The organism is Maricaulis sp. (assembly GCF_048270265.1).
Lineage (GTDB): Bacteria > Pseudomonadota > Alphaproteobacteria > Caulobacterales > Maricaulaceae > Maricaulis.
In genome coordinates, this window is sequence record NZ_JBLWTD010000022.1 from 1 (window position 1) to 53,337 (window position 53,337).

The window sequence follows — 53,337 nt, forward strand, 5'->3', positions numbered from 1 at the left end:
GATCGACTGCGTGACGGTGCGGGTACGGATGGCCTCAAGCTGTTCCGGCGTCACGCTGATGCGGATGGCATTGGCATCGCCGGAATCGCGGCGGATATTCAGCGTCTGCGCCAGGCCCGGCTGGCCCAGCGTCGTCGTGACCGGCTGCGACAGTTCGGAGAGACGTTCAAAAGCCGCATCGCGGTCATCCGCACGCGCCATCAGAACGACGACTTCCTCACCGATCACCGCGACACTGCGCGCCAGAAGTGGCGGCGTTTCACCGCGCAGGGTCTGACGGGCATCGGCAGCGAGGGTCTCGAGCTGACCCGCACGAACCTCGGCCATGTTTACTTCAAAGACGATATGCGAACCGCCCTGCAAATCGAGGCCAAGATTGACGGTGCTGCTGGGAATCCAGCGCCAGATACCGCGCGGTTCGCGCGAATTGTCGATCTCGTTGATGCTGTAGCGCTCGGATTCCGGAACCAGGTTCGGAATCGTGTACAGCACCCCCAGAAGAATGATGGCAAAAATGGAAAAAAGCTTCCAGCGCCCGAATTGCAGCATGATGGCGAACCTTGTTCAGCAGGAGCGTTCAGGTATTGGCCGCATCATTGGCGGGCTTCGGCTCGGTGCGATTGCGGACATCGGCGATCGTGTGCTTGATGAGCCGGACTTCGACACCCTTGGACAGCTCGATCACGGCTTCGGCCTCTTCGACCTTCATCACCTTGCCGACCAGACCGCCCTGGGTGACGACGACATCGCCGCGCTTGAGCGCCTCGATCATGTCCCGGTGTTCCTTGGCGCGCTTCTGTTGCGGACGGATCAGCAGGAAATAGAAGACGAGGCCCATCAGGATGAGCATCGGGATCGGCGATTCGAGGATGGTCTGGAGATTCATGCTGGGCTCCGCTTGCCGGGAGCCTGCCGCCGCATCGGGGCAGGCCGAATTCAGTTTGGCCGGACTATATCGGGGCGGCGGCGGGTTGCAACAAGACTGACTGCAGGAAAATTTGCTTCACTCAGCGCAAATGGCGCATCGGATCTTCCGGATTGACGCCGCGGCGGATCTCGAAATGCACCTGGGCGACCTCGACCGTACCGCTCGAACCGGCCGCGGCAATCACCTGACCGCGGGTGACCTGGTCGCCCTCGCGCACCATCAGGCGGCTGTTATGGGCGTAGGCCGTGACGAAACCGCCATCATGGCGCAGCAGGACAAGCTGGCCATAACCGGCCAGTTCCGAACCGGCATAGACGACCTGGCCGGCAGCAGCGGCGCGCACCTCATCGCCGGTACGGGCCGCGATATTGATGCCGTCATTGCGGCTGCCATCGGGCTTGCGGCCAAAACTGGACAGGACCTCGCCGCGGATCGGCCAGTCAAAGCTGACCGCCGTATTGGCGGCCGGCTGGGCCGTCGGCTGTGCCGCGGGTGCCGATGTCCGCGTCGGCGTCGGTGTCGGGCGGCGAGAGGTGGTGGCTGGCGCGCTGGTGCGGCGCGTGGGTGCAGCGCTGGCGACCGAGGCGCCGCGCGGCAGCCGGATCGACTGACCGACCTCGAGCTCGTAGGGCGCAGGAATGCCGTTATGGCTGGCCAATTGCTGGAAGGGAATGTCGTAGCGGAGCCCGATCCGGTAGAGATTTTCACCGCGTTGCACGACATGAACCGCCGCCTGCGGCATGGACAGGGTCTGGCCCGGACGCAGCGTATAGGGACGGCTCAGACCATTGGCACTCGCGAGCGCCGCCATTTCGACACCGCAGCTTTCGGCGATTTCCGACAGGGTATCGCCGGAGCGCACGGTATAACTGCCACCGGAACAGCTCATCGAAGCGGCGCGCCCGGCGCTGCCCGAATAGGTTGGAACATTGCGATAATCGACGCGCGCAGGCTCGCGCGGCGTCGACGAACACCCCGCCAGCCCTGCTCCCAGGGCCGCCATAACGCAGATCAAGACATTCCAGCGCATCGTCCCGACACGGACCTCCGGCTATTCGTTCCGGCGATATCAAGCCAGAGAAGACTTAACCGGCGGTTAGCCATGCGGGGGAAATGCGGAAGATTGCGAAGACCAGCCTTTCCTCGTCATCCTGGCGCAGCTTTATTGGATGATGTCTTTACGTGAAAACGCCTACAGCGACTTCGCCTCGCCCTTCACCAGCGGCACGAAGCGCACATCCATGATGTCGCTCGAGGTCAGCTCGTCGCCCTCGCGCTGATAGCGCACCAGCACCTGTTTGGTGCCGCGATCGACCGGGGCGATGGCGATGCCGCCATCCTTCAGCTGGGCCAGGATCGCATCCGGGCGCACCGGGGCGGAAGCCGTGAGGATGATACGGTCAAACGGCGCCTGTTCCGGCCAACCCAGTGTGCCATCACCAACCCGGGTGACGATATTGTTGAGCCGCATGGCGGCAAAGCGCGCCTCGGCCTCTTTCGACAGGGTGCGATAGCGCTCGACCGAATAAACGCGCCGCGCCAGCCGCGACAGTACCGCGGCCTGGTAGCCCGAGCCGGTACCGATCTCGAGCACCTTGCAGCGATCATCGAGTTTGAGGGCCTGGGTCATCAGGGCCACGATCAGTGGCTGGGAAATCGTCTGGCCGCAATCGATCGGCAGGGCGCGGTCGTCAAACGCCTGGTCGCCAAAACGCTCCGGCACGAAGAGATCGCGCGGCGTGCGCTCGATCGCCGCGAGCACGCGCGCATCGGTGACACCGCCGCCCCGCAGCGCCATCACCAGCTGGATCATGCGCGGATCGGGCATTTTCATCGCGTCAGACATGGACCGGTCCGTTCTCAGCTGCGCGGCGGCGCGCCGCCCAGCATGCGCTTGAGATTGCCGAGTGTCTCGCCGTGGGTGAGGTCCATGTGCAGCGGCGTCACCGAGATCTTGCCCTCATAGATGGCGCGCAGGTCAACGCCCTCGGGCGGATTGGACAACAGGCCCTTGAAGGCGAGCCAGTAATAATCCTCGCCGCGCGGGTCGACGCGGTGCTCGGCGTGCAGGATATGCTGGTCGCGCCAGCCCTGGCGGGTGACCTCGACTTCCTTGACATCCTCGACCTTGGCATCGGGGAAATTGATATTGATCAACACATCTTTCGGCCATTTCAGATCGAACAACCGCCGCAGGATCGGCGCGCCAAAGGTCTGCGCCGTCTCCCACTCGATCGGATCGCCCTTCTTGAAGCCATAGGCCTGCGACAGGGCGACCGAAGGAATGCCCAGCTGCATGCCCTGCATCGCGCCGGCGACCGTGCCGGAGAAGGTGACGTCCTCGGCGATATTCTGGCCGCGATTGACGCCGGACAGGATGAGGTCGGGCTTCTTGCCCTTGACCAGGTCCTGCACCCCGATCAGCACCGCATCGGTCGGGGTGCCGGAAACCGAGAAGCGCCGCTCGTCATATTCACGGATCCGCAGCGGCGCGTGCAGGGAGAGCGAGCGCCCTGCACCCGACTGTTCCAGCGCCGGCGCCACGATCCAGACATCATCCGACAATTCGCGCGCAATCGCCTCGAGCACCTTGAGCCCGCGCGCATGCACGCCATCATCATTGGTGAGCAGAATACGCGGATTGGTCTTCGGGATCATGGCGGGCGTCTCTCATGGCGGCGTTCAGGTCGCCCGCTTCTAGACGATGGGAGACGCGCTGCACATAGCGCGATGCGGTGGCGGGGGGCGGGCGTCGGTGATTCTCGCCCACGGCCGGGCGACGCGCCTTCCCCTTCCTGGATGGAAGCGGTGCCGGCAAAGCCGGCGGAACCGGTGACGATGCCGGGCTCCACAGCTTGGGGCGATTGTGGTAAATTTCGCCCGTCGCCCCGATTTCCTGGAAACAGCCATGCTCCCCGCCTCCTTGCTATTCGGCACCCGCTTCAGCCACGAAGACCTCATGGCCATCCGTGAGCGCGCGACCAATAAGGGCCGCAGCATCGCCGATGTTTTTGCCGCAGCCGTCGAAGATCAGGTCCGGCAACGCCAGCAGGCCGGTGTGCGACCGGAGGTCAGGGCCTTGATGGACGCGGGGCATCGCAAATATGCGCGAGTATTTGAGGCGCTGGCGCGGATGTGAGACGGTTTACCGCCCCGCCTCGTCCCAATCCTCGTGTCCATGTCGAACGCGCAGAATCTCGATTCGCGCCGCATCTGCCTCCCGATAGATCACGACGTGCGAGCCACAGGCATGGATCCGCACAGGCGGATCGATCTCCATCCGCAGGCGGGCCATATGAGGATTTGCAGCAAGCCGCTCGAAGCTTGCGATAAGAGCGGCGAAATAGGCCTCCGCTCGGGCGACACCAAACTGCTTGGCGCCTTCGCGATATATGCCGACCAGATCGGCCTCCGCAGCCCGCGTCAGCCGATAGCGCATCGCCTAGTCCGTCTCTGAGAGCCCGCGTGCCTCGGCCAGCACATCGGCAATCGGACGGTCGCTGAACCCGCTCGCAAGGCCCTCGCCGACCAGCTGCTGGATATTCGCCAGCTTCGCAGCCCGGTCCTGGTCACGGCGGATCAGGTCGCGGACATAATCGCTGGAATTGCTGTAGCGCCCTGTCGCGGCCTGCGCCTCGACCCAGTCCTTCATCCCTTCAGGGAGCGAGATATTCATTGTGGCCATATTGCCCTCCACGATCGCGATGGCAAAGATTGGCGGATTTCTGGCAAAGCATCAAGCGCGGGGCCGGGGGCCATGCCGCCTTGTGTCACGCCCGCAACTTATCCGTCTGCCGCGCCGCGCCCGTATACTGGCAGGGACGAAAACGATGCGGCAGGCGGAGAATCGGGAAAATGGATCGGAAAACGCCTCGGAAACACATCAACAAGCTGGTTTCATTGCCCTTTGTCGACACAAAGTCCGAAACCAAACTGTCACCCAGGCACACCCCCGGCACCAACAGCGCCACACCAGGCCACCATCAAGGTCACACCGGGAGCAAACTACGCCTCCAGCCGCTCCAGCCCGCCCATATAGGGGCGCAGCACAGCGGGGATGGTGATCGAGCCGTCGGCATTCTGGTGGTTTTCCATCACCGCCAGCATGGCGCGGCCGACGGCGACGCCGGAACCGTTGAGCGTGTGCAGGAAGGCCGGTTTCTTCTCGCCCTCCTTGCGATAGCGCGCATTCATCCGGCGGGCCTGGAACTCACCGCAATTGGAGCAGGAGGAGATCTCGCGATAGGTGTCCTGGCTGGGCAGCCAGACTTCCAGGTCATAGGTGCGCTTGGCCGAAAAACCCATATCGCCATTGCACAGCAGCATCACCCGGTAGGGCAGCTCCAGCAATTGCAGGACTTTCTCGGCACAGCCGGTCATGCGGTCGAGTTCGGCGGCGCTGTCTTCCGGCTTCACCAGGGACACCATCTCCACCTTCTGGAACTGGTGCATGCGGATCATGCCGCGCGTATCGCGCCCGGCCGATCCGGCCTCGGCGCGGAAACAGGGCGTATAGGCGGTCATGCGCATGGGCAGCGTGTCTTCGGGATGGATCGCATCGCGCGCCAGATTGGTCAGCGGCACTTCCGCCGTCGGGATCAGCCAGCGGCCATCGGTGGTGCGGAACAGGTCGTCGGCAAATTTGGGAAGTTGGCCGGTACCGAACATGGCTTCATCGCGCACCAGATAGGGCGGGCTGACTTCGGTATAGCCGTGCTCACCGGTGTGTAGATCGAGCATGAACTGCGCCAGCGCACGCTCCAGCCGGGCCAGTCCACCCTTGAGCGCCACGAAGCGGGCACCGGACAGGGCGGCGGCGGCCTCGAAATCCATCTGGCCGAGGCCCTCGCCGAGATCGACATGGTCCTTCGGCTCGTAATTGAAGGCTTTCGGCTCGCCCCAGCGGCGGATTTCCAGATTGTCGTTCTCATCCTTGCCCAGCGGCACATCGGCCTCGGGCAGATTGGGCAGGGCTGCGAGATGCTGGCTCAGCGCCTCGTCGAAATGCTTCGCCTGCTCGCTGCTCTCCTCAAGCACGGCCTTGAGCCGGTCGACCTCGCTGCGCAGACGGTTGAATTCAGCCTCATCGCCGCTCGCCTTGGCGCGCCCGACCAGTTTGGACAGGGCATTGCGCTCGGTCTCGGCCTCCTGCTGGCGTCCGAGCGCCTCGCGGCGCTTGCTGTCGAGGTCAAGCAGGACCGGCGATTGCGGTTCCATGCCCCGGCGGGCCAGGGCGGCGTCGAAAGCGGCGGCATCGTCGCGGATGAGCTTGATATCGTGCATGGCGGTGATCTCGGTTCAACAGGGTGTCAGCGGGCTATAACCCTCGCCGCCGCTGGCGTAAACCGGGTCAGGCCTCGTCGACCTCTGTCGATTTCGGTTCCATCCAGCGCATCAGGCCAACGGAGATGAAAAAGAGCAGCAGCAGGGCCGAGCCGAGCATGATCTGGCTGATCGGATCCGGCGGCGTCACGAAGGCCGCAAACAGGGCAATCCCGACAACGGCAAAACGCCAGCTGCCGAGCATCTGCTTCGAATTGATAATCCCGGCCTTGGCCAGCAGCATCATCAGGATCGGCATCTGGAAGGAGATTCCGAACACCAGCATCAGCGTGGTGATCAAATTCATGTAGTCGGAGACATTGAGCAGAAGCTCGATCGAGATCCCCGGCCCCGCACTGGCCTGCTCCTGGCCGAGCGAGAAGCGCATCACCATCGGCAGGACGAGGAAATAGACAAAGCTCACCCCGGCCGCGAACAGGATGGGCGACAGCGCCAGGAAGGGCGCGAAAGCCCCGCGCTCATTCTTGTACAGGCCCGGCTGGACAAAGCCGTAGACCTGCCAGGCGATCACCGGGAAGGTCACCATGATGGCGCCGACCAGGGAGAGTTTGAGTTTGACGAAGAAGAATTCCAGCGGCGCAAAGAAATTCGCCGTCAGGTCAAGCTCCTCCACCGGCACACCGCGCACCAGAGAAGCCGCCTGGCTATAGGGCGCGAGCAGCCATTCGTAGAGCAGGCCGGAGATCAGGAAACAGCCGATGAAGCCCGCCGTCAGGAAGGCGATCACCAGCAGGAGGCGCTGACGCAGCTCGATCAGATGATCCATCAGCGGCGCGCGGCTCGACTCCACCTCGTCATGTTCGATTTCGGCCATGGGGGCTATTCGTCGTCCCTGGAGGCATCTGGCCGGGCAGGCTCGGAAGGCTCGGGTTGGGGCTTGGAGGCCACGGGCCGCGGCGGTTGCGGCGCACCGAAACCCGCATCGCCGATCCGGTTGGCGCTGGCCATTTTCAATTGCCTGATTTTCTCGTTCTGGGCTTCAAGCGCAACCTTGTCGAGTTCACCGGAGATTTCCTCGATCGGATTGCCGTTCTTCAAGGCTTCGATTTCCTTGCGCAAATCAGCCAGTTCGCTCTCGCGACCGAGTTCGTCGAAACTGGCCTGGAAATCTCTCGCCATACCGCGTGCCTGCCCCAGCAGGCGCCCGATCCGGCGCATCAGCACCGGCAATTGTTGCGGGCCGACCACGACCAGGGCCAGAACCAGCACGACAAGCATTTCCGGCATTCCGATGCCGGGAGCCATGACGGTTAAACTCCGGTTTTTTCGTCTTCGCGCGCCGCGGCGTCGAGGCCGGGAGCCGGAGCGGCGGCGTCATCGCCTTCGCCGTCCTCGTCCTCATCCTTCAGCCCCTTGCGGAAGCTGGTGATGCCCTTGGCAAAATCGCCCATAACGGCTGCAATCTTGCCGCGGCCACCAAACAGCAGCACCGCGAGCAATACGACGAGAAGGATTTGCCACATTCCGGGAGCCATTTGCCCCTCCGTCTAACCAATTGTTACAAGGTCTAATCCAGTTACCCGGCCCCGTCCAATGCGGGGTTCAGATATCTTCACCCTCAGCATCGCCATCATCATCCATGAAGTCGATATGAAATGTGCGCTGATCCTCGTCATCAAGCGGATCCTCGTCATCACTGTCGCCCTCATGGCGGCCCGGATCGGGCACGAAGAAATCCGCCGGGATGCGGGCATCGAGCAGGCCGGCGGCCTTGAGGTCGGCCTGGCCGGGCAGATCGCCGATCGAGGCAAGGCCGAAATACTCCAGGAAGCGCGGCGTGGTGCCATAGGTCAAAGGCCGGCCCGGCGTGCGGCGGCGGCCGCGCGGTCGGATCCAGCGCAGCTCGAACAACAGGTCCAGCGTGCCCTTGGAGACCGCCACACCGCGGATTTCCTCGATCTCGGCGCGGGTGACCGGCTGGTGATAGGCGATGATGGACAGCGTCTCGAGCGCTGCCTGGGAGAGTTTGCGCGGTTCCTGGCGCACCTCATTGAGCGCTTCGGCCAGATCCGGCGCCGTCTCGAAACGCCAGCGCCCGCCGACCTCGACCAGACGCACGCCGCGCGAGGCATATTCCTCGGCCAGGGTGGCCAACAATTCCTGGATATTGGCTTCCAGCGGCAACCGCCCGATCAGGGTTTCCTCGTCGAGCGGTTCGGCGGCGGCGAACAGCAGCGCCTCGAGCAGGCGCAGATTCTCCCGTTCGGTATCGACCGCCAGCCGCAGACCGAGCGCCTCGGACGCCTCGCGATCATCGGCCGGCCCCTGATGCACCGCGCGGGCCCGCAGGGCCGCAATCGCGTCGGTGATCGGATCGGCGACCGGCTCGGCCGTACGGATATCGTCGTCATCACTCATCGATGGTCTCGTTCCTGTCGCAGCCACGCACATAAAGCGGCGCATAGGGCTCGCGCTGGCGTAGCAGCGCATGCCCGTCCTTGGTGATTTCCAGCGCGGCCAGCACCGAGCTGGCGCGTACCGAACTCGACGGCGGCGGCTCGTCGCCAAGATCGTCCGCGTCGGGCAGCAGCGTATCAAATTCGCGCCAGTCCTTCACCTGCGGCAACAGCGTTTCCAGCCGCTCGCGCGCAGTTTCCAGACCGTAAACGCGCGGCACATGCGGCCGGTAGGTCGAGCGGATGCGTGCCGATCGCCGCGTCGCATAGGCCGAGAGCAGATCGTGCAGGTCGGCCTCATAAATCACCGAACGGGTCGAACGCACACCTTCCGGGGCGCCGCGCATGAAGACATCGCGGTCTTCCAGCGGCCGGGCATAGAGGGCCTCGCCGGCCGCGCGCATCGCATCAAGGCGGCGCAGCCGGAAGGCCAGGGCCTGGGCCAGCACCTCGACGGGCGCATCATCATCCTTGGGCGGTTTGGGCAGGAGGAGTTTGGACTTGAGGAAGGCCAGCCAGGCCGCCATCACCAGATAATCGGCCGCCAGATCCAGCCGTTTGCGGCTCGCCGCGGCCATGAAACCGAGATATTGCTCCGCCAGTTCCAGGATCGAGATGCGGGCGAGATCGATCTTCTTCTTGCGGGCCAGGGCGAGCAGGAGGTGCAAGGGGCCCTCGAACCCGTCGAGATCGACGACGAGCGCTTCCGTCTCGGCCTCCTCGGCCGCCTCGAAGCGCAATTCCTCCTCGAACTCCTCGCTCACATCGTCCTCATCGTCGGCACTGTCACCGTCTGGCCAGCTCCAGCAGCTCATTGAGCTCTGATTCGCCGGTTTCCGGGTCGAAATCCTCGATTACATCGCGGGCCTGTTCGGCCAGATGTGCCCGCTCAAGCGCCTTGCCGGCCAGGCGCGGCGCCGCTTCAGCGACCTGGCGCATCTCGCCGCGGTCGCCATTGCAATGCAGGAGAATATCACAGCCGGCCCGGATCGAGGCCTCGCCGCGCTGGCGGAAAGTGCCCGACAAGGCCTTCATGGAGAGATCATCGGTCATCAGGAAACCGTCAAAACCGATCTCGCCGCGGATCACATTGCCAACCACGTCCGGCGACGTGGTGGCCGGGTTTTCCGGGTCGATATCGGCGTAGACGATATGCGCCGTCATCGCCATCACGGCCGTGTTGAGCTTGCGGAAGGCGGCAAAATCCGTCTCCGAGAGCAGACCATGCTCCTCGGTGACACGCGGCAGCGCCAGATGGCTGTCGGCATCGGCGCGGCCATGGCCGGGGATATGCTTGATCACCGGCGCCACGCCGCCCGCCATCAGCCCGTCCATCGCCGCCTGGCCCAGCAGGGCGACAATATCCGGCGTCTCGCCAAAGGAGCGTTCGCCAATAATGTCGTCGGCGCCGGGAATGCGCAGATCGAGCACGGGCGCGCAATCGACATCAACGCCCACGCCGCGCAGCTCATGTGCCAGCAGACGGTGATTGAGCCTGACCGCCGCGATCGCCGCTTCCGGTTCGCGTTCAAAGAGATCGCCGAAGACCTGCGCCGGCGGCGCCTTGCGCCAGGTCGGCGGTTTCAGGCGGGCAACACGTCCGCCCTCCTGGTCGATCAGGATCGGCACATCGCGGCCGAGCGCATCGCGCAGGCTGCCGGTCAGGCGGGCAAGCTGTTTCGGCCCATCGATATTGCGCGCGAAAAGAATGAAGCCCCAGGGATCGGCATCGCGGAAGAAAGCCTTCTCGACCGTCGTGAGCTTGGGCCCCGACAATCCATAGATCGCGGCACTGATACTCATCGGCGCGCGACCAGGCAGTCCTGCCCGTCCTGCTGCAGCCGCGCACAATAGGCGACGGCCTCGTCGCGGCTGGAAAAGGCGGCGATGCGCAGACGGTGATAGGTGCCGCGCTCGGGAATATTGACCTCGACAACATCGGGCACGACGCCGGCAGCAATGCCGGAAAAGCGGGTGCGGAAGGCCAGCCAGGCGGCCTCGGCATCGTCCTGGGAGCGGAAGGAGGCGATCTGCACCACCCAGTTGCCACTGGTATCGACGGCGATGCCGGCTGCGGCCGGAGCGCGCTCGGGCGCAGGCTCGGGTTCGGGTTGACGCACAACGGGAGCTGGCCGGGGTTCCGGTTCAGCCTGTTGCGGCGCCGGCTCGGACACGGCGGGACGGTCGGGCGCCTGGCGCGGGACCACTTCGGTGGTTTGCGATGCTTCAGGCTGCGGCTGATCACCGGTCTGATCGGCATCAACAGTCTCGATCCGCAGGGCGGGCCGGTTCTCGTCGAGCGGCTCTTCAGGTCCGGGACGCGTGGTCACAGCCTCGTCGCTGTGATCCTCGCCGGTCAGCCGGTCATAGACATCCATGTCGGTATCGGGCGTCTGCTCGCCGCCGGGGTCGAGCGGACGCTCGCGATAGGGCTCGGTATTGGCCAGAAGGCGCGGCGCACCATCGCGGCCACTCTCGCGCAGGCCCTGATTATAGGCGCTCCAGACAACGCCGAGAAACAGCACGAAAACCGCAAAGGCCGCCGCGAGCAGCAGCGGGCCGCGGCGCGAATCCTCATCGCGCGCATCGAAAGTGGCGAACTCGTCGGTCGGAGGAGCATAGGCCCCGAGGCGAGCATCGTCGTCCTGATCCGTCATGGCATCCTGGCGTCTGATCCTGCGCCGCACGAATCGCGCGGTGCAACAAAACAATAGCACTCTCTCGAGCGCCGATTTAGCGAACTCTCAGCCGGTTTGCGGCCCACGACTAGAAATAGCCCTGGACCGTAAACAGGCGGCGATGTTCCTCAACCGCAAAACGGTCTGTCATCCCGGCGATATAATCGCAAACAGCACGCGCTGTCTGCGCCGAACCGGGCTGGCCCATGCCCGAACGCACATCCGGTGGCAGCACGCCGGGATCGGAGAGGTAGAGGTCGAACAGATCGCTCATCACCCGCTGCCCCTGGCTCATCATGCGATTGACCTTGTAGTGGCGGTACATATTGGCAAACAAATGCCGCCGCAGCGCCGCCAGGATTTCCAGCATCCCGTCGGAAAACGCGACCATCGGCCGGTCCAGCTGACGCAGCGCATCGGCGCTCTGCGGTTCCGCCTCCGCCAGCCGCCGCCGGGTTTCGTCGAGCACATCGCCGACCATCAGGCCGATCAGTTCGCGCACAGCCTCATGGATCAGCACAGTGCGCTTGATATCGGGCCAGCGCTTGTCGACGCGGCGGAAGATGTCGCCGAGCAGAGGCAGGTCGAGCAGCGGTTCCAGCTCCAGCAGGCCCGAGCGCAATCCATCATCGAGATCGTGATTATTGTAGGCGATATCGTCAGACAGTGCGGCGATCTGGGCCTCGAGCCCGGCATGGGTGTGAAGCTCCAGCGCCCGCCAGTCCTCGTAGTCGGTGAAGGCCCAGGCCAGACCGGAGCCATCGCCACCGGGCGCCATCAGCGGGCCGTTATGCTTGACCACACCCTCCAGCGTCTCCCAGGTCAGGTTGAGGCCGTCGAATTCCGGATAGCGCACTTCCAGCTTGGTGACGACGCGCAGGGTCTGGGCGTTGTGGTCGAAACCGCCAAACTCCTGCATCTTCTCCGCCAGCACGCGCTCGCCGGAATGGCCGAAGGGCGGGTGGCCGAGATCATGCGCCAGCGCCAGCGCCTCGGCGAGATCCTCGTCGCCGCCCAGCGCCCGGGCCAGGGTGCGGGCAATCTGGGAGACCTCCAGCGAATGGGTCAACCGGGTGCGATACTGGTCCCCCTCATGCGCCACGAAGACCTGGGTCTTCTCCTTCAGCCGCCGGAAGGCGCCGGAATGGATGATGCGATCGCGGTCGCGCTGGAAGGCATTGCGCATGGCGCTGCCGGGCTGGGGGAAATACCGCCCCTTCGATTGCGCCGGATGGCAGGCATAGGGGGCGCGAAACCGGTCATTGGCCGCTATCATCATGTCGCTTGGGCCTTTCATCAGCACCGGTGCGGGTCCATATAGAACATCAAGCTCTTAAACTGAACGCCGGATATGGCCTGATCATGACGACACCTGTGACACTGTCCGCCAATGCGGCCCGGCAGATCAATACCATCCTCGCCGCCCAGGGCGCAGCCAGCCTGCTGCGCATCGGCGTGGTCGGGGGTGGCTGTTCCGGATTTTCCTACACATTCGACCTCGACACCGAGGTCCAGGCCGACGATCTCGTGCTCGAGCGCGATGGTGCCAAGGTCGTGATTGACGAGGCCTCCCTGCCCTTCCTGGAAGGCTCGGAAATTGACTATGTCGATGAGCTGATCGGCGCCTCCTTCAAGATCCACAACCCCAATGCCACCGCCGCCTGCGGCTGCGGAACGAGTTTCTCGGTCTGACGCAGGTCCACGAAGCGCTGGCCTGGACCGCCAGCCTGTCCATCAAGGAGGGTTTTGATGGCCTATGTTCAGGGTTATGTCGCAGCCGTGCCGAATGCCAATCGAAAGGCGTTCGAGGACAGCAGCGAAATCATGATCGCCATGATGAAGGAATATGGCGCTCTGGAATGCGTCGACTGCTGGGGCGTCGATGTGCCCGATGGCAAGATCACCTCATTCCCGCGAGCGGTGAACAAGAAGGACGACGAGACCGTCACCTTCTCCTGGGCGATCTGGCCGGACAAGGCCACCTGCGACGCCGCAATGGAAAAAATAATGGCCGATCCGCGCATGACGCCGGACGTGATGCCCTTCGACGGCGAGCGAATGATCTTCGGAAGTTTTGAAAAGATTGGCGAGGGCTGAGCGCGACATGACAATCCCGCATGGCGTCGCTGGCGCCCTGGCCGCACGCATCTCCACACGCGCCTATCTCGACACCCCGGTCAGCGAGGCGCAAGTGCGCGAATTGCTGACGCTGGCAGCCCGCGCGCCCTCAGGCGGCAATCTCCAGCCCTGGCAGGTCAATGTCGTCACCGGCGCGGCCCGTCAGCGCGTGATCGATGCGGTCAAGGCGATTCAGGCGGAACACCCGTTCGGAGAGCCCGAGCTGGAATACCAGATCTATCCCAAGCCGATCATCGATCCCTGGCGCGCCCGGCGCTTCGCCTGCGGCGAGGCCGTCTATGCCTCGATGGATATTCCGCGCGAAGACAAGATGGCCCGTCTCACCCATGTCGCGCGCAATTTCGAATTCTTCGGGGCGCCGGTCGGGCTCTTCGTGTCGATCCACAAGGACATGCAGCCGGGCCAATGGTCGGATCTGGGCATGTTCATCCAGAGCTTCCTGCTCGCCGCCACCGAGGCCGGCCTTGGTACCTGCGCCCAGGAAGCCTGGTCGATCTATCCCAGGACCGTGAAGACCGCCGCCGGCATCCCAGCCGATTTCACCCTGTTCTGCGGCATCGCCCTGGGCCATGCCGACCCGGATGCGCCGGTCAACACGACGCGGACCGAGCGGGCGGATGTCGACGAGTTCGCGAGTTTTGCGGGCTTCTAGGCAGCGCAGACCAGCGCGCCGTCGCAAAACGCCTGCAGTGCCGCCAGCCAGCCCAACAGGCCAATCAGCCAGACCACCGGGATCGCAATCATCCACTTCAGGGCGGAGCCGCGTTGGCCGCCATTGAAACGCAACCAGCCAATCACCAGCGCCAGCAGTGCCGCCAAGGGTCCACAGGGCGAATAGACCGCGAAGACGGCGGCCGGCACCGGCAGGCCACCACCGCCCAGCATCCGCCAGGCGGGCTCCCACATCACCGATGAGGCAACGCCGAAGGCGATGATCACCAGGCTGGCGGAAATCAGCCAGGCCCGGCCCGGTCCGGATGCCGGGCTCGTCCCGGCTTCGTCGGTTTCATCCTGCACGTGTCTGCCCATCCCTGTTCATTCTGCGCTCTGACGGCTTCACTCAAACCGCAAATCGCCTAAGGTGCGGTCCTCTGCCGACAAAGCGAAGCGAACCGCCATGACCCTGACCCTCGCGTCCTGGAACGTCAATTCCATCAAGGCCCGCCTGCCCAATGTGCTCGACTGGCTCGGCGAAGCCAAGCCCGACATTGTCTGCCTGCAGGAGATCAAGACCGTCGATGAGGGCTTCCCGCGCGAAGAGATCGAACGGCTCGGCTATAACATCATTACCCATGGCCAGAAGACCTATAACGGCGTCGCCATCCTGTCGAAATTCCCGATCGAGGAGACCCTGCCCGGCCTGCCCGGCGATGAGAGCGACGAGCAGGCGCGCTATCTCGAGGCGGTGATCTCGGCACCCAGCGGCCCGATCCGTGTTGCCTCGATCTATCTGCCCAATGGCAATCCGGCACCGGGCCCGAAATATGATTACAAACTGGCCTGGATGGACCGCCTGGCGCGACATGCCGAAGGCCTGCTCAAGCTGGAAGAAGCCCTCATCCTGGCCGGCGATTACAATGTCATCCCGCGCGACAGCGATTGCTGGGATCCGGAAGTCTGGGAGATGGACGCCCTCGCCCTGCCGCAAAGCCGCGCCGCCTTCGACCGCCTCAAATGGCTCGGACTGACCGAAGCCTTCGAACAGCTCGATGGCCGCGCCCACCAGTACACATTCTACGATTACCAGGCCGGCCGCTGGAACAAGGGCCAGGGCATCCGCATCGACCACCTGCTGTGCTCACCACAGGCGGCGGATCATCTCGAAAGCATCGAAATCCACAAGAAGACCCGCGGCGAGCCCAAGGCCTCCGATCACATTCCGATCGTCGGGACATTTTCGCTCTAGGCGGGCGCATTTTCCTTTGAAATGAAATACTTGAAACGCTCGCCCGGGACCGGGCGAGGCCGGACTCCTGTAGCCTTTTTTCGACCCGATCTCACCTCCGGATATATGTGAATCGTATTTACGAACTTTGTTCGTTTACAAATCGGGAAACCGGAGTCATGGTTTGCCGGCGAAAAGGAGACCATCATGTTCAAACGCATCACACTTGCCTTCTGTCTCGCCCTGCCCCTGGCCACGCCCGCCGTGCACGCACAATCGGGCAATGCTTCGGCCCAGGCCTCCGGCGATCTCGTTGGCGGTTCTGTCGAGGTTGGCGCCACGCTGGCCTCCGCCGGCCTCACCGTCACCGCGGCCAGCGTCGTCGCGGTTGCCGGCACGACGGCGGCCATTGTCACTGCCGATCCCGACCTGGCCGCCGATACGCTCGAACTCGCCGGAGACATCGCCGCAGCCCCCTTCACAGGGAATGCGCCACTCGAGATTGATGACGCGATTATCGTTCCAGATGCAGCGCCGGATGTGCCCTATGGCGGGCGTCAGCCATGAGTTGGCGCGGGCTCACCCTGGCCCTGGCGCTGGGTCTGGCCGGGCCGCAAATCGCCGAGGCCGGCTCCAGCGCCACACCGGTCACCCCCTTCCCCGTCGAGGATTCCGCCGACTTCTCCAAACAGATCGAGCGTGAGCTCGCGAGCCAGGGCGCGCGCGTCGCCATGGTGTTCCGCACCGGGCGCGCCCGCGAGGACCTGCCCGCGGGCATTCGCTATACCCATGGCGCCTTCTGGGTCTATTCCGAGCTGGAGACCGTGGATGGCCGCCGCATTCACGGCTATGCGGTCCATAATCTCTATCATGGCGAGGACGACCGCCGGACCTCCTATCTGGTGCAGGACTGGCCGCTCAATTTCACCCAGGGCGATGTTGTCGGCGAGGCGGGAATCATCATCCCGACGCCGGAAATGCAGGCGCGGCTGGCCGCGATACTGGTCAGCGATGCCGAGACCCTGCATCAGCCGGACTACTCCCTGCTGTCCAACCCCCACGATCCGCGTTTCCAGAATTGCACGGAATACATGCTGGATCTGGTCGCGGCGGCGGCCTGGGAAACCCGTGACCGGAACCAGATCACGGCCAACCTCACGGCCTGGTTTGAACCGACCCCGGTGGAGGTCAGTCTGCTGGAACGCCTGCTCGGCCCGACGGTCGATGAACGGATCCGGCTTGAGGACCAGCGCGGCACGATCCGCACGGCCACCTATCGCTCACTGGCTGAATTCATGACCCGCTACGGCCTGTCCGAACGCGCCTATGAGATCACGGCGGACTTCCTGACGGAGGCAGGGCCCGGGCCCACGGGATAATCGCTGACAGCAAGGCGCGGCTCAGCCGGAGGAGGCGCTCCATGAAGGCCTGGTCTGGCAGGTAGCGGACCAAGCTCAAACTTTACAAGTTACGTACAGCGTAATATTCTCACGCCATGATCGTGTCGTGGAGAGACAAGGTTGCGCAGGCGCTTGCGGAAGAGGATCGCCCACCGGGAAATGCCCGGTGGCAGAATGTCAGCCGGATTGTTGTCCGCAAACTGGCGCAATTGCACGCAGCCGAAACACTGCTCGATCTTCGATCACCCCCTGGCAACAGGCTGGAAGCGCTCAGAGGTGATCGGCACGGCGAACACTCAATCCGGGTCAATGACCAGTGGCGGATCTGTTTTCGCTGGACGGATGACGGCCCGGCCGAAGTGGAAGTCGTCGACTACCACTAGCCTTAACGTGATCGATCACGGTGAAACGGAAACAGAATTATGCGTACAAACATGACCCATTCGACGGAAACACCGATGTTCGGGTTGCGGGTCCATCCCGGCGAGATACTGGTCGAGGACTTCATGAAGCCGCACGGCTTGTCTGCGAGTCAGCTGGCCCTGGCCTTGAACACCGCGCCCGCCAATGTCTCGCGCATCGTCAATGGCAAACAGGCCGTCTCGCCGGAAATGGCTTCGCGGCTGGCCTGCGCTTTCGGCACCACGGTCGGTTTCTGGATGAATTTGCAGAATAACTACGACCTCGCCTCGATCGGCAAGGCACGATGGGACGAGATCCGCAGCGAAGTACAAGCCGTCCGCGCGGCCTGACCGGCTCACCCGTTTCTCAGCCGCCCTCGCCCAGCACCGGCGGTTTGACCAGGTTTTCGATGATGTCGATTACCCGCGTCAGATCATCGATAATGGTCTTGATACGGGCCTCGTCGGCGAGCGGTTTGAACATCGAACCGGCCTCGAACTGATTGCCGGTCTCTGCCGCGATCAGCAGTTCGCCCTCACCGCTATGTTCGTCAAAGGCGGCGCGGACATTCTTGCCCTTGAGCGCCTTTTCCAGCCGGACCAGGCGTTCCATGAAGGCCGGGTCGAGCATATAGCGCGCCAGCACCTGATCGGTGCCATAGACCTCGAAGGCCTTTTCGAACTCGGGATCGACCAGGGCGACACGTTCAAGCTTTTTCGAACCGAAGGACCGGCCCAGCGCCGCGAGCCCGTTGAAAATGCCGGCATCGCGCGTGATCACGGTGACGCCCTCGACCTTGCGCGGGAAATTGATCCGGATCAGGACGCCGCGGAACACCGTGACCCAATGGGTCGATTTTCCGGAACGGCGCCGCTCCTCGAGATGGGCCTCATAGAGTTCGAAATCGCAGCCCAGCCGCTCGCCCGAGAAATGGTCCTCGAAACTGCAACGCGTATAGGAGGGCAACAGGCCATAGGCGCGGAAGGTTGCGAAGCGTGCCGGCTCGGGCGGCGCGAGGGCATAGTTGAGCTGGCAGACCTCGGCGATCTTGGAGTTGAGCTCGGCCTTGATCGACTTGCGCAGGCGTTCCATCCGCCGGCCACCGATCAGCATGCCGCCGACAAGGCCAAAGAAGGTCCCGATCAGCGGGAACATGAATTCCGGCTCGCGGGTATAGAAATACACGCCAGCGGCTAGCCCGATCAGGGCCATGCCCCCCGTCCAGGCGATGAAGCGCGACACGCTGGTCTTGCGTTCCGCTTCAAGCGAGGCGAGCCAAGGCTCCAGCGTCTCGCGCCAGAGCCCCTGAAATGCTTCGTTCATGCCGTCCCCCCCCCAGGTCAGTTCGTGGCCGGGCTACATCGCGGCGAGCCGCTCCAGCGCTTCGACCATTTTGACACGTTGCGTCGCATAGTCAGCCAGTTTCTCGCGCTGTTCGGCGACCAGGGCTTCGGGCGCATTGGCGATGAAACGCTCATTGCCGAGCTTGCCTTCCAGCCGCTTGATCTCGCCGTCGAGCTTGGCGATTTCCTTGCCGATGCGCGCGCGCTCGGCGTCGAAATCGATCACACCGGCGAGCAGCAGGGCAAAGGTCGCCTCGCCGACCACGGTCTGGGCCGAGGCTTGCGGTGCACTGTCGGACGGCGTCACACTGGCCAGGCGCGCCATGCGCTTGATCAGCGTGTCCTGACGCTCGAGCCGCGCCAGGGTTTCAGCCGAGGCCCCGATCACGGCGACATCAAGCTGGGCACCCGGCGGGATATTCATCTCGGCGCGCAGACGGCGGACATCCGTGACCAGACCGATCAGCCAGTCCATCTCGGCCTGGGCGTCCGGATCGGTGAGTCCGTCCAGCTGTGGCCAGGCGGCCGTGATCAACTGGGTGTCGCGGGTGCCGGTCTGGGCCCAGAGCTCTTCGGTGACGAAGGGCATGAAGGGGTGGAGGATTTTCAGCGCCTGGTCGAGCACGAAGGCGGTCGTCGCCCGCGTCTCGGCCTTGGCGGCCTCGTCATCGCCCATGAAGAGCGGTTTCGCGAGTTCCAGGTGCCAGTCGCAGAACACATTCCACACGAAGCGATAGGCCGCAGCCGCCGCCTCGTTGAAACGGAAACCATCGAGCCCGGCATTGACGGCTTTCACCGTCTGCTCGCACTCGGACAGGATCCAGCGATTGACGGTCTGCCTGACCGATTTCGGATCGAAGGCGGCGTCCGGCTTGCACTCATTCATTTCGCAAAAACGTGCGGCATTCCACAGCTTGGTGCCGAAATTGCGATAACCCTCAACGCGGTCCTTGGACATGCGGATATCGCGGCCCTGCCCGGCCTGGGCGGCCAGGGTGAAGCGCACGGCATCGGCGCCGTATTCGTCGATCAGCTCGAGCGGATCGATCACATTGCCCTTGGATTTCGACATTTTCTGGCCGTGCTCATCACGGACCAGGGCGTGGATATAGATATCCTTGAACGGCACCTCGCCCATGAAATGCAGGCCCTGCATCATCATGCGGGCGACCCAGAAGAAGATGATGTCGAAAGCGGTGATCAGAACCGAGGTCGGGTAGAAGCGCGCCAGTTCCGGCGTCTCCTCCGGCCAGCCCAGGGTCGAAAACGGCCACAGCGCCGAGGAGAACCAGGTGTCGAGCACGTCCTCGTCCTGGGTCAGCGCGACATCACGGCCATGCCGGGCGCGCGCCTGTTCCAGCGCCGCCGCCTCATTCTCGGCGACATAGACTTCGCCATCGGCGTCATACCAGGCCGGAATGCGATGCCCCCACCAGAGCTGGCGCGAGACGCACCAGGGCTGGATATTGCGCATCCATTCGAAATAGGTCTTTTCCCAATTCTTCGGATGGAAAGTGGTGCGCCCGTCCTCGACGGCAGTGATGGCGTCCTTGGCCAGCGTCGCGGCATCGACATACCACTGGTCGGTCAGCCAGGGCTCGATCACGACATTGGAGCGGTCACCGAAGGGCTGCATCACCAGCTTGTCCTCGACTTCGCGCAGCAAGCCGAGTTCGTCCATTCGGGCGACCAGAAGCTTGCGGACCTCGAAGCGGTCGAGGCCGCGCCATTCGGCCGGGATACGGTCGAGACCGCCCGTGCCGTCATCCTCGGTCAGGAAGCGGGCTTCGCGGTCGAGCAGGTTGATCTTGGGGAGGTCATGGCGTTTGCCGACCTCGAAATCATTGAAGTCGTGGGCCGGGGTGATCTTCACACAGCCGGTGCCCTGCTCCGGATCGGCATGTTCATCGGCGACGATGGGAATTTCGACATCGGCGATCGGCAGGCGGATCATCTTGCCGATCAGATGCTGGTAGCGCTCATCATCGGGATGGACAGCCACGGCGGCATCGCCGAGCACGGTTTCCGGGCGCGTGGTCGCCACGACCAGCTCGCCGGAGCCATCGGCCAGCGGATAGGCGAAATGCCAGAAATGGCCCTGGACTTCGCGGTTCTCGACTTCGAGATCGGAGATCGCGGTCTGGAAATGCGGGTCCCAGTTCACCAGGCGCTTGTCGCGATACATCAGGCCTTGCTGGTGCAGCTCGATGAAGACTTTCTGCACGGCAGCAGAGAGGCCGTCATCAAGCGTAAAGCGCTCACGGCTCCAGTCGCAGGAGGCACCGAGACGGCGCAATTGCCCCATGATCTCGCCGCCGCTTTCCGCCTTCCATTCCCAGACGCGCTCGACAAAGGCCTCGCGGCCCATATCGCGGCGTGATTGATTGCCTTCGGCGGCCAGCTGGCGCTCGACCACCATCTGCGTCGCAATGCCGGCATGGTCGGTGCCCGGCTGCCAGAGCACGCTGTCGCCCAGCATGCGCTTGTAGCGGATCAGCACGTCCTGCAGCGTATTGTTGAGCGCGTGGCCGATATGCAGACGGCCCGTCACATTCGGTGGCGGAATGACAATGCAGAAGGGATCCGCCTCGGGATCCTCCTTCGGCTTGAAGGCACCAGATGATTCCCAGCTCGTATAGAGACGGGTTTCGGCTTCGCGGGGGTCGAATGTCTTTTCCATCATGGGGCGCATGAATAAAGGGCACCGACTATTCAGTCGATGCCCTTTAATGAATTCAGCACTGCGTGCAGCAGTTAGCGGCGGCGGCGCGCCACCCGGTCGATCTCGGCCTGGACCTTTTCATCGACAATGCCCGGCAGGTTGGTGTCGAGCCATTCCTTCAGCATCGGACGCAGAAGCGCGCGGACCACGCCTTCCAGCGTGCGGCCTTCCTCGTCGGAAATGCGGATCGTGTCGGCCAGGGAATGGAAAGCCCCCATCGCCGCCTGGGCCGCAGGCTCGCTCATGAGCGCGTCTTCAATGTCGGCCTCGACCGTGTCCAGATCCATGACAGGTTCCGGTGCAGGTGCAGGAGCCGGTGCCGGCTCGGGCTCCGGTTCCTCGAATGCGACAATGTCCAGATCGTCATCGCGATCGACGATCATCAGATCATCATCGCCGACAATCGGATCGGTGCCGCCCTCGGGCTCATCGATCCGGTCCGTCAGTTCGAGAACGTCGCCGGCATCGCCCGCGTCGTCAGCATCACCAAAGATATCGTCGATCGCACTCTGATCGGCGGTTTCCGGTTCCGCTGCCGGCGCCGGAGCGGCGGGCTCGGCCTCGGCTTCGGCCGGGGCGTCGTCTTCATTGATGATCCGTCGGATGGAGGAGAGAATCTCCTCCATGGATGGTTCGTTATCGGCGGCTTGCTCTGCCATGGTCGCGCACGTCCCTAACCGGTCGTTTCTCGTATCAGGCGAATAAACCGGGCGCAGCCCTGCCTGTCCAGCCCAAGAATCTTTATTCAGGCTAATTCCAGGGTGTTAAATCAAAGTTAGGGAGTGAGAAACGATCCGGCTCGCCTGCCACATCATAGACTTCGACGTTCAGCCCCATGCGTTCAGCGGAAAGCAGCCCCATCGCCTGCAACAGGCGATAGCCAGCGACATAGGAGTCGCGCTCCGCCGTCACCAGGGTCAGCCGGGATGCCAGCAATTCCTGTTCTGCATCAAGCACATCAAGCGTGGTGCGCAAGCCGACATAGGCTTCCTGCTCGACACCGTCGAGCGCGATCTCATTGGCGCGGACCGCCTGGCGGCTCGATTCGATCACCGCCTGGGAGGTGATGTAGGCATTCCACGTATTGGTGACGCCCTCGGTCACCTGACGCCGGGCGAGCAGCGACTGCTGCCGGGTCTGTTCTTCCTGGGCAATCGCGGCGCGAACCCGCGAACGATTCAACCCACCGGTGAAAAGCGGCACGGAAATCTGTCCGACAATCGAGGTCGAGTCGCGCTCATCGCCCGCATAGGAGGCATCGCGCGAACCGGAGGCCGACGCCGACAGGGAAACCTGCGGGCGCAGCGAGCTGCGGGCCATGCGGATGGAATGGCTGGCTGCCTGCTCACCATATTGGGCAGCAAGCAGTTCCGGGCTGTAGCGGTAGGCGGTCTCGGCGGCATCGGCGAGATTGTCAGGCAATTCGGGCAAGGCTGGCGGATCCTGCAGCGTTGCCGGCGGCTGGCCGGTCACGCGCTCATAGGCGGCGCGGCTGGTGGCCAGCTGCGCCTGTGCTGCGGACAGCTCGGCCTGGGCGCCGGACAGGCGCGCCTCGGCCTGGGCAACATCGGTACGGGTGATCTCACCGACCTCGAAACGGTCGCGCGCGGCCTGGAGGTGCTGGGCCAGCACGTCGGCATTGCTGCGGCGGATATTCACGACTTCGGAATCGCGGCGCACATCCATGAAGGCGGTGATCGCATCGACCAGCACGGCCTGCTCGACCGCACGAAGATTTTCACGACCGGCATAGATCAGGGCCGTCGCCTGATCGACGGCGCCGCCATTATAGCCACCGCTATAGATCGACTGGTTCGCCGTCAGCGAATAATTCTTCGGGGTTGAATCGCTCTCGGAACTGCCGCTGAGCGGTGAGGACGGGCCGCTTACCGATTCGCTGTGCTGCGCACTGACCGAGGCCGAGGCCGAGACCTGCGGCAGATAACCGGCGCGCGCCTGGACCCGACCTTCGTCGGTGGCACGCAGCCGCGCTCGCTCGGCCTGCAAGGTCGGGTTGGAATTATAGGCCAGGGCCAGGCTTTCCTCGAGGCTCTGCGCCTGCGCCGCAGCGCCCATCGCCAGAAGCGATACACAGCCCGTCGCGGCCATCGCCCACATTTTCAAACGCGTCATCTGCAAATCCCTTTACCGGCAGCAAGCCAATATGACTTAGGCACCGTCATCATAGCGCCTCAAGAACGAGAGGCCAGTACCACTCTTGTCGCAGCCATATAGGCATGGCCACGCGACAATTGAACAGCGTTCACGATTATAGTTTCGCAATCCCGGCCCCATGACTGCGTTTAACGGCCGGCACCGGGGATTCCGTCGCCCGAATGCAACACTTTGCAGTGGCTAGAATGCGAAGCCGGGCTCCGGCTCGAAACCGGGCAGCAGTCTGGCCGTCGCATCAAAGACAATGCGCTCGCCGATTCCTGCCGCAGAACGCGTGAAAACCGTGGCCTTGCCGACCGGTCCCTTGCGGACGATCGCCACCAGACGCCCGCCCGGCGCGAGCTGATCGAGCCAGGCCTGGGGCACGGCGCTGACCGAACCATTGACGAAAATCACATCGAACGGCCCCTGGGCCGGCACACCCAGCTTCGGATCGCCGGTGATGATGACAGCATTGTCGGCACCGATATCAGCCAGCAGCCCGCTGGCCCGCGACAGCCCGTCCTCATCATCGTCCAGACCAACCACGGTCTCGGCCATGTGCGACAGGATCGCGGTCGAATAACCGCGCCCGCAGGCGATATCGAGCACGAGTTCGTCGGGCTGGACTTCCGCGGCGTGAATCAGCTTGGCCAGATCGCGCGGCCGCATCATCGTGCGCTTGTCACCGGTGGCGACTTCCACATCGGCATAGGCCGAGGCGATGCGCGCGCGCGGCGTGAAGAGATGGCGGGGCACGGTCATGAAAGCCGCGATCAGGCGGCGATCCGTGACGTCGGCCGGGCGAATCTGGCAATCCACCATTTGTTTGCGGGCCTGGTCAAAATCGTTCACGGCTCTCTCCCTGCCTGGGTCCGGCCTCGCGCCGGTGCTGGCGCTGATATATCCTGCTGCGGCCAAGGCGGGCAAGCACTGTGCTGCGTGCGCATCACATACCGGTGCAACTGACAAGTTTCACCACTCCATGCCCTCGCCGATTGCCCCCGGCGCGCGGCGCGGTTATAGGTCGCAATTGGAGCTGGCACCGTGGCGGAGTGGTTACGCAGCGGATTGCAAATCCGTCCACCCCGGTTCGATTCCGGGCGGTGCCTCCAAGCTCCCTCACCCCGACATTACAGCGCAAGTCAGCCCTCCCGGGGGCGAAGCGAATCTCCCGAAAGATCACGCCGGGCAGAGCTGACAGGGATCAGGCTTCAGCAGAGGCCGCGCCAATGCCGGCCTTTTCGAGCTCGGCATCAAGCCGCCCGGTCAGGAACATCAGATACATCCGGAAATCCCCGATCAGTGACCAGAGCGGGTAGGTGAAGGTGGCCGGCTTGTTGCGCTCGACAAAGGCGTGGCTGACCCAGGCGAAGAAATATCCGGCCAGGGGCACAGCCAGCAAGGCCCACCAGGTCTGGGTCAGAATCGCGCCGAGCAGCACCAGGACCGCCAGGGTCGAGCCGACATAGTGCCAGTGGCGGGTCGCAGGCCGTGCATGTTCGCGCAGATAATAGGGCCAGAATGATTCGAAATTCTGATGCTCGCGCATGTGATTCTCCCCGAAATTGCCATCACAGACCCATATCACAGGGCGCGGGCCGGTCGGAAACCCGCTGCATCATGGATAATCTCGACCTAACGCAACACGCCATATTTCCATGTATCGATTAGGTTTTCAGCAATCACACTGAACCAAATGAGAAAATCCGCCGCGGAAATTAACCGGTCCTTAAGGGCTCTCGGGTGAATTTGCTCATGTCTTCCCGTGAAGACACCCCACCATCCACCCAATGCCTTTTCGGGAGCCCAGACGGCTCCCGATTTTTTTTGCCTGCGAATAGCAGAGCAAATGCAGAACTCTGGCAGCAACGCGCTTGCCACCGCCGCAAAAGCTCTGATATACGCGCCGTCTCGCTTGCGAGAGAGATGTTCCCCGGTAGCTCAGTTGGTAGAGCAAGCGGCTGTTAACCGCTTTGTCGCTGGTTCGAGTCCGGCCCGGGGAGCCACTCTCGCAAGCGAATTATCCCTTTCAGGTCTTTGCCCGCGCCTCGAGCCGCCCGTCGAACCTACGCGCGGCCTCGAAAAAGCGCTTGCGCAGCGAGGCGGCATAGGGATTGAGCTGCTCGATCGCCTGGAAGAGTTCGTCGCTGTCATTGCGCACCAGATCCGTCGCCTGACGCAGAAGATCATAGCTTTTCGTGGTGTAGGGCGGCGGCGGGATATCCAGCTCGGCGATTACGCGCGAGACCAGATGCGTCAGCGCCTGCACATTGGCCATCGCCCGGTCATGCGTGTCCGCATCGGACAGATGCACCTCCAGCCCCAATACATCGCCGCACAACGCTTCCACACCGCCAGCATCAGCGCCGGCCTCGGGACAGATCACGATTGACTGCCCCGCCAGCCCCTGCGCTGCGCTTTGCGGTCCGAACAGGGGATGCGTGCCGATAATGCGGACATGGTCGGGCAGCGTGTCACGCATCACCCGCATGGGCTCGACCTTCACCGAGGCGACATCAAGCACCAGCGCGCCCTGTGGCAGCACAGCGGCGATCTCGCTGCAGGTCTGCTCCAGTGCCTGTACCGGCACCGCCAGCACCACGATCGGACAGGCTGCCGCCTGCGCCAGGCTGACACGCTCAATGCCGACCACCGGCGGCGCATCGGGATCATGGCCCAGAATGTCGAAATGCGGGGACAGATGCCCGGCGGCAAAGCGCCCGAAAGCCCCCAGCCCGATCAATCCGATCTGTTTGCGATCCTCGGCCAAATCCAATTCCCCTTCGCCAGCTGTGGCGATTGAACGGGATTTCAGCCCGGCGGGCCAGCGCGATTGCTGCCGGCCTCAGATATGGTGTGTCGCCGCGCCGCAATTGCAGGCAAAACCGCCGACAATCTCGCCCTCATTCTCGATATAATCGAAATTGACTTCCTCGCCCGCCGCGATGGCGCGATCGGCGCGCAGCAAGGGCCGCGCCGGATCGGTGGCATCGATGACGCTGTTGGCCTCGCAGCAATGGTTGATATAGCGCAGATAGCCGGTCGGCTCGCAGTGGACCTCATCGGTGATGCGCGCGGAATGAGGTGTCTGCACGCTCGTCATCTCGCCGCGAATCACGGTGATCACATCGCCGGCTGCCAGGTCGCGCCGGGCGAAGACGCCATGACCGTGGATCGGACTGGTCTGGATTTCGACGCGGGAATCATACTCGGCCATGAAAGCCGCCGGAGCGCCGTTTGCACTGCCGGCACCGAGTTCGACGCGGCGCCCGGACAGGACCAGCTCGCCCTCGCCGCGCTCGATGATCCTCAGGTCGAGAATCGCCGTCGCGGCACCCGGCGCACCCAGCTCGGCGATAAAACCATCGGCATGACCGCTGCGGCTGCGCAGATGCGTCACACCGCCGTCCGCGCCCAGCGCCGTTACCTGCCCCATCCAGACATCGCCCTGACGGCGAAGTTCGATCCACTCAAACACTCGGCCGCCATCACCCGGATAACTGGCCAGGAACTCACCAACTCGCACAACACCACTCCCATGGAACGAGAATCGAGCTTGGCACAGCTACAGGATGTGGAGAAGGACGGATCGAAGCGGAGCATGAATAAAGTATCAAGGCGCGTCGATCGTCATCACCGGATCGCCCGCCTCGCTCTGGCGCTTCCACATCCGCGCATAGAGCCCGTCGCGTTGCAGCAGCTCGTTATGCGAGCCCGCCTCGACGATTGCGCCGGCATCCATCACATAGATCCGGTCCGCATTGGCGATGGTCGAGAGACGGTGGGCGACGGCGATCGTGGTCCGTCCCCTCGCCGCTTCAGCCAGGGCCGCCTGGACCTCTTTTTCCGTCTCGCTATCGAGGGCCGAGGTCGCCTCGTCGAGCACCAGCACGGCCGGGTTCTTCAGGATTGCCCGCGCCACACCGACGCGCTGTTTCTCGCCGCCGGAGAGTTTCAGGCCACGCTCCCCGACGCGCGTCTCCAGCCCTTCGGGCAGCTGGCGGACGAATTCGCCCAGCTGGGCCCGCTCCAGCGCATCGAGAATATCGGCCTCACTGGCCTCGGGACGGCCATAGATGACATTGGCGCGCAGCGTGTCGTTGAACAGCACCACGTCCTGCGGCACCAGGCCGAGCGCGTCGCGCAGGCTCTCCTGCGTCACATGCCGCAGGTCCTGGCCATCAATCAAGACGCGGCCGGCCTCGGGATCGTAGAAACGGAACAGGAGCCGCAGAATGGTCGACTTGCCCGCCCCTGAGGGCCCACACAGGCCGACAAAACTGCCCGGCGCCACATCCAGGCTGACACTGTTGATCGAGCGGACACGGCCATCATGGGCGAAGCTGACCTCGTCAAAACTCACGGCGCCGCCCTTGAGCACAAGCGGTTTGGCATCCGGCGCATCGGCGACATCGGGCTCGAGCGCCAGCGTGTCGAACAGGCGTTCCATATCGACGGCGCTCTGCTTGATCTCGCGATAGGCCCAGCCAAGGATATTGAGCGGCTGGTAGATATTCATCAGGATCAGCGTCACCGCGGCGACATCGCCCGGCTGCAGCACGCCGTTCCAGGCCTTCCAGCCCGCCATCAGCGCCATCGCCAGCAGGCCGGCATTCATCACCAGGGCCTGGCCGCCATTGAGCACGGCGAGCGAGGATTGCGACTTGGCCGCGGCGTGGGCATAGCGCTGCATCACGCTGTCATAGGCCTCGGTCTCACGCTGTTCGGCGGCGAAGGCCTTGACGGTCTCGAAATTGATCAGGCTGTCGACGGCGCGGGCATTGGCCTCGTTGTCGGCATTGTTCATGTCGCGGCGGATCTTCACCCGCCAGTCGGTGACCGACCAGGTCATCACCATGTAGACGCCGACCGTGACCAGCGAAATGGCGGCAAATTCCCAGCCATAATTGATGCTCAGCACGCCGGCCGCGAGCACGAGTTCGAGCAGGGTCGGGGCGATATTGAAGATCAGGAAGCGCATCAGGAAATCGACGGCGCGGGCACCGCGATCAATGATGCGGTTGAGCGCGCCGGTGCGCTTCATCTGGTGAAAGCCGATCGACAGCCGCTGGACATGGCCAAAGGCCTTCACCGAGGTCAGGCGTTGCGCGTCCTGGCTGACGGGAGCGAACATGGCATCGCGCAATTGCGGCGCCCCGACCGAGAGGAAGCGCGCGGTGGCATAGGCGATGAAGGCGATGACGAAGGCCGTCAGCGCGCCGCTGGCGACGGCACCGGCGGTGACGGACGCCGCTGCGTCGGGACTGGCCGCATGTGCGGCGATGGCATTGATCCCGTCGCCGAAGAAAACCGGGGCCGCGACGGCAAACAGTTTGGCGATCACTGTCAGAACCAGCGCCGCCACCATCCGCACCCGCCAGCGCGCCATGTCCGGCGAGGCGAGCAGGCCGAACAGCCGGGCCATGGCCGGGCCGAGGCCGGCCTCGCTGGTCTTGCCGGATTCGTCGAGGGGATCAGGGGTTGAGGGTCGCATCGCACCCACAGATAGGGCGCGCGCGCCTCAAGCGCCAGTGCCGGACCTGAAGCGTCCGGCACTCATGGCAGCCGCGATCAGTCCTGACCGGTCTCGTCGTCTGTTGGAGCCGTGAAGACCTGTCCGGGATAGATCAGGTCGGGATCGCGGATCTGGCTGCGATTGGCCTCGTAGATCACCGTGTATTGCACGCCGCGGCCATAGAGCTGGCGCGCCAGCCGCCACAGCGAATTACCCGGCTGCACCACGACAGAATTCGGACCGAGATTGAGATCTTCGGCGGCGACACGTTCGAAGGGCAGCGCGATTACGGCGGTGACATTGCCGTCGGCATCAAGCTGATCGACCTGGAGGTCGTAACGGCCCGGCGGCAGCAGCGCACCGGCCAGCAGGGTCCAGCGGCCATCCGGTCCGGCTGTCACCGAGCCGACCATGGCACCATTGGCGAAAATCCGCACGGTCGAGCCGGCCTCGGCGCGCCCGGCAAAGATCACCGCACCGGTCTCGTCATAATCGACGGTCTCGAGGACGAGGCTGCCCATTTCCGAATCGGCACAGGACGGGCACTGCCAGACGCGGCTGGCTTCACCCGGACGGCCGACAACGACCAGCGGCGTGGCACCGCGTGATTCCGGAATCGAAACCAGCACGACCTGCTCCGAGCTCAGCTCGCGGCCATCGATGGCCCGCATCACCAGGCCAAGCTCGATCGCGCCGGACGGCAGCGGTTCATTAAGGATGATCACCCATTCGCCTCGATCATTGACCGTTTCGCGGGCAATTTCCTCGCCATTGGCCAGCACCATGATGGCGGCACCCGGTTCGCCACGCCCGGCGATGACCGCCGTACCGGCAGGCGCCACGCGGACGATGTCGAACACCGGCGGGGCCAGCATGCTGGCGGCATCACTGCCGGTAACGGTTCCGGCGCCGGCGGTAACCGCGGCATCCGGACGGGTTGGCGATTGTTCAGGGCCACTCAGCGCGGGCCTGTACAGAATGAAGGCCAGCGCGGCAGCAATCGCCAGCGCAGCCAGTGCCGCAGCAATGATAAACGACCGCGTTGCGGTCATGGCCGCTCTCCTGTTCCAAACTGACCGGGGCACATGCTGCTATCGATCATGAATTCACCTGATGCAATCCTCGCGCCGCCGGGCTAGGGCGAATACCATCACCAATAAGGAAATCAAACAAGGGCGATGCTTCGATGGCAAAACTAAGGTCGATTGGTGTCTTTTGCGGTTCACGTCTCGGTGAGCGCGAAAGCTATCAGGATGCCGCCGAAGCGGTCGGCCGCGCCATCGCCCGCGCCGGTGCGCGCCTGGTCTATGGCGGCGGCGATGTCGGGCTGATGGGCGTGGCGGCCTCGACCGCAGCGGCCGAGCACGGCACCGTTCTGGGCATCATCCCCGGCTTCCTGATCGCGCGCGAAGGCCATCTCGACGGCGTCGACATCCGCATTGTCGAGACCATGTCGGAACGCAAGGTGCAGCTGATCGACGAGTCCGACGCCTTCATCATCCTGCCCGGCGGCACGGGCACGCTGGAGGAAGTCTTCGATGTGGTCTCGCGCCAGCAGCTCGACCTGCACGACAAGCCGGTGGTGTTTCTCAATGCCGAAGGCTTCTGGGACCCCTTCGTCGCCCTGATCGAGCACACGGTACGCGAAGGCTTCACGCCGCAATCCCTCGCCGACCATATCCGCCTCGACGATGATGCCGAGAGCGCCGTGCGCCATATCATGAGCACGATGGACGCGGCCGGGCTCTAGTCGGCCTCCCCGGCGGGGTCAAAGACATCCTCGATCCGCAATTCGAAGGCCCCGGCCAGGGCAAAGGCCAGGGTGAGCGAGGGATCATGCTTGCCGGTCTCCACCGCATTGATCGCCTGGCGCGACACGCCGACGCGCTCGGCCAGCTCGGCCTGGCTCCAGCGCCGCTCGGCGCGCAGGACTCGCAGTCGGTTCTTCATCGGTAGTGCCACCGCAGGATACAGCCCGTCAGACCGGACAATCCGACCATCACCGGCAGCACCCAGATCAGGGAGATCGACGGCAGATCGACCGCCCCTTCGGCAAAGCCATAGGCGAAGCAGCCAAAGCCCGTCAGCAGGGCTGCGATGAGCATGGATTCGGAGATGATGCGGCGTTTGAACTCGTCGCGCGAATGATAGAACACCATCACCGCATGCAGGCCATAAAGCCCCGGCAGAACCGGCAGCAAGGCCAGGCCGCCGCGCCAGAGCGGCGCCAGTTCATAGGTGTTCAGCACATGGACCGAGGCGAACAGCAAGGCGGTATAGCCCAGCATCGCGCCCCCGAAATGGATGAGATAGCGTCGGACAGCGGGTTCCATATCAGTCTCCCTGTTGGGTGGATGTGACAGCGGCCGACTCGCCCGGCGATGCCGCATCGGGCTGCCGCACGGCGGAAACCGCGACGATGATCGCGATCAGCGGGCCGATCAGGGCGAGCAACCAGGCGCGCAATTTGGGGGACTGCAGTCGATTGAGATGCATGATCGCCTCTATCAGGTGTTAATGACGAATTGTCATGTTTACCTGACACTCTCGACACCAGATGTCAAGTGATCCTGACAAAATGAGATGTAGACAAGACAAAAAAGCCCCGCGCGATGCGCAGGGCCTTCTTGAAAACGAAGCGGGTGGCCTCGCCCTAGGCGGTTTCACCCTTGAGCCGGGCGATCGCGCGTTCGCGGCCGATCAATGGCAGCATGACCGCCATCTCCGGCCCGTGGGCCTCGCCCGTCAGCGCCAGGCGCAGCGGCATGAACAACCCCCTGCCCTTGCGGCCGGTCGCCTCTTTGAGCGCCGTCGTCCAGGCGCCCCAGCTGTCACCGTCCAGCTCGCCGGCCGGCAGCATTTCGGCAGCTGTCGCAGCGAATTCGGCATCCTCATCGGCAATCGACGGCGTCACCGGTCCGGAGACCAGGGCGGCCAGCGCCTTGGCATCGGACAGGCGTTCGAGATTGGAGCGAACCCCATTCCAGAAGGTTTCGCCGCCATCGGCGCCCATGGCCGCGAGGCGGTCCTTCACCTCGGCATAGGGTTTGGCGTGCAGCAATTTGGCATTGATGCGCTTGAGGTCTTCCGGATCGAAGCGGGCCGGCGAGCGCGACAGCTTGCCGAGGTCAAAATCGTCCAGCAAGGCCTCGACCGTCTCGAACGCGTCGACGGCGTCCGACGTGCCCAGTCGGGCCAGCAGCGAGATCACCGCCATCGGCTCGAAGCCCTCGACATCGCGGATATCGGAGATGCCGAGCGAGCCGATCCGTTTCGACAGCTTGCCGCCATCGGCGCCGACCAGCAGGGCCTGGTGCCCGAACATGGGCGCCTTGCCGCCCAGCGCCTCGAAGATCTCGATCTGGGCGCCGGAATTGGTGGTGTGATCCTCGCCGCGGATGATGTGGGTGATCTTCGCATCGATATCATCGACGACGCTCGGCAGGGTGTAGAGATAGCTGCCATCCTCGCGGATCAGGATCGGGTCGGACAGGGAGGTCGTCTCGATCGAGACATGGCCACGCACCATATCCTCCCAGACCACCGGATTGCCCGACAGCTTGAAACGCCAATGCGGCTCGCGGCCTTCCGCTTCGAAGGCGGCTTTCTGCGCATCGGTGAGGTCCAGCGCCGCGCGGTCATAGACCGGCGGGCGGCCATTCTTCATCTGCAGCTTGCGTTTGCGGTCCAGCTCGTCGCCGGTCTCGTAACAGGGATAGAGCAGCCCGTCGGCGCGCAGCTTGGCGGCCGCAGCCTCATAGAGATCAAAGCGCTCGGACTGCTTGAACGTCTCGTCCCAGCCAATCCCCAGCCAGGTCAGATCCTCGCGAATCCCGTCCTCATAGGCCTTGGTCGAGCGCTCGGTATCGGTATCGTCAATCCGCAACAGAAACGTCCCGCCCGCCTTCTTGGCGAACAGATAGTTGAAGATCGCAGTGCGAACATTGCCGACATGAAGCTTGCCGGTCGGGCTCGGGGCAAAACGGACTTTGGTCATTGGAAAACGCCTGCAAGGAGTGGAGGCGGTGGCTTAACGCTGTCGCGGGCTGCGGGCAAGCGGGGGTGTCAATATGGCGCGCGGGGGCGGCCGGCGAAGTGCCAGTAGGCGAAGCCGGCAATGCCTGCGACAACCGACAGCAGGACCGGGAGCCAGCTGCCAGCCTGATTCCCGTCGGTGGGCGTGATCAGGGCCGAGAATGCGAGCAGGATACCAGCGGGCACGGCCACATCGGCGATCCCGCGCCGCCAACCGAACCAACGCACCAGATGCACCAGCACAAGGGCCGGGATGGCTGTCAGCACCAGGGTGTAGATGATCGCCATCAGCAGCACGACGAGGCTCGCAAGCACATTCTCGCCGTCATAGCCCGCTCCCATGGGCACCGCCAGCGGCGCAGTCAGAAACAGCCCCCCGACCATACAGGCCAGAACCCAGGCCAGGATCGCCCGCGCACGTCTTCCCGCCTCGAAACTGATATACATTCCCGCCCCCCGGCTTGACGGTCCATCATGCCGCACTTGGCTACACCGTCCAGAAAAATATGACGGGACGCATGCCATCCGCGAGTCCACGGCATGCCCACCGCGCGCCCTGCCGAGCCATTACACGCCTCCCGCTGGCGAGGCGGCGCTTCCAGATCAGCTCGTCAGGGTTTTGCCCGGCACCGGCCGGGCAGAACTCACCCTAAACCCCTTGCCAAGCAAAGGCGCCAGACTGGAATTGACAGGTCAAGGGTCCCGACCGCGGAGCGGCGCCTGCGGCGCCCTTGACCTGTCAATTCCAGTCTGGCCGGGTCTCGGCATGGGTTTCAGGGCGGGGTGTGGGCCGGATGGGCCCATTTCCAAAAACTTCCAATAGCACTCTTCCCCCGGACTTGTTCCGGGGCCTGCCGGAGCGGGCTTGAGCTCGCACTGTCAACGCATGGCAGGCCCCGGAATTCGCTGCGCTCCTCCGGGGGAAGGTAGTGTGGTGGTTTGGTGGGCGCCAATATTTCGGCAGCCTATCCCCGCCCTCTACGATTTTTCCCACGTCATCCTGACGAAAGTCAGGACCTCGACGTGACAGGTGCGGAGCCTGCAATATCGAGGTCCCGACTTTCGTCGGGATGACGATAAATTGGCGATGTTATCCCCACCCCCAGAACCCTGGCGCATAATCCCCCCGTTCCGGTTGCACGGGAGGCGTGAGCTCAGTCACTTGCGGCGATCGGGAGCGTGGAGCCCATCCGCACGGAGGCGTGACAGCCCGAGTTCCGGTGGGGCCATGATCGGGGAAGTGAGGCATTAGGGCTCGACCAATCTTCCACGGTCATTTCGAGGCAGGGCCCGCGAGGGACCTGAGTAAATCTCCACGTGCGGGACGTCTCGAATGTCTCAACTCATTATTGCGCTACTCCGGCATTCGCCGGCGTCCCGCACACCTCCCAATACGGGGAGGCCCCAGCAAACCTCCAGCGGCCAGCCGCGTGGAGATTTTCGTGCAGGATCAATCGGCGCGGAAGCGGTTGGTCATCGGATAGCGGCGGTCGCGGCCGAAATTCTTGGGGCCGATCTTGACGCCCGGCGGGGCCTGGCGACGTTTGTATTCGGCGCGGTAGAGCAGGTTCTCGATCCGTCGCACGGTGTCCGCATCATGGCCCTCGGCGACGAGGTCGCGCGGCGCCTTCTCCTCCTCGATCAGGCCGTAGAGAATGGCGTCGAGCACGTCATAGGGGGGCAGGCTGTCCTGGTCGGTCTGGTCCGGGCGCAGTTCGGCGCTTGGGGCCTTGGTGATGATGCGGCGAGTGATGACCTCGCCGGCGGGGCCCAGCCCGATCGGCTCGGCCGCCTCATTGCGCCAGCGGGCCAGCTCATAGACTTCCGTCTTGTAGATATCCTTGAGGGCGTTGTAGCCGCCATTCATATCGCCATAGAGCGTGGCATAGCCAACGGCCATTTCCGACTTGTTGCCGGTGGAAAGCACCATGGGGCCGAACTTGTTGGACAGCGCCATCAGCACGACGCCGCGGGCACGCGACTGGATATTCTCCTCGGTCGCATCGAGCTTGGTACCGCGGAAGGCCGGCGCCAGGATCTCGCCGAAACTGGCAATCGCGGGTTCGACATCAATGATGTCGTAGCGAATGCCGAGGCGCCGGGCGCAATCCTTCGCGTCCTCGAGGCTCTCCTCGCTGGTATATTGCGAGGGCAGCATCACGGCCCAGACCTTGTCCGGCCCCAGCGCATCAACCGCGATGGCGGCGCTGATCGCACTGTCGATGCCGCCGGACATGCCCAGCACGATACCGGGGAAACCATTCTTGGTGACGTAGTCGCCAAGGCCGCGACACATGGCACGCCAGTCAGCATCCAGGCCGGTGACAGGCTCGGCCTGCTGCGCGCCCTCGCAATGCCAGCCGGTGGCATCGAGGGTCCAGACCGCCAGGTCCATGCTTTCCTCGAAGGCCGGCAGGCGCTGGCATTCGGCGCCATCGCTGTCGCGCGAGAAACTGGCTCCGTCGAAGACAAGCTCGTCCTGACCACCGACCTGGTTGACGAAGACCAACGCCTTGGAGCCGGTCCAGCGATCATACCAGCGGTCAAAGGCGCGCTTGCGCTCGCGCTCGATCGAACGGCGCCAGGGCGAGCCATTGATCGAGATCATCATCTCGGCGCCCTGGGCGATCAGCTTGTCGGGGACAGCGACATACCAGATGTCCTCGCAGATCGGCAGGCCGAGCCGGATGCCGCGCCACTTGACGATCTCCGGCATCGGTCCGCGCGCAAAGACGCGCTTTTCGTCGAACACGGAATAGTTCGGCAGATCATGCTTGAAGCGGAGGGCGAAGAGCCGGCCTTCATCGAGCAGGGCGACGGCATTGTGCAGCAGGGCGCCCTCGCGCCAGGGCAGGCCGATAATGATGGCGGGGCCCTTGCGGGTGTCTTCGGCGAGCGTGTCGAGGGCGCGCTGGCAGGTCTCGACAGCCGCAGGCTTGAGCACCAGATCCTCGGGCGGGTAGCCGATCAGAAAGAGTTCCGGGAAGACGATCAGATCGGCACCGCGCGCAGCGGCTTCGGCATGGGCCGCACGGGCCCGGGCGAGATTGCCGTCCACGTCGCCGACCACCGGGTTGAGCTGAGCGGAGAGGATTTTCAGTGTCTTGGTCATGACCCGCGATCTATCCCGCTAAGCTGTGTCCGGCAAGCAATCTCAGGACCCGTAGAGCCGTGCCCCGTCAACGGCACGGGCCGCATCAAGCGCCCGCAGACCGGCAATGCCCGGCACCGCAACCGGGGCACCATCGATCACCGAGGCCAGGAAGGCCTTCACATTGGCGCCGAGCGAGTCGCGCGCCATCTCGGTGTCGGCAAAACCCGGATTGAGCTTGTAGGGCGTGGTGTTCTCAAACGTCTTGGCGATGAAGTCGACATCGACGATGCCCTCTTCGTATTCCACCCGCATCTTGCGATCGCGCTCATGATGCACCCGGCTGGAGATGAGTTCGGCGACGCAGCCGTTTTCAAAGGTCAGTACGGCCTCGGCGATATCGGGATAGCCAAAGCGGCCCTCGTCGACCTTGCCTTCCACCTTCGCCACGGCAGCACCGGCCAGGGCAATCGCGAGATCGAGATCATGGATCATCAGGTCGAGCGTCACCGAGACGTCGAGATTGCGATCCGAGGGCGGGCCCATACGGCGGGCGACAATGCGTTTCGGCGCGACCGGCACCTGGAACAGGCCCATGGCGTTGAAGACGAAGCGTTCCTGGTGTCCGACCTGCAGCACGCAGCCATGGGCGGCGGCGAGCGCGATCAGTTCGCGCGCTTCCTCGACCGAGGAGGCAATCGGCTTCTCGACCAGGACGTGACGGCCCGAAGCCAGGCTGGCGGCGGCAGCCTCGAAATGGTGGATGGCGGGACTGGCGACGGTCAACGCCTCACATTCGGCGATCAGGGCCGCGAGCGTATCGAAGCCCTTGGCGCCATGCTTGGCCGCCAGGGCGCGGGCCCGCTCGAGATCGGGGTCATAGATCCCGACCAGTTCGGCACGCGCGTCACCGGCATATTTGCCGGCATGGAAACCGCCGAACACGCCGGCGCCAACCACGCCCGCCCTGACAATCCTGGATTCAGACATTTTCACGACTTCCCTTGGTCAATACCGGCTGCTTACAAGCGCGCGCGGGGCATTCAAGTCACAGTCACATCAAGGCTTGTTACCCGGCATTGCTGCGGGCGGGGCTCATGCCCCGTCCGTCAGCGCCTTGCTCATGCGGTAATTGTGCAGTTCGACGCCGCGGATGACCGGCGTCTCCTCCGAATCAACCACCCAGTCATTGCGCTCGAACAGGATGCGGGCGCGGGCACTCGCATCGCTGTAGAGGCGGTCCAGGCCGGCTTCGCGGGCATGGGTTTCGAGGCGGTCATACAGGATCTGCGCCACGCCATGGCCGATATGCTCGGGATCGACGAAGGCCAGGTCGAGATAGCCGTCGGTCTTCAGGCTCATGAAGCCAATGATGACCCCGCCCAGTTCGGCAACAAAGACAGTCTGCGGTGTCAGGCGCTTGTCCCAGGCCTCGACTTCCGGCGGAGCCGGTGCCCAGGCAGCACGCTGCTCGGTGGAATATTCCGGTCCCGCGCCTTCGCGCACAGCGCGATAGAACACGCTGGTCAGCGCCGCGATATCGCCGCGCTCGCCCCGGCGGACGACGATCCCGGAGGGATGATTGACGGTGGTCTGCATCGGCTTCAGCCTCCCCTACTTGCGGTCCGGCGATGGCGCTCTACCATGAAGCGACATTGGAGGGGATACCGTGTGACAGACAAGGAGCGATCAAGCCAGACGGATTACGAGCTCGTCGATTCGATCTCCGTTGCCGCCTTTGATGTCGATTCACGCATCTTCCGCACGCTCTGGCACTCGATCATCCACGCGCCCGATGTCGCGCTCGCGGCCATCAAGGGTGACTACACCCGCTATATCTCTCCGATCCGCGTCCTGATCGCCCTGTTCGGGGTCCAGTTTGCCGTCGCCGCCATATTCGGCTCGCCGATGACGCCCTCGGTGGACACCCTGGCACCTGAAGCGGGGCCGGAACGCATGGCCGCCTGGCTCAATGGCCAGGACCCGGCCGCCGTCGACCGGGCGCTCGAGACCGGCGTCAGCCTGATGATCTGGCCGATGACGATCCTGAGCTCGCTGCCCTTCCTGATTCTGCTCAAGCTCTACCGGCCCTCGCTCAAATTCTGGACGCATCTGTGCGTCTTCCTTGTGCCGACCAATGCGAGCACAATCGTCTTCATCCTCCTGTTGCCGGCCCTGACGCTTTCGGACAGCGTGATCTTCATTGCCATGAGCGCGATGCTCGCGGTCTATTTCGTCCTCACCGGCAGATTGATCGCCCGTTTCTATTCCCGTTCCGCACTCGGCACCGCCTTGCGAATCGGTGGACTGATCCTGGCCCTGCCGTTCACCATCATCATCAGCGGCGCGTGTCAGATTCTCGCGGTGTCGTGGATTCTCGACAGCCAGTTCGGTCTCAGCCTGCTAGGCTTGTTTCAATCATAACTTCCAGGAAGGAACTCCCCCCATGAAATCCCGTGAAATCCACCTCAATGCCTATCTCAAGGGCGCACCCAAAGAAGAGAATTATTCGGTCGTCGAAACCGAACTGCCGGCACCGACCGAAGGCCAGATCACCGTTCGCAATCTCTACATCTCGGTCGACCCCTATATGCGCGGCCGGATGAGCGGCATCAAAACCTATATCGACCCGTTCAAACTGGGCGCGGTGATGGAAGGCGGCGCTGTCGGTGAAGTCGTCGAGAGCCGGTTCGAGGGCCTCAAGAAAGGCGACCACGTCATGTCGATGCTCGGCTGGCGCGAAGGCTATACGGCTTCGGGCAAGGCGGTTCAGAAGATCGATACCAGCCTGCTGCCGCCGCAAGCCTTTCTCGGCATTGCCGGCCTGACGGGCCTCACCGCCTATGTCGGCATCAAGCGCTGCCTCGACCTGCAGCCGGGCGAAACCATGTGGATGTCGGCCGGTGCCGGCGCGGTCGGCTCGGCCGGGATCCAGTTCGCCAAGGCGATGGGCGCCAATGTCATCGCCACCGCGGGCGGTGCCGAGAAGTGCGAATACGTCAAATCGATCGGCGCCGACCATGCCATCGACTACAAGGCGACCGATGATCTCACCGCCGCGATCCGCGCTGTGGCACCCCAGGGCGTCGAGACCTATTTCGAGAATGTCGGCGGCACCCACTTCACCGCCGCCCTCAACACGCTGAAGCAGTATGGCCGCATGGCCGCCTGCGGCATGATCCAGCGCTATAATGACGCCGAACCGGCGATGATCCCCGACAACCTCACCTTTATTGTCGGCAAGTCGCTGCGGATCCAGGGCTTCATCGTGTCCGATCACCTCAACATCCAGCCGGAATTCATCAAGGATCTGAGCACCTGGATGATGGAGGGCAAGATCACGCCGGCCGAAACCATCCTGGAAGGGATCGAAAAGGCTCCCGAGGCCTTCACCGGTCTGTTCTCAGGTCTCAACAAGGGCAAGATGCTGGTCAAGATCTAGAGCGGCATAACCAGGCGGGCTCCTGGCCCGCAGCATGAGATGCCAAAGTCCCGGGCTTCACCGAACGAAGCCCGGGACTTTGCCGGCTCCCGCATTTCGGCACACCGCTGACATCGCCCGGCGCGCTAGTGCCGCATCAGCCGCCCGAGCAGCCAGCCGCCGGCGATCGCCGCCAGGACGGCCGCTCCATCCGGGCCCACTCCAAACCAGTCGAACACGAAAAACGTCCCCGCTGCAGCCGCCAGCGCAAGGGGGAGCACGCGAATCGCACGAATCGCGGCGGGCGTATTAGGGTCTGGTTCACCTTGAAACATAGGCTTCCAGGTACGCAATTAAGGGGCCGGAGAGCCTATTTCGGGGTTTTGCCGATAAAAATGCAGCGATTTCGGCCGGATTCACCTGTTGAGGCTTGCAAACAGGCCCGGTTGTTGGCCTTGTTGACCAGTCAACGAACACGCGAAAAACCGGCTAGATGCGATGACCGTGTCGGCCGGAACGCGACAAACTGGGGGGAACCCTATGAACAAGTCAGACCTCGCCAAAGCCGTCAGCGAAAAGACCGGCCTGTCCCGCACTCAAGCGGGCGACGCCGTCGACGCTGCGATCGATGCCATCATCGGTTCGGTCAAAGGCAATGACAGCGTCCAGCTTGCCGGTTTCGGCACGTTCCACGCCAAGCATCGTGAAGCTCGCGAAGTGCGCAATCCGCGTACCGGCGAGAAGATGATGTCGAAGGCTCGCACCCAGGCGGCATTCCGTCCGGCTGCTGCCCTCAAAGATATCTAATCAGCGCTTCACAGCACTGATGAAACGCCGCCCGAAGCAATTCGGGCGGCGTTTTTCTTTGTGCGTCTGGAAGGCGCCCTGAAGCGCCGGCAATCAGGCAGCGTCGACGCTTTGGCTGGTCCGCACCCGCTTGAGCGATTCAGAGATGCGGAAGGCCATGTCGAGCGCCTGCTCGGCATTGAGCCGCGGATCGCAATGGGTGTGATAGCGCGATGCCAGATCGGCCTCGGTGACCGCATTGGCGCCGCCGACACATTCGGTGACATTGCTGCCCGTCATCTCGATATGGACGCCGCCCGGATAGGCACCCTCGGCGTAGAGCACATCCATGAAGCCCTCGAGCTCATTGAGGACGCGCTCGAAATCACGCGTCTTGAAGCCGCTGGCGGTCTTCATCGTATTGCCGTGCATCGGATCGCTCGACCAGACGACCTTGCGCCCGGCACGCGTCACGGCGCGGGCAAGGGCTGGCAGTTTCTCGCGCACATTATTGGCGCCCATCCGGGTGATCAGCACCAGGCGGCCGGCCTCATTGGTCGGGTTGAGGGCATCAATCAGCGCCAGCAGGTCGTCGGGCTGCATGGTCGGGCCACACTTGACCCCGATCGGGTTGGCGATACCGCGGGCATATTCGACATGCGCACCGTCGAGCTGACGCGTCCGCTCACCGATCCAGACCATATGCGCCGAGGTGGCATACCATTGCCCGGAATTGGGATCGCGCCGGGTCAGGGCTTCCTCGAAGGGCAGATGCAGCGCTTCGTGGCTGGTGAAGAAGTCCACCGTCTCCAGCGACGGCGCACTGTCACGACCGACGCCGCAGGCCTTCATGAAGGCCAGCGCTTCGGAAATCCGGTTGGCCGTCTCGACATAGCGCTCATTGGCGGGACTGTCCTTGACGTAGTCGAGGGTCCACTGGTGCACATTGTTCAGGTCGGCATAGCCGCCCGAGGCAAAGGCCCGCAGCAGGTTCATCGTCGAGGCCGACTGGTCATAGGCGCGCAGAAGACGCTGCGGATCGGGCTGACGCCCTTCCGGCGTGAAGGCCATGTCATTGACACTGTCGCCGCGGTAGCTCGGCAGGGAGACACCGTCGATGGTTTCCATATCGGCCGAACGCGGCTTGGCAAACTGGCCGGCGATCCGGCCCAGCTTCACCACCGGTTTCGAGGCGGCAAAAGTCAGCACGACGGCCATCTGCAGCAGGACACGGAACGTATCGCGCACGCCCTCGGTCGAGAATTCCTTGAAGCTCTCGGCGCAATCGCCGCCCTGCAGCAGGAAGGCGTTACCCGCCGAGACATCGGCCAATTGGCGCCGCAAGCGCCGCGCCTCGCCGGCAAACACAAGCGCCGGACGATTGGCCAGTTCGGCAATGGCCCTGTCGAGCGCAGCCGGGTCGGCATAATTGGGCATTTGCTCAACGCGTTTGGAACGCCATGAATTCGGGGACCAGGTCATATCACTCAGCATCTTTCAATTCGGGCGGCGACCATTTTTCCTTCATGGTCACCAGTTCTTCGGCACTGGTCGGATGCACGGCGCAGGCCATGTCGAATTGCGCCTTGCTCAGCCCCGCCTTGACGGCAATCGCCGCCATCTGGATCATTTCCGGAGCATCCGGCCCGACAATATGCACGCCAAGCACCCGGTCTGTCTCCCCATCGACGACAAGTTTCATCAACATACGACTTGCGTCATTGGTGAGCGAAAGTTTCATGGGCCGGAATGTGGTCTTGTAAATGTCGACCTGCGCAAAGGATTTGCGCGCATCGGCCTCCGAGAGGCCGACCGAACCAACCGGCGGCTGGGTGAAGACCGCCGAGGCGATGTCATTGTGATCATAGGCCGTCGGATGGCCGCCGAATACCGTCGCCGCAAAGGCGGCGCCCTCGCGGATCGCGACCGGGGTCAGATTGACCCGGTTGGTGACATCGCCGACGGCATAGATATTCGGCGCCGTCGTCTGGGAATAGGGGTCGACCTTGATCGCGCCGCGGGCGTCCAGCTCGACGCCGGCCTTTTCCAGCCCCAGCCCGACGACGTGCGGGTCACGGCCAACGGCATACATCACCACATCGGCATCGACATGGGTGCCGTTGGAAAGCTGGACACGTTTCATCCCGTTGCCAAGATCGGTGATCTTCTCGAACACGGCATGGGTGATGACGCGCACGCCGGAATGAACCAGTTCCTCATGGACATGGCTGCGGACATCATCATCGAAGCCGCGCAGCACCGTATCGCCGCGATAGACCTGGCAGACCTGGGATCCCATGCCGGCAAAGATCTGGGCGAATTCGCAGGCGATATAGCCGCCACCGGCGATCACGACATGCTTGGGCAGGCTTTCGAGATGGAAGGCCTCATTGGAGGAAATTCCCAGCTCATGGCCTTCGATATCGGTCGGCGCGAAAGGCGTGCCGCCGGTCGCGACCAGGATCTTGTCGGCGGTGACCGTCTTGCCGGATTTGACCAGGCGCAGAGTATGCGCGTCCTCGAACACGGCCCGGTCCTCGATGATCTCGACACCGGAATTGGACAGATTGCGCCAGTAAATCCCCGACAGGCGATCGATCTCGGCGTCCTTGGCGGCGATCAGCTTTTCCCAATCGAATGTGGGTTTGCCAACCGACCAGCCATAGCTTTCCGCCAGCTTGAACGTCTTGGCGAATTCACTGGCATAGACGAGAAATTTCTTCGGCACGCAGCCGCGAATGACGCAAGTGCCGCCGACCCGGTATTCCTCGGCAATCGCCACCTTGCCGGCGCCGTGCTGGCGCGCCATGCGAGCCGCGCGAACACCGCCGGAACCGGCACCGATCACGAAGAGGTCGTAGTCATATTGCGTCATGTCGCTATCCATTTTCGTCCGGTTCAGCGTGAACCCTATAATTCCAGCACGCGCGCTTCGGTGTCCTCACCGACAATCACCACACGGGCGAGGCCGATGAAGAGGCCGTGCTCGACCACACCCGGCAGGGCCTTGAGCCGGTAATCGACCATCGCCGCATCGGGGATGGTGCCACAGGCGCAATCGAGAATGTAATGGCCGCCATCGGTGACGAACGGGTCGAGCCCGTCACCCTTGCGGCGCAGCTGCACGTCCGGCTTGGCAATGCCGCAGGCGCGCAACACGTCATAAATCTGCTTGGCGGTGATGGAGAAGCCGAAACGGTCGACTTCGACCGGCAGGGCGAAACGCCCCAGCTTCGAGACCAGCTTGCTCTCATCGATCACCACGATCATCAGATCGGAGGCATGGGCGATGATCTTCTCGCGCAACAGACAACCGCCGCCGCCCTTGATCAGCTGGAAATGGCCATCGACCTCGTCGGCGCCGTCAACGGTCACCGAGATATGATTGACATGATCGACATCGATCAGCGGCACGCCGACTTCAAGCGCCAGCGCCTCTGTGCGGGCCGAGGTCGGCACCGCCTTCACCCGCAGGCCGTCCTTGATGCGCTCGCCGAGCAGACGCACGAAGATCTCCGCCGTCGAGCCGGAGCCGAGCCCCAGCGTCATGCCGTCCTCGACATAGGCCAGCGCCGCTTCGGCGGCGAAGGTTTTCTGGCGATCGGCACTCATGCCTGCACTCCGCCGAGCAGGACGTATTTGAGCTCGGAGAATTCCTCGACACCCCATTTGCCGCCTTCGCGGCCGATGCCCGATTCCTTCATGCCGCCAAACGGCGTCGAGGCTGATCCGACCATCGGCGCATTGACGCCGATCATGCCGTAATCGAGCCCTTCGGTGATGCGATAAACCCGGTTGACGTCGCGGGTATAGACATAGGCAGCAAGCCCGTAGGGCGTGTCATTGGCGAGACGGAGAATCTCTTCCTCGGTATCGACCCGATAGATCGAGGCGACCGGTCCGAAAATCTCGAAACAGGCCAGCTCCATGGTCGGATTGCCACCCTCGATCAGGGTCGGCGCATAGAAGGCACCGCCGAGTTCATCGGTGAGCGGATGGCCGCCGGTGACGATACGTGCGCCGTTCTCGCGAGCATTGCGTACCAGGGCATCGACGCGGGCGACGGCTTCATGGTGGATCAGCGGACCGAGATCGGACGCGCCGTCAAACCCGTCGCCAGGCTTGAGCTTCGAGACACGCGCCTCGAGTGCCGCAACGAATCGGTCAGCGATCGAGCTCTGCACGATGATGCGGTTGGCCGAAACGCAGGTCTGTCCGGAGACGCGGAATTTCGAAGCGATGACGCCATCGGCGGCCGCTTCGAGATCGGCGTCATCCATCACGATGAAGGGTGCATTGCCGCCCAGCTCGAGCGCGACACGCTTCACGCCCTCGGCGGCCTGGCGCATCAGCAGCTTGCCGACCGCAGTCGAACCGGTGAAGCCGATCATCTTGACCTCGGGCGCACCGGTCAGCACCGGGCCGAGAACCTGGGCATCGCCGCAGATCACGTTGAAGACACCGTCCGGGATGCCGGCCTGCCGCGCCAGTTCAGCCAGGGCGAGCGCCGAGAGCGGTGTTTCCGGCGCCGGCTTGATCACCATGGTGCAACCGGCGGCCAGGGCCGGGGCGCATTTGCGCGTGATCATCGCATTGGGGAAATTCCACGGCGTGATGCAGGCCACGACACCAACAGGCTGATGAATGGTCCAGCCGCGTGAATTCGGGAAAGGCGGCTGCATGGTCTCGCCATGGATACGCTTGGCTTCCTCGGCCGACCATTCGATGAAGGACGCACCATAGACCACCTCGCCCAACGCCTCGCGCTGGGTCTTGCCCATCTCGAGGGTGATCAGCGTGGCGAGGTCGGCGGAATTCTCGAGGATCAGCTGATGCCAGCGCATCAACAGGCGGCTGCGCTCGAATGGCGAGGTCGTCTTCCAGGTCTTGAAGGCTGTCGCTGCGGCGGCGATCGCCGACCGCGCGCCATCGGCGCCGACATCACCGATCTCGGCAATGGTCTCGTTATTGGCCGGATTGAGGATCCGCGTCGCGCCCTCGCCCTGGACCCAGCTCCCGTCGATAAACGAGGCGGTGCGATACAGTGATTTGTCCTTGAGACGGTCTGCAACACTCATGAAGCCGTGTCCTTCTTGGCTTTTCGGGTCAATCTGGCGCGGCGGAAGCGGGCCGCCCAGCCATCCTTGTTCGTTTGCTCTGCCCGAGCCAGGGCCAGCGCGTCGGCGGGAACGTCCTCGGTGATGACACCGCCTGATCCGGTCATGGCACCGGCGCCGACCGTGACCGGCGCGACGAGGCTGGTATTCGAGCCGATAAAGGCCCCTTCACCGATAACTGTGCGGTATTTGCCGAAGCCGTCGTAATTGCAGGTGATCGTCCCGGCACCGACATTGGCGCCGGCACCGATGCTGGCATCCCCTACATAGGAGAGGTGGTTGACTTTCGCACCCTCTCCCAGCTGCGACTTTTTGATCTCGACGAAATTGCCGACCTTGGCCTTCACGCCAATTTCCGCACCGGGGCGCAGGCGCGCATAGGGGCCGATATGAGCCCCCTCGCCGACCGTCGCGCCCTCGAGATGCGAGAAGGCATGGATCACCGCATCCTCACCGACCGCCACGCCGGGTCCGAAGACGACATTCGGTTCGATGATGACATCGCGTGCGATCTGCGTATCCCAGGAGAAGAAGACCGTTTCGGGCGCTACCAGGGTAACGCCGGCATTCATCGCCTCGCGGCGCATGCGGGTCTGGAACGAGGCCTCGGCGGCGGCGAGATCAACGCGTGAATTGACCCCGAGCACTTCACCGGCGCTGGCATTGACGACAACAGCCTTCAGCCCGCGTGAGCGGGCGAGGCCGACAACATCGGTGAGGTAGTATTCGCCATTGGCATTGTCATTGCCGACTTCGCCAAGCAGCTCGAACATCAGGCGCGCCGACGCTGCCAGCATGCCTGAATTGCACAGGCCGATCGCCCGCTCCGCCTCGTTGGCATCCTTGAATTCCACGATACGGTCGAGATCACCGTCAGCATTGAGCACCAGGCGGCCATAGGCCCCCGGATCACCCGGCTCGAAACCGATCGCCACCACATCGGCACCGCCCTCCAGTGCCGCAAACACCGCCTCGACGGTCGCAGACCGGATCAGCGGCATGTCGGCCGGCAAGACGATCATGTCCCCGTCAAAGTCTTCCAGCGCCGGGTGCGCGGCCAGAACGGCATGGCCCGTCCCCAGCGGCGGATCCTGAAGGGCCGTCTGCGCACCGAGCGAAGCGGCGGCATCACCCACGGCGGGCGAATGGGCACCATAGACCGTCACAACCCGTTCCACGCCGGAGGAGCGCGCCGCATCAATCGCCCATTCGAGCATGGGGCGTCCCCCGACCGAATGCAGCAGCTTGACGGTCTTCGACTTCATCCGTGTGCCCTGTCCGGCAGCAAGGATGACGGCGGCACGGGATCGAGACATGGGTTACCCTCTTCCACTGCAGGCGCGTTTGGACATGTGTCACGGCGCTATAGCCTATCGAGCGATAGCGCGTAACCATACAGCCTCGCCTGCCCCTGTTTGAAAGTGCAAATCACATGTCCGACCCGCTCGACCCAGATCTGTTCGCCACCGCCTCGATCGCCTTCGACCTCGACGGCACCCTGGTCGATACCGCACCCGACCTGGTGCGGGCGCTCAACGGGGTGATCACACCGCTCGGGCTGACGCCGGTTCCGGTCCGGGATGTCCGCGCCATGGTCGGACGCGGCGCCCAGGCGCTGATCGAACGCGCCTATGCCAGCCAGCAACGCCCGCTGGAGCCGGCACAGACGGCCGAGCTGCTGGCCCGCTTCATCGAGATCTATCAGGCTGATATTGCAGCCGACAGCCAGCTCTTCCCCGGCGTGGAGACGACCCTGACGCGGCTGCAGGACGCAGGCGCCACGCTATCAGTCTGCACCAACAAGCTGTCGGTCCTGTCGGATTTGCTGATCGCCGAATTCGGGCTGACCGGTTATTTCGCCCGCATCATCGGGCCGGATCGCACGACAGCGAAAAAACCTGCCGCCGATCATGTCCACACCGCACTGGGCCAGGGACATCGGCGCGCCGCGATGGTCGGCGACAGTGCACCCGATGTGGACGCAGCCCGCGCTGCGGGCGTGCCGAGCATCGTGATGAGCTATGGCTACAGCGAAGCACCGGCCGGCTCCTTGGGAGCCGACCGGTTGCTGCATGATTTTGATGATATTCCGGGGGCGCTCGCCAAAATCTGGCAAGCGTAGTTCTGATCAGGCGGAGCGACGTTCGCGACCGACATCATTGGCAGGCCGCGTCGGCATGCCATTGACCAGGTTAGACCGCACATCGGTGCGGGCAGAACGCATGGCAGGCATGAAGCCAGCTTCAACGAGATCAACATTCACGTCATAGCCACGCTCGGCCCAGTAAGCTTCAATACGAGCTTTAAGACGGCGCGCGCCCTCTGGCGTGCACAGATCGTTATTCATGAACAATACCTCCAATACGACCGAAGCTTCCCTCGGCCGGGAATTGCGTCCAATCTGATGATAATAGTCGCCGGTGCGCTGGATGCGCCTCCGGTTCGGAAGGGCTGATATAGGGATGACGCTTCCATGACGAGGCAAAACTAGTGTGTCAAGTTGTCGCACCTTGGTCATGGGGCAGGTGCAGATCGGCATGCACACGGAGTTGACCGGCCCTAAGCGCGTGCTTATACGAGCGCTTTCCGGGATACCGGGCGATTAGCTCAGCGGGAGAGCACCTCGTTCACACCGAGGGGGTCACTGGTTCAATCCCAGTATCGCCCACCATTTCCACCCTCCACACAGTTCAAGACAGGCGTGCCGGATCGCGTGCTGCAAGGCGATTCTGTCATCGGTTCCGCCCCGCGGCGGCCGATCCGCACATTCGTCTGCAGCTCTGGCGCGGACGCTACTTGCGAAACGTTCTCATAAATGAGAGGAGAGAGGCTGATCTGTTGATTGGGTGATACATGAAATCTGCAAGCCTCCTCGCTCTGGGTGCCAGCATTGTGCTGACAGCCTGTTCGCAACCCGCCATGGATGACGGCGACAGCGCCCGCGTCGTCAATGTCTACAGCGCCCGGCACTATTCCAGCGACGATGCGATCTATGAAGCCTTCACCGAGCAGACCGGAATCGCCGTCAATCTGGTGACCGCCGGCGGCGACCAGTTGATCGAGCGGGTCCGCGCCGATGGTGAGCGCAGCCCGGCCGACGTCATCATCACCGTCGACGCCGCCCGCCTGCACCGCGCCGAAGAGGCTGGCCTGTTTGCGCAAACCGATTTCGGTGACCTCACGGCCGACATCCCGGCCAATCTTGTCGACCCGCAGGGCTATTGGGTCTCCTTCGCCAAGCGCGCCCGCGTCATCGCCTATTCCAATACGCGCGTTCAGCCCGGCGAGATCGAGACCTATGAAGACCTCGCCGATCCGCGCTGGCAGGGCCGCATCTGCGTCCGCTCAAGCGGCAATGCCTATAATCAGTCCCTGCTCGCCTCCATCATCGCGCGCTCCGGCGACGAGGCCGCGGAAGCCTGGGCCCAGGGCGTTGTCGACAACATGGCCCGCGCGCCCCAGGGCGGCGACACCACCCAGCTCGAGGGCATTGCCGCCGGGGAGTGTGATCTGGCTGTTGTGAACCATTATTATTACGCACTGATGGTGAATTCCGATGAGCCGGCCCGCCGGGCCGCAGCCGCGACGGTTTCGCTGCTCTTCCCCAACCAGCAGACCTCGGGCACGCATATCAATGTCTCCGGTGCCGGCATCGCGGCGAATGCGCCGCATCCGGACGAGGCGCGTGCGCTGATCGACTTCTTCTTCAGCCCCGACGCCCAGCGCATGTTCGCCGAAATGACCAATGAAATCCCGGTCATCGCCGATACGCCGTGGGAAAACCCGACGCTGGCCGCGATGCTCCCCTTCACCGGGGATGAGCGCAATGTCTCCGAACTGGGCGATCACAACGCCACCGCCCAGCGCATTTTCGACCGGGTTGGCTGGCAATAGCGATGGCGGCAGCGGCCCGTTCACTCCGGCGTCATGCCTGGCTGCCGCGCCGCACGCTTTGGCTGGCGGTGCTGGCGGCGACCCTGTGCGCGGCGCCGGTGCTGGCTGTGGCCTGGATCGCGCTGACCGGTGAGACCGGCGACTATCTGCGCCACCTCGCCGGCACGCGCCTGCCGACCTACCTCGCCACCTCAGCCGTCGTCGCCCTCATCGCCGCTGCCGGGTCCGGACTGATCGGAACCGGGCTTGGCTGGTTGATGGCCCGCACGAACTTTTTCGGCCGTCGCACACTGGGCTGGATCCTGATCTTGCCGCTGGCGGTTCCCGCCTATGTCGCCGCCTATGCCTGGCTTGATCTCAGCCATGCCGGCGGCCCCCTGCAGGCGATGACAGGCGGGCTCTTCCCCACGATACGCGGCAGCTGGGGCGCGGGGCTGATGTTTGCCTTCGTGCTCTACCCCTATGTCTATCTGCTCGCGCGCAATGCCTTCGCCGCACAATCGGCCGATGCCTATAATGCCGCCCGCACGCTCGGCGCCGGACCGTTCAACGCCTTCTGGCGCACCTCCCTGCCCATGGCACGCCCGGCCATCGCTGCCGGCCTTGCGCTGGTGGTGATGGAGAGCCTGGCCGATTACGGCACCGTCTCCCATCTCGGCGCCCCGACCCTGTCGATCGGCCTGATCCGCGCCTGGAGCGGTGCCGGTTCGCTGGTCGATGCCGCCCGGCTCTCGCTGGTCCTGGTCCTGGTGGCGATCTTCGTGTTCGGGCTGGAACGCGCCCAGCGCAGCCGCGCCCGCAACATCAACGCTGCCGGACGCCACAAGCCGGCCCCGCGGCTCCAGCTCACCGGCATGACGGCGCTGGCCGCGCTCTTCGCCTGCTTGTTGCCGCTTCTGCTCGGCATGATCATCCCGCTCGGGCGGCTGGGCTGGCTGGCCCTGCGCACCGAAGCCGCAAGCGGGCTAGCCGCCGCCAGCCTGCACAGCCTCACCCTGGCCGGCATCACAGCCCTGATCGCGGCCGCACTCGGCCTGGGCACCGCCTACGCCCTGCGCAGCCGCACCGCGATCGCCACCCTGGCCGCCCGCGCCGCCGGGCTGGGCTATGCCGTGCCCGGCGCGGTGGCGGCTGTCGGCGTGATTGCGCTTCTGTCCGGCACCCAGGCCCTGATCGACCCGGCCTGGCGCGCCTTGACCGGCGAGATCTTCCCGATCCTGCTCACCAGCACCGGCGCCGCCCTGGTCCTGGCCTATCTCTCGCGCTTTGCCGCCGCCGCGATCAGCCCGGCGGAGACTGCCCTGGCGCGCGTCACCCCGTCGCTCGACGGCGCCGCCCGCACGCTGGGCGCAACGCCCCGCCGCAGGGTCTGGCAGATCCACTGGCCTCTGATCGCCGCCGGGGTCACCTCGGCCGGCCTGCTGGTCTTCGTGGAGGTGCTCAAGGAATTGCCGGCAACCATGATCCTGCGGCCATTCAACTATGACACCCTGGCGATCATCGCCCATAATTTCGCCAGCGATGAGCGACTGGGTGAAGCCGCCCTGCCCTCGCTCCTGATCCCGCTGGTCGCCCTGCTTCCCATGATCTTTGTCGCCCGCTACCTGTCACGGCAGGATCGCTAGAATGCCGCCCGGGAGAGTCCGCATGACGGACGCACAGACAGTGTTGAGCATTCGCGGTGCCGAGCATCGCTACCGCGCCGACCATGCCGCGCTGGCGGGGGCCGATCTCGACCTGCATGCCGGCCGCATCACCGCCCTGCTCGGCCCCTCGGGCAGCGGCAAATCCACCCTGTTGCGCGCCATTGCCGGCCTTGAACGCTTGGACGCCGGCTCGATCCGGCTGGGCGACACCATCTGGAATGACAGCCACACCCATCTGCCGCCGGAAGCGCGCCGGGTCGGCATGGTGTTCCAGGATTACGCCCTCTTTCCGCACATGACGGCGCTCGCCAATGTCGCCTTCGGCCTCTCCGGCCTCGACAAGAAGGCACGCGCCCTGGCCCAGCTGGAGGCGGCCGAGCTTGGCCATCGCGCCAGGGCCTATCCGCATGAACTCTCAGGCGGTGAGCAGCAGCGTGTCGCGCTCGCACGCGCATTGGCGCCCCAGCCGGCTGTCGTGCTGCTGGACGAGCCTTTCTCCGGTCTTGACCGCCGACTACGCGGAGAACTGCGCGAACGCACTGTGGACACGCTGAGGGCCGCCAGAACGACGGCGCTGATTGTCACCCATGATGCCGAGGAAGCCATGGCCGTGGCCGACCAGCTGGCCCTGATGGACGCAGGGCGGATCATCCAGACCGGTGCCCCGGATGATGTGTGGATGAACCCGGTCAGCGCCACCGCGGCGAAACTGCTCGGCGATGTCGAAATCATTGCAAGCCGCGTCAGCGGCGGTCAGGCCGAGACGCCATTCGGTGCGGTCGACGCGCCGGGTCTTGCAGCCGGCCAACCGGTCAGCGTGCTGATCCGGCCGCGCGCCTTCATGCTGACGCCCGACGAGAATGGCGGCTTCACCATCACCCGCCGCCGCTCGGCCGGACCGCACCTGAACCACCGCTTTGCCGGCGCGACCGGCGAATGGACAGCGCAGACGCCGGCCCCCTCGGCGCTGGCTGAAGGCGACCGGGTGAATGTGGTGCTGGATCCGGTCTATGTCCGGGTCGTGGCGGCCTGACAGCGGGACACTGCCCGGCCTCTATTTCCCGCCCGGCTTGCCGCCCGGCCAGGACAGGCTCAGGCTCGGCTTCACCGCTTCAGGGCGGTCCTCGACCTCGAAACTGACGGCGACCATCCACGACTTGTAATCCGGATCGGTCTTGAGGAAATTTGCAACGACTTCCTCACGATAGATGGTCTCGATCGGTTGGCTGCGCCCCGGCCAGATGCGGAATTTGATGCGCACGAACTCCCGCCCCGACGACAGCCGAACACGGCCGGCATTGGACGGGCGCGACAGGAATATCCCGGGGAATTGCTCGTGAAACCCGTGCATCAGGCTGGTCGCCCGCTCCTCGGCCACATCGCGCGTCGCCGCGTCACCGGTCAGGGTGACATCGACGATGCAGCGGATATAGCCGCGCGGGTAATTGATCACATTGGTGATGGTGCGATTGGGAATGAAGACACTGGCACCCATCGGGTTTTCCAGCTCGACAAAGCGCATGCTGATATTCTTCACGATGCCGGTCTGGGTCGAAATTTCCACCAGGTCACCGACATCCAGCAAATCGGAGAAGATGAAGGTCACGCCGTTGACGAGATCCTGGACCACGCCCTGGGAGCCGAAACCGATCGCCAGGCCGATGACCGAGGCGCTGGCCATATAGGCCGTCAGAGAGACGCCAAACTCGCGCAGGACAAAACCCACCGTCAGAAAATAGACCGTGAAGATGGTCGCGCTCGCCGCCATCGAGGTGACCGAACGGAGCTTGGAATATTTGCGCTCGGTGCGTGAGGCGATGATGTGGTCGGCGATGAAGCGGATGGCCAGCACCAGGAGGGTCGACAGCCCGGCGACGAGCGCAAAGGCCAGCAGCCGGACCCACATCGGGGCGCTCGCCAGGCCGTCGGAAAAAATGACGGAGAACGTCTCCAAGGCCTGCCTCCTGCCGATCTCACCGGGTGTGTCCCCGACACGGCCCTTGCCGTGCAGCGCATCACGCCCGGTCAGGCCATGATCGCTGGTCCGGAGATCGCCGCATCTGCGGCGTCAGGTCAAGCCTTTCAACCGGCACAAACAAGATCGCCCCCACCTTGCGGCAGGGGCGAGTTGTACGCGTCTGGCTTTCTAGCCCGGTGGCTCAGGCCACTTTCGACATCTTGGCGGCACGCTTTTCCTCGATGCGCTGACGGGCAATCTCGTCGGCGATCAGGTTGGAAGGACGGCCTTCCTTGTCGGACTGGTCGAGAATTTCGCCCAGGGTCTTTTCAAGACCGACCAGCTTGCCCTGCACCCAGGCCGGGTCGAAATCGCCGGTGATCTCGCCCATGACATTGATGATGCCGCCGGCATTGAGCACGTAATCGGGCGCATACACGATGCCACGCTTCATGATCTCGGCGCCCATATCGCGGGTCGAG

The 53,337-nt window shown here is 63.8% G+C and carries 58 protein-coding genes, 3 tRNA genes and 2 pseudogenes; 20 read left to right on the top strand and 43 right to left on the bottom strand.

What is annotated here, in order from left to right; all coding sequences use genetic code 11:
* The 5 genes and pseudogenes from ACN0YF_RS11460 to surE form a co-directional block, all read right to left on the bottom strand.
* Positions 1 to 549: pseudogene (locus ACN0YF_RS11460) on the bottom strand (protein translocase subunit SecD); the annotation flags it as partial.
* Positions 550 to 577: 28 nt separating this feature from the next.
* On the bottom strand, positions 578 to 886 hold the full coding sequence (yajC, locus tag ACN0YF_RS11465; protein WP_417482550.1) for a preprotein translocase subunit YajC: 309 nt from the start codon (positions 884 to 886) through the stop codon (positions 578 to 580).
* 121 nt (positions 887 to 1,007) lie between these two features.
* Positions 1,008 to 1,931: a LysM peptidoglycan-binding domain-containing protein gene (locus tag ACN0YF_RS11470; RefSeq protein ID WP_417494490.1), complete on the bottom strand. Its 924-nt coding sequence runs from the start codon at positions 1,929 to 1,931 to the stop codon at positions 1,008 to 1,010.
* Between the two features lie 189 nt (positions 1,932 to 2,120).
* Positions 2,121 to 2,762: a protein-L-isoaspartate(D-aspartate) O-methyltransferase gene (locus ACN0YF_RS11475; RefSeq protein ID WP_417482595.1), complete on the bottom strand. Its 642-nt coding sequence runs from the start codon at positions 2,760 to 2,762 to the stop codon at positions 2,121 to 2,123.
* A gap of 26 nt (positions 2,763 to 2,788) precedes the next feature.
* A complete protein-coding gene (surE, locus tag ACN0YF_RS11480) occupies positions 2,789 to 3,586 on the bottom strand; it encodes a 5'/3'-nucleotidase SurE (RefSeq protein ID WP_417494491.1) in 798 nt (265 codons plus the stop codon).
* A gap of 250 nt (positions 3,587 to 3,836) precedes the next feature.
* Here surE and ACN0YF_RS11485 point away from each other — a divergent pair, with 250 nt between their 5' ends.
* Positions 3,837 to 4,067 carry a hypothetical protein gene (locus tag ACN0YF_RS11485; protein WP_417494492.1) on the top strand — a complete coding sequence of 77 codons (231 nt, stop codon included), beginning with the start codon at positions 3,837 to 3,839 and terminating at the stop codon, positions 4,065 to 4,067.
* Between the two features lie 6 nt (positions 4,068 to 4,073).
* Here ACN0YF_RS11485 and ACN0YF_RS11490 read toward each other — a convergent pair whose 3' ends face one another.
* The 11 genes from ACN0YF_RS11490 to ACN0YF_RS11540 all read right to left on the bottom strand — a co-directional run bounded on the left by ACN0YF_RS11490 (position 4,074) and on the right by ACN0YF_RS11540 (position 12,642).
* Positions 4,074 to 4,367: a type II toxin-antitoxin system RelE/ParE family toxin gene (locus tag ACN0YF_RS11490; RefSeq protein ID WP_417494493.1), complete on the bottom strand. Its 294-nt coding sequence runs from the start codon at positions 4,365 to 4,367 to the stop codon at positions 4,074 to 4,076.
* Between the two features lie 3 nt (positions 4,368 to 4,370).
* Positions 4,371 to 4,613 carry a type II toxin-antitoxin system ParD family antitoxin gene (locus ACN0YF_RS11495; protein WP_417494494.1) on the bottom strand — a complete coding sequence of 81 codons (243 nt, stop codon included), beginning with the start codon at positions 4,611 to 4,613 and terminating at the stop codon, positions 4,371 to 4,373.
* Between the two features lie 320 nt (positions 4,614 to 4,933).
* Positions 4,934 to 6,211: a serine--tRNA ligase gene (gene serS, locus ACN0YF_RS11500; protein WP_417494495.1), complete on the bottom strand. Its 1,278-nt coding sequence runs from the start codon at positions 6,209 to 6,211 to the stop codon at positions 4,934 to 4,936.
* A 67-nt stretch (positions 6,212 to 6,278) separates the two neighbouring features.
* Positions 6,279 to 7,085, bottom strand: a complete 807-nt coding sequence (gene tatC / locus ACN0YF_RS11505) for a twin-arginine translocase subunit TatC (protein WP_417494496.1) — start codon at positions 7,083 to 7,085, stop codon at positions 6,279 to 6,281.
* 5 nt (positions 7,086 to 7,090) lie between these two features.
* A complete protein-coding gene (tatB, locus tag ACN0YF_RS11510; protein WP_417482558.1) occupies positions 7,091 to 7,516 on the bottom strand; it encodes a Sec-independent protein translocase protein TatB in 426 nt (141 codons plus the stop codon).
* Between the two features lie 5 nt (positions 7,517 to 7,521).
* Entirely contained in the window at positions 7,522 to 7,734 is a 213-nt protein-coding gene (locus ACN0YF_RS11515; RefSeq protein WP_417494497.1) for a twin-arginine translocase TatA/TatE family subunit, read from the bottom strand.
* Between the two features lie 79 nt (positions 7,735 to 7,813).
* A complete protein-coding gene (gene scpB, locus ACN0YF_RS11520; protein WP_417494498.1) occupies positions 7,814 to 8,629 on the bottom strand; it encodes an SMC-Scp complex subunit ScpB in 816 nt (271 codons plus the stop codon).
* Entirely contained in the window at positions 8,622 to 9,482 is an 861-nt protein-coding gene (locus tag ACN0YF_RS11525; protein ID WP_417494499.1) for a segregation and condensation protein A, read from the bottom strand. The genes scpB and ACN0YF_RS11525 overlap by 8 nt, the downstream gene beginning before the upstream one ends.
* A complete protein-coding gene (gene nagZ / locus ACN0YF_RS11530; RefSeq protein ID WP_417494500.1) occupies positions 9,454 to 10,470 on the bottom strand; it encodes a beta-N-acetylhexosaminidase in 1,017 nt (338 codons plus the stop codon). Before nagZ ends, ACN0YF_RS11525 begins: the two co-directional genes overlap by 29 nt.
* Positions 10,467 to 11,324 carry an SPOR domain-containing protein gene (locus ACN0YF_RS11535; protein ID WP_417494501.1) on the bottom strand — a complete coding sequence of 286 codons (858 nt, stop codon included), beginning with the start codon at positions 11,322 to 11,324 and terminating at the stop codon, positions 10,467 to 10,469. Before ACN0YF_RS11535 ends, nagZ begins: the two co-directional genes overlap by 4 nt.
* Before the next feature lie 109 nt (positions 11,325 to 11,433).
* Positions 11,434 to 12,642 (bottom strand): deoxyguanosinetriphosphate triphosphohydrolase, encoded by a 1,209-nt coding sequence (locus ACN0YF_RS11540; RefSeq protein WP_417494502.1) that lies wholly within the window; start codon positions 12,640 to 12,642, stop codon positions 11,434 to 11,436.
* A 65-nt stretch (positions 12,643 to 12,707) separates the two neighbouring features.
* Between ACN0YF_RS11540 and erpA the strand changes: the two genes are divergently transcribed.
* From erpA to ACN0YF_RS11555, 3 genes are read left to right on the top strand one after another with little or no spacing between them, the layout of a single operon-like run.
* Positions 12,708 to 13,037: an iron-sulfur cluster insertion protein ErpA gene (gene erpA / locus ACN0YF_RS11545; protein ID WP_417494503.1), complete on the top strand. Its 330-nt coding sequence runs from the start codon at positions 12,708 to 12,710 to the stop codon at positions 13,035 to 13,037.
* Between the two features lie 57 nt (positions 13,038 to 13,094).
* Positions 13,095 to 13,442: a DUF1428 domain-containing protein gene (locus ACN0YF_RS11550; RefSeq protein ID WP_417494504.1), complete on the top strand. Its 348-nt coding sequence runs from the start codon at positions 13,095 to 13,097 to the stop codon at positions 13,440 to 13,442.
* A gap of 7 nt (positions 13,443 to 13,449) precedes the next feature.
* A complete protein-coding gene (locus ACN0YF_RS11555; protein WP_417494505.1) occupies positions 13,450 to 14,136 on the top strand; it encodes a nitroreductase in 687 nt (228 codons plus the stop codon).
* On the opposite strand, the gene ACN0YF_RS11560 is transcribed toward ACN0YF_RS11555, so the two are convergent.
* Positions 14,133 to 14,513: a hypothetical protein gene (locus tag ACN0YF_RS11560; protein ID WP_417494506.1), complete on the bottom strand. Its 381-nt coding sequence runs from the start codon at positions 14,511 to 14,513 to the stop codon at positions 14,133 to 14,135. The genes ACN0YF_RS11555 and ACN0YF_RS11560 overlap by 4 nt on opposite strands.
* Before the next feature lie 88 nt (positions 14,514 to 14,601).
* Between ACN0YF_RS11560 and ACN0YF_RS11565 the strand changes: the two genes are divergently transcribed.
* The 5 genes from ACN0YF_RS11565 (at position 14,602) to ACN0YF_RS11585 (ending at position 17,521) form a co-directional block, all read left to right on the top strand.
* Positions 14,602 to 15,390, top strand: coding sequence for an exodeoxyribonuclease III (locus ACN0YF_RS11565; protein WP_417494507.1), 789 nt, complete (start codon positions 14,602 to 14,604; stop codon positions 15,388 to 15,390).
* Positions 15,391 to 15,576: 186 nt separating this feature from the next.
* Positions 15,577 to 15,936, top strand: a complete 360-nt coding sequence (locus ACN0YF_RS11570) for a hypothetical protein (protein WP_417482568.1) — start codon at positions 15,577 to 15,579, stop codon at positions 15,934 to 15,936.
* Positions 15,933 to 16,748 carry a DUF2145 domain-containing protein gene (locus tag ACN0YF_RS11575; RefSeq protein WP_417494508.1) on the top strand — a complete coding sequence of 272 codons (816 nt, stop codon included), beginning with the start codon at positions 15,933 to 15,935 and terminating at the stop codon, positions 16,746 to 16,748. The genes ACN0YF_RS11570 and ACN0YF_RS11575 overlap by 4 nt, the downstream gene beginning before the upstream one ends.
* A gap of 116 nt (positions 16,749 to 16,864) precedes the next feature.
* Positions 16,865 to 17,152, top strand: a complete 288-nt coding sequence (locus ACN0YF_RS11580; RefSeq protein WP_417494509.1) for a type II toxin-antitoxin system RelE/ParE family toxin — start codon at positions 16,865 to 16,867, stop codon at positions 17,150 to 17,152.
* Between the two features lie 51 nt (positions 17,153 to 17,203).
* Positions 17,204 to 17,521, top strand: a complete 318-nt coding sequence (locus ACN0YF_RS11585; protein WP_417494510.1) for a HigA family addiction module antitoxin — start codon at positions 17,204 to 17,206, stop codon at positions 17,519 to 17,521.
* A gap of 16 nt (positions 17,522 to 17,537) precedes the next feature.
* Here ACN0YF_RS11585 and ACN0YF_RS11590 read toward each other — a convergent pair whose 3' ends face one another.
* From ACN0YF_RS11590 to ACN0YF_RS11610, 5 genes are all read right to left on the bottom strand, one after another.
* A complete protein-coding gene (locus ACN0YF_RS11590) occupies positions 17,538 to 18,494 on the bottom strand; it encodes a DUF3137 domain-containing protein (protein ID WP_417494511.1) in 957 nt (318 codons plus the stop codon).
* Positions 18,495 to 18,527: 33 nt separating this feature from the next.
* Entirely contained in the window at positions 18,528 to 21,197 is a 2,670-nt protein-coding gene (locus ACN0YF_RS11595; RefSeq protein WP_417494512.1) for a valine--tRNA ligase, read from the bottom strand.
* A gap of 71 nt (positions 21,198 to 21,268) precedes the next feature.
* Positions 21,269 to 21,895, bottom strand: coding sequence for a DUF2497 domain-containing protein (locus tag ACN0YF_RS11600; RefSeq protein ID WP_417494513.1), 627 nt, complete (start codon positions 21,893 to 21,895; stop codon positions 21,269 to 21,271).
* Positions 21,896 to 21,986: 91 nt separating this feature from the next.
* Complete coding sequence (locus ACN0YF_RS11605) at positions 21,987 to 23,369, bottom strand: TolC family outer membrane protein (RefSeq protein WP_417482576.1); 1,383 nt, start codon at positions 23,367 to 23,369, stop codon at positions 21,987 to 21,989.
* A 222-nt stretch (positions 23,370 to 23,591) separates the two neighbouring features.
* On the bottom strand, positions 23,592 to 24,245 hold the full coding sequence (locus ACN0YF_RS11610; RefSeq protein ID WP_417494514.1) for a protein-L-isoaspartate O-methyltransferase family protein: 654 nt from the start codon (positions 24,243 to 24,245) through the stop codon (positions 23,592 to 23,594).
* Positions 24,246 to 24,431: 186 nt separating this feature from the next.
* Between ACN0YF_RS11610 and ACN0YF_RS11615 the strand changes: the two genes are divergently transcribed.
* Positions 24,432 to 24,505 (top strand) — tRNA-Cys (locus ACN0YF_RS11615).
* A gap of 92 nt (positions 24,506 to 24,597) precedes the next feature.
* On the opposite strand, the gene ACN0YF_RS11620 is transcribed toward ACN0YF_RS11615, so the two are convergent.
* Positions 24,598 to 24,942, bottom strand: coding sequence for an Mpo1-like protein (locus ACN0YF_RS11620; protein WP_417482578.1), 345 nt, complete (start codon positions 24,940 to 24,942; stop codon positions 24,598 to 24,600).
* A 381-nt stretch (positions 24,943 to 25,323) separates the two neighbouring features.
* On the opposite strand from ACN0YF_RS11620, the gene ACN0YF_RS11625 reads away from it, so the two are divergent.
* Positions 25,324 to 25,399, top strand: a tRNA-Asn gene (locus ACN0YF_RS11625).
* Positions 25,400 to 25,422: 23 nt separating this feature from the next.
* Here the strand turns inward: ACN0YF_RS11625 and ACN0YF_RS11630 are convergent.
* The 4 genes from ACN0YF_RS11630 to ACN0YF_RS11645 form a co-directional block, all read right to left on the bottom strand.
* Positions 25,423 to 26,163 (bottom strand): prephenate dehydrogenase/arogenate dehydrogenase family protein, encoded by a 741-nt coding sequence (locus ACN0YF_RS11630; RefSeq protein ID WP_417494515.1) that lies wholly within the window; start codon positions 26,161 to 26,163, stop codon positions 25,423 to 25,425.
* Positions 26,164 to 26,238: 75 nt separating this feature from the next.
* Entirely contained in the window at positions 26,239 to 26,919 is a 681-nt protein-coding gene (locus ACN0YF_RS11635; protein WP_417494516.1) for an SET domain-containing protein, read from the bottom strand.
* Between the two features lie 87 nt (positions 26,920 to 27,006).
* A complete protein-coding gene (locus ACN0YF_RS11640; RefSeq protein ID WP_417494517.1) occupies positions 27,007 to 28,887 on the bottom strand; it encodes an ABCB family ABC transporter ATP-binding protein/permease in 1,881 nt (626 codons plus the stop codon).
* Between the two features lie 77 nt (positions 28,888 to 28,964).
* On the bottom strand, positions 28,965 to 29,960 hold the full coding sequence (locus ACN0YF_RS11645; RefSeq protein WP_417482582.1) for an Ig-like domain-containing protein: 996 nt from the start codon (positions 29,958 to 29,960) through the stop codon (positions 28,965 to 28,967).
* Positions 29,961 to 30,094: 134 nt separating this feature from the next.
* On the opposite strand from ACN0YF_RS11645, the gene ACN0YF_RS11650 reads away from it, so the two are divergent.
* Positions 30,095 to 30,658, top strand: a complete 564-nt coding sequence (locus tag ACN0YF_RS11650; protein WP_417494518.1) for a TIGR00730 family Rossman fold protein — start codon at positions 30,095 to 30,097, stop codon at positions 30,656 to 30,658.
* Here the strand turns inward: ACN0YF_RS11650 and ACN0YF_RS11655 are convergent.
* The 8 genes from ACN0YF_RS11655 to ACN0YF_RS11690 form a co-directional block, all read right to left on the bottom strand.
* The gene (locus ACN0YF_RS11655; protein ID WP_417482584.1) at positions 30,655 to 30,858 is read right to left on the bottom strand and encodes a helix-turn-helix transcriptional regulator; all 204 of its coding nucleotides are present in this window, start codon (positions 30,856 to 30,858) and stop codon (positions 30,655 to 30,657) included. The two genes, ACN0YF_RS11650 and ACN0YF_RS11655, sit on opposite strands and share 4 nt — an antisense overlap.
* Entirely contained in the window at positions 30,855 to 31,241 is a 387-nt protein-coding gene (locus ACN0YF_RS11660) for a hypothetical protein (protein ID WP_417494519.1), read from the bottom strand. The genes ACN0YF_RS11655 and ACN0YF_RS11660 overlap by 4 nt, the downstream gene beginning before the upstream one ends.
* A 1-nt stretch (position 31,242) precedes the next feature.
* On the bottom strand, positions 31,243 to 31,404 hold the full coding sequence (locus ACN0YF_RS11665; RefSeq protein ID WP_417494520.1) for a hypothetical protein: 162 nt from the start codon (positions 31,402 to 31,404) through the stop codon (positions 31,243 to 31,245).
* Positions 31,405 to 31,561: 157 nt separating this feature from the next.
* Complete coding sequence (gene gltX / locus ACN0YF_RS11670; protein WP_417494521.1) at positions 31,562 to 32,905, bottom strand: glutamate--tRNA ligase; 1,344 nt, start codon at positions 32,903 to 32,905, stop codon at positions 31,562 to 31,564.
* A 68-nt stretch (positions 32,906 to 32,973) separates the two neighbouring features.
* On the bottom strand, positions 32,974 to 33,390 hold the full coding sequence (locus ACN0YF_RS11675) for a hypothetical protein (protein WP_417494522.1): 417 nt from the start codon (positions 33,388 to 33,390) through the stop codon (positions 32,974 to 32,976).
* Positions 33,391 to 34,393: 1,003 nt separating this feature from the next.
* The gene (locus ACN0YF_RS11680) at positions 34,394 to 36,055 is read right to left on the bottom strand and encodes an NAD+ synthase (protein WP_417494523.1); all 1,662 of its coding nucleotides are present in this window, start codon (positions 36,053 to 36,055) and stop codon (positions 34,394 to 34,396) included.
* A 42-nt stretch (positions 36,056 to 36,097) separates the two neighbouring features.
* On the bottom strand, positions 36,098 to 37,024 hold the full coding sequence (locus tag ACN0YF_RS11685; RefSeq protein WP_417494524.1) for a Gfo/Idh/MocA family protein: 927 nt from the start codon (positions 37,022 to 37,024) through the stop codon (positions 36,098 to 36,100).
* A gap of 105 nt (positions 37,025 to 37,129) precedes the next feature.
* Positions 37,130 to 37,633, bottom strand: coding sequence for a GNAT family N-acetyltransferase (locus ACN0YF_RS11690; protein ID WP_417482590.1), 504 nt, complete (start codon positions 37,631 to 37,633; stop codon positions 37,130 to 37,132).
* Positions 37,634 to 37,705: 72 nt separating this feature from the next.
* On the opposite strand from ACN0YF_RS11690, the gene ACN0YF_RS11695 reads away from it, so the two are divergent.
* The 3 genes from ACN0YF_RS11695 to ACN0YF_RS11705 all read left to right on the top strand — a co-directional run bounded on the left by ACN0YF_RS11695 (position 37,706) and on the right by ACN0YF_RS11705 (position 40,262).
* A complete protein-coding gene (locus ACN0YF_RS11695; protein ID WP_417482591.1) occupies positions 37,706 to 38,458 on the top strand; it encodes a hypothetical protein in 753 nt (250 codons plus the stop codon).
* A gap of 22 nt (positions 38,459 to 38,480) precedes the next feature.
* A complete protein-coding gene (locus ACN0YF_RS11700) occupies positions 38,481 to 39,476 on the top strand; it encodes an NADP-dependent oxidoreductase (RefSeq protein ID WP_417494525.1) in 996 nt (331 codons plus the stop codon).
* Between the two features lie 519 nt (positions 39,477 to 39,995).
* Positions 39,996 to 40,262, top strand: coding sequence for an HU family DNA-binding protein (locus ACN0YF_RS11705; RefSeq protein WP_091767795.1), 267 nt, complete (start codon positions 39,996 to 39,998; stop codon positions 40,260 to 40,262).
* Positions 40,263 to 40,355: 93 nt separating this feature from the next.
* Here the strand turns inward: ACN0YF_RS11705 and ACN0YF_RS11710 are convergent, their stop codons facing one another.
* Genes ACN0YF_RS11710 through glmU form a run of 5 tightly spaced genes read right to left on the bottom strand, consistent with a single transcriptional unit; the run spans position 40,356 to position 46,674 of the window.
* On the bottom strand, positions 40,356 to 41,723 hold the full coding sequence (locus ACN0YF_RS11710) for a class II 3-deoxy-7-phosphoheptulonate synthase (RefSeq protein WP_417483312.1): 1,368 nt from the start codon (positions 41,721 to 41,723) through the stop codon (positions 40,356 to 40,358).
* 1 nt (position 41,724) lies between these two features.
* On the bottom strand, positions 41,725 to 43,116 hold the full coding sequence (gene gor, locus ACN0YF_RS11715) for a glutathione-disulfide reductase (RefSeq protein ID WP_417494526.1): 1,392 nt from the start codon (positions 43,114 to 43,116) through the stop codon (positions 41,725 to 41,727).
* 35 nt (positions 43,117 to 43,151) lie between these two features.
* Positions 43,152 to 43,853, bottom strand: coding sequence for a ribose-5-phosphate isomerase RpiA (gene rpiA / locus ACN0YF_RS11720; RefSeq protein WP_417483314.1), 702 nt, complete (start codon positions 43,851 to 43,853; stop codon positions 43,152 to 43,154).
* On the bottom strand, positions 43,850 to 45,319 hold the full coding sequence (locus ACN0YF_RS11725) for an NAD-dependent succinate-semialdehyde dehydrogenase (protein WP_417483315.1): 1,470 nt from the start codon (positions 45,317 to 45,319) through the stop codon (positions 43,850 to 43,852). The genes rpiA and ACN0YF_RS11725 overlap by 4 nt, the downstream gene beginning before the upstream one ends.
* Positions 45,316 to 46,674, bottom strand: coding sequence for a bifunctional UDP-N-acetylglucosamine diphosphorylase/glucosamine-1-phosphate N-acetyltransferase GlmU (gene glmU, locus ACN0YF_RS11730; protein ID WP_417494527.1), 1,359 nt, complete (start codon positions 46,672 to 46,674; stop codon positions 45,316 to 45,318). Before glmU ends, ACN0YF_RS11725 begins: the two co-directional genes overlap by 4 nt.
* 116 nt (positions 46,675 to 46,790) lie before the next feature.
* Between glmU and ACN0YF_RS11735 the strand changes: the two genes are divergently transcribed.
* Positions 46,791 to 47,480: an HAD hydrolase-like protein gene (locus ACN0YF_RS11735; RefSeq protein WP_417494528.1), complete on the top strand. Its 690-nt coding sequence runs from the start codon at positions 46,791 to 46,793 to the stop codon at positions 47,478 to 47,480.
* A gap of 6 nt (positions 47,481 to 47,486) precedes the next feature.
* Here ACN0YF_RS11735 and ACN0YF_RS11740 read toward each other — a convergent pair whose 3' ends face one another.
* Positions 47,487 to 47,705, bottom strand: coding sequence for a phosphoglycolate phosphatase (locus ACN0YF_RS11740; protein ID WP_091767813.1), 219 nt, complete (start codon positions 47,703 to 47,705; stop codon positions 47,487 to 47,489).
* A gap of 249 nt (positions 47,706 to 47,954) precedes the next feature.
* On the opposite strand from ACN0YF_RS11740, the gene ACN0YF_RS11745 reads away from it, so the two are divergent.
* The 4 genes from ACN0YF_RS11745 to ACN0YF_RS11760 all read left to right on the top strand — a co-directional run bounded on the left by ACN0YF_RS11745 (position 47,955) and on the right by ACN0YF_RS11760 (position 51,931).
* Positions 47,955 to 48,029 (top strand) — tRNA-Val (locus tag ACN0YF_RS11745).
* A 182-nt stretch (positions 48,030 to 48,211) separates the two neighbouring features.
* On the top strand, positions 48,212 to 49,252 hold the full coding sequence (locus tag ACN0YF_RS11750) for an extracellular solute-binding protein (protein WP_417494529.1): 1,041 nt from the start codon (positions 48,212 to 48,214) through the stop codon (positions 49,250 to 49,252).
* Positions 49,253 to 49,254: 2 nt separating this feature from the next.
* Positions 49,255 to 50,877 carry an ABC transporter permease gene (locus ACN0YF_RS11755; RefSeq protein WP_417494530.1) on the top strand — a complete coding sequence of 541 codons (1,623 nt, stop codon included), beginning with the start codon at positions 49,255 to 49,257 and terminating at the stop codon, positions 50,875 to 50,877.
* A 22-nt stretch (positions 50,878 to 50,899) separates the two neighbouring features.
* Positions 50,900 to 51,931: an ABC transporter ATP-binding protein gene (locus ACN0YF_RS11760; protein ID WP_417494531.1), complete on the top strand. Its 1,032-nt coding sequence runs from the start codon at positions 50,900 to 50,902 to the stop codon at positions 51,929 to 51,931.
* 21 nt (positions 51,932 to 51,952) lie between these two features.
* On the opposite strand, the gene ACN0YF_RS11765 is transcribed toward ACN0YF_RS11760, so the two are convergent.
* The gene (locus tag ACN0YF_RS11765; RefSeq protein ID WP_417494532.1) at positions 51,953 to 52,852 is read right to left on the bottom strand and encodes a mechanosensitive ion channel family protein; all 900 of its coding nucleotides are present in this window, start codon (positions 52,850 to 52,852) and stop codon (positions 51,953 to 51,955) included.
* 205 nt (positions 52,853 to 53,057) lie between these two features.
* Positions 53,058 to 53,337: pseudogene (locus ACN0YF_RS11770) on the bottom strand (amino acid dehydrogenase); the annotation flags it as partial.

Bases quoted from the DNA above. Each gene is read 5' to 3' on its own strand.
- yajC (WP_417482550.1), bottom strand. From the start codon at position 886: ATGAATCTCCAGACCATCCTCGAATCGCCGATCCCGATGCTCATCCTG.
- ACN0YF_RS11470 (WP_417494490.1), bottom strand. From the start codon at position 1,931: ATGGCGGCCCTGGGAGCAGGGCTGGCGGGGTGTTCGTCGACGCCGCGC.
- ACN0YF_RS11475 (WP_417482595.1), bottom strand. From the start codon at position 2,762: ATGAAAATGCCCGATCCGCGCATGATCCAGCTGGTGATGGCGCTGCGG.
- surE (WP_417494491.1), bottom strand. From the start codon at position 3,586: ATGATCCCGAAGACCAATCCGCGTATTCTGCTCACCAATGATGATGGC.
- ACN0YF_RS11485 (WP_417494492.1), top strand. From the start codon at position 3,837: ATGCTCCCCGCCTCCTTGCTATTCGGCACCCGCTTCAGCCACGAAGAC.
- ACN0YF_RS11490 (WP_417494493.1), bottom strand. From the start codon at position 4,367: ATGCGCTATCGGCTGACGCGGGCTGCGGAGGCCGATCTGGTCGGCATA.
- ACN0YF_RS11495 (WP_417494494.1), bottom strand. From the start codon at position 4,613: ATGGCCACAATGAATATCTCGCTCCCTGAAGGGATGAAGGACTGGGTC.
- serS (WP_417494495.1), bottom strand. From the start codon at position 6,211: ATGCACGATATCAAGCTCATCCGCGACGATGCCGCCGCTTTCGACGCC.
- tatC (WP_417494496.1), bottom strand. From the start codon at position 7,085: ATGGCCGAAATCGAACATGACGAGGTGGAGTCGAGCCGCGCGCCGCTG.
- tatB (WP_417482558.1), bottom strand. From the start codon at position 7,516: ATGGCTCCCGGCATCGGAATGCCGGAAATGCTTGTCGTGCTGGTTCTG.
- ACN0YF_RS11515 (WP_417494497.1), bottom strand. From the start codon at position 7,734: ATGTGGCAAATCCTTCTCGTCGTATTGCTCGCGGTGCTGCTGTTTGGT.
- scpB (WP_417494498.1), bottom strand. From the start codon at position 8,629: ATGAGTGATGACGACGATATCCGTACGGCCGAGCCGGTCGCCGATCCG.
- ACN0YF_RS11525 (WP_417494499.1), bottom strand. From the start codon at position 9,482: ATGAGCTGCTGGAGCTGGCCAGACGGTGACAGTGCCGACGATGAGGAC.
- nagZ (WP_417494500.1), bottom strand. From the start codon at position 10,470: ATGAGTATCAGTGCCGCGATCTATGGATTGTCGGGGCCCAAGCTCACG.
- ACN0YF_RS11535 (WP_417494501.1), bottom strand. From the start codon at position 11,324: ATGACGGATCAGGACGACGATGCTCGCCTCGGGGCCTATGCTCCTCCG.
- ACN0YF_RS11540 (WP_417494502.1), bottom strand. From the start codon at position 12,642: ATGAAAGGCCCAAGCGACATGATGATAGCGGCCAATGACCGGTTTCGC.
- erpA (WP_417494503.1), top strand. From the start codon at position 12,708: ATGACGACACCTGTGACACTGTCCGCCAATGCGGCCCGGCAGATCAAT.
- ACN0YF_RS11550 (WP_417494504.1), top strand. From the start codon at position 13,095: ATGGCCTATGTTCAGGGTTATGTCGCAGCCGTGCCGAATGCCAATCGA.
- ACN0YF_RS11555 (WP_417494505.1), top strand. From the start codon at position 13,450: ATGACAATCCCGCATGGCGTCGCTGGCGCCCTGGCCGCACGCATCTCC.
- ACN0YF_RS11560 (WP_417494506.1), bottom strand. From the start codon at position 14,513: ATGGGCAGACACGTGCAGGATGAAACCGACGAAGCCGGGACGAGCCCG.
- ACN0YF_RS11565 (WP_417494507.1), top strand. From the start codon at position 14,602: ATGACCCTGACCCTCGCGTCCTGGAACGTCAATTCCATCAAGGCCCGC.
- ACN0YF_RS11570 (WP_417482568.1), top strand. From the start codon at position 15,577: ATGTTCAAACGCATCACACTTGCCTTCTGTCTCGCCCTGCCCCTGGCC.
- ACN0YF_RS11575 (WP_417494508.1), top strand. From the start codon at position 15,933: ATGAGTTGGCGCGGGCTCACCCTGGCCCTGGCGCTGGGTCTGGCCGGG.
- ACN0YF_RS11580 (WP_417494509.1), top strand. From the start codon at position 16,865: ATGATCGTGTCGTGGAGAGACAAGGTTGCGCAGGCGCTTGCGGAAGAG.
- ACN0YF_RS11585 (WP_417494510.1), top strand. From the start codon at position 17,204: ATGACCCATTCGACGGAAACACCGATGTTCGGGTTGCGGGTCCATCCC.
- ACN0YF_RS11590 (WP_417494511.1), bottom strand. From the start codon at position 18,494: ATGAACGAAGCATTTCAGGGGCTCTGGCGCGAGACGCTGGAGCCTTGG.
- ACN0YF_RS11595 (WP_417494512.1), bottom strand. From the start codon at position 21,197: ATGATGGAAAAGACATTCGACCCCCGCGAAGCCGAAACCCGTCTCTAT.
- ACN0YF_RS11600 (WP_417494513.1), bottom strand. From the start codon at position 21,895: ATGGCAGAGCAAGCCGCCGATAACGAACCATCCATGGAGGAGATTCTC.
- ACN0YF_RS11605 (WP_417482576.1), bottom strand. From the start codon at position 23,369: ATGACGCGTTTGAAAATGTGGGCGATGGCCGCGACGGGCTGTGTATCG.
- ACN0YF_RS11620 (WP_417482578.1), bottom strand. From the start codon at position 24,942: ATGCGCGAGCATCAGAATTTCGAATCATTCTGGCCCTATTATCTGCGC.
- ACN0YF_RS11640 (WP_417494517.1), bottom strand. From the start codon at position 28,887: ATGCGACCCTCAACCCCTGATCCCCTCGACGAATCCGGCAAGACCAGC.
- ACN0YF_RS11645 (WP_417482582.1), bottom strand. From the start codon at position 29,960: ATGACCGCAACGCGGTCGTTTATCATTGCTGCGGCACTGGCTGCGCTG.
- ACN0YF_RS11650 (WP_417494518.1), top strand. From the start codon at position 30,095: ATGGCAAAACTAAGGTCGATTGGTGTCTTTTGCGGTTCACGTCTCGGT.
- ACN0YF_RS11655 (WP_417482584.1), bottom strand. From the start codon at position 30,858: ATGAAGAACCGACTGCGAGTCCTGCGCGCCGAGCGGCGCTGGAGCCAG.
- ACN0YF_RS11660 (WP_417494519.1), bottom strand. From the start codon at position 31,241: ATGGAACCCGCTGTCCGACGCTATCTCATCCATTTCGGGGGCGCGATG.
- ACN0YF_RS11665 (WP_417494520.1), bottom strand. From the start codon at position 31,404: ATGCATCTCAATCGACTGCAGTCCCCCAAATTGCGCGCCTGGTTGCTC.
- gltX (WP_417494521.1), bottom strand. From the start codon at position 32,905: ATGACCAAAGTCCGTTTTGCCCCGAGCCCGACCGGCAAGCTTCATGTC.
- ACN0YF_RS11675 (WP_417494522.1), bottom strand. From the start codon at position 33,390: ATGTATATCAGTTTCGAGGCGGGAAGACGTGCGCGGGCGATCCTGGCC.
- ACN0YF_RS11680 (WP_417494523.1), bottom strand. From the start codon at position 36,055: ATGACCAAGACACTGAAAATCCTCTCCGCTCAGCTCAACCCGGTGGTC.
- ACN0YF_RS11685 (WP_417494524.1), bottom strand. From the start codon at position 37,024: ATGTCTGAATCCAGGATTGTCAGGGCGGGCGTGGTTGGCGCCGGCGTG.
- ACN0YF_RS11690 (WP_417482590.1), bottom strand. From the start codon at position 37,633: ATGCAGACCACCGTCAATCATCCCTCCGGGATCGTCGTCCGCCGGGGC.
- ACN0YF_RS11700 (WP_417494525.1), top strand. From the start codon at position 38,481: ATGAAATCCCGTGAAATCCACCTCAATGCCTATCTCAAGGGCGCACCC.
- ACN0YF_RS11705 (WP_091767795.1), top strand. From the start codon at position 39,996: ATGAACAAGTCAGACCTCGCCAAAGCCGTCAGCGAAAAGACCGGCCTG.
- ACN0YF_RS11710 (WP_417483312.1), bottom strand. From the start codon at position 41,723: ATGACCTGGTCCCCGAATTCATGGCGTTCCAAACGCGTTGAGCAAATG.
- gor (WP_417494526.1), bottom strand. From the start codon at position 43,116: ATGACGCAATATGACTACGACCTCTTCGTGATCGGTGCCGGTTCCGGC.
- rpiA (WP_417483314.1), bottom strand. From the start codon at position 43,853: ATGAGTGCCGATCGCCAGAAAACCTTCGCCGCCGAAGCGGCGCTGGCC.
- ACN0YF_RS11725 (WP_417483315.1), bottom strand. From the start codon at position 45,319: ATGAGTGTTGCAGACCGTCTCAAGGACAAATCACTGTATCGCACCGCC.
- glmU (WP_417494527.1), bottom strand. From the start codon at position 46,674: ATGTCTCGATCCCGTGCCGCCGTCATCCTTGCTGCCGGACAGGGCACA.
- ACN0YF_RS11735 (WP_417494528.1), top strand. From the start codon at position 46,791: ATGTCCGACCCGCTCGACCCAGATCTGTTCGCCACCGCCTCGATCGCC.
- ACN0YF_RS11740 (WP_091767813.1), bottom strand. From the start codon at position 47,705: ATGAATAACGATCTGTGCACGCCAGAGGGCGCGCGCCGTCTTAAAGCT.
- ACN0YF_RS11750 (WP_417494529.1), top strand. From the start codon at position 48,212: ATGAAATCTGCAAGCCTCCTCGCTCTGGGTGCCAGCATTGTGCTGACA.
- ACN0YF_RS11755 (WP_417494530.1), top strand. From the start codon at position 49,255: ATGGCGGCAGCGGCCCGTTCACTCCGGCGTCATGCCTGGCTGCCGCGC.
- ACN0YF_RS11760 (WP_417494531.1), top strand. From the start codon at position 50,900: ATGACGGACGCACAGACAGTGTTGAGCATTCGCGGTGCCGAGCATCGC.